The 57671-nt window shown below is 55.8% G+C and carries 53 protein-coding genes and 1 tRNA gene (1 of these 54 only partly in view); 34 read left to right on the plus strand and 20 right to left on the minus strand.

Annotated elements, in window-relative coordinates; translation table 11 throughout:
- On the plus strand, positions 1-1811 hold the 3' portion of the coding sequence (locus tag GQR90_RS06750; RefSeq protein ID WP_158773427.1) for an EAL domain-containing protein. The gene continues 1081 nt to the left of window position 1, outside the view; only the last 1811 of its 2892 coding nucleotides appear in the window; its start codon lies beyond the left edge, outside the window; it ends in the stop codon at positions 1809-1811.
- A gap of 144 nt (positions 1812-1955) precedes the next feature.
- Here the strand turns inward: GQR90_RS06750 and ygfZ are convergent, their stop codons facing one another.
- Positions 1956-3002, minus strand: a complete 1047-nt coding sequence (gene ygfZ / locus GQR90_RS06755) for a CAF17-like 4Fe-4S cluster assembly/insertion protein YgfZ (protein WP_158773428.1) — start codon at positions 3000-3002, stop codon at positions 1956-1958.
- A gap of 229 nt (positions 3003-3231) precedes the next feature.
- On the opposite strand from ygfZ, the gene GQR90_RS06760 reads away from it, so the two are divergent.
- The 8 genes from GQR90_RS06760 (at position 3232) to GQR90_RS06795 (ending at position 11685) form a co-directional block, all read left to right on the plus strand.
- The gene (locus GQR90_RS06760) at positions 3232-3423 is read left to right on the plus strand and encodes a hypothetical protein (RefSeq protein WP_024951980.1); all 192 of its coding nucleotides are present in this window, start codon (positions 3232-3234) and stop codon (positions 3421-3423) included.
- A 44-nt stretch (positions 3424-3467) separates the two neighbouring features.
- On the plus strand, positions 3468-3893 hold the full coding sequence (locus GQR90_RS06765) for an OsmC family protein (protein ID WP_158773429.1): 426 nt from the start codon (positions 3468-3470) through the stop codon (positions 3891-3893).
- A gap of 60 nt (positions 3894-3953) precedes the next feature.
- A complete protein-coding gene (gene uvrB / locus GQR90_RS06770) occupies positions 3954-5981 on the plus strand; it encodes an excinuclease ABC subunit UvrB (protein WP_158773430.1) in 2028 nt (675 codons plus the stop codon).
- 584 nt (positions 5982-6565) lie between these two features.
- Positions 6566-7666: a branched-chain amino acid ABC transporter substrate-binding protein gene (locus GQR90_RS06775; protein ID WP_325064300.1), complete on the plus strand. Its 1101-nt coding sequence runs from the start codon at positions 6566-6568 to the stop codon at positions 7664-7666.
- A 171-nt stretch (positions 7667-7837) separates the two neighbouring features.
- The gene (gene livH / locus GQR90_RS06780) at positions 7838-8758 is read left to right on the plus strand and encodes a high-affinity branched-chain amino acid ABC transporter permease LivH (protein ID WP_158773432.1); all 921 of its coding nucleotides are present in this window, start codon (positions 7838-7840) and stop codon (positions 8756-8758) included.
- Positions 8758-10083, plus strand: coding sequence for a high-affinity branched-chain amino acid ABC transporter permease LivM (locus GQR90_RS06785; RefSeq protein ID WP_233266465.1), 1326 nt, complete (start codon positions 8758-8760; stop codon positions 10081-10083). Before livH ends, GQR90_RS06785 begins: the two co-directional genes overlap by 1 nt.
- A gap of 70 nt (positions 10084-10153) precedes the next feature.
- A complete protein-coding gene (gene livG / locus GQR90_RS06790; RefSeq protein ID WP_158775359.1) occupies positions 10154-10909 on the plus strand; it encodes a high-affinity branched-chain amino acid ABC transporter ATP-binding protein LivG in 756 nt (251 codons plus the stop codon).
- A 74-nt stretch (positions 10910-10983) separates the two neighbouring features.
- Positions 10984-11685, plus strand: a complete 702-nt coding sequence (locus GQR90_RS06795; RefSeq protein ID WP_158775360.1) for an ABC transporter ATP-binding protein — start codon at positions 10984-10986, stop codon at positions 11683-11685.
- Between the two features lie 97 nt (positions 11686-11782).
- Here the strand turns inward: GQR90_RS06795 and GQR90_RS06800 are convergent, their stop codons facing one another.
- On the minus strand, positions 11783-12238 hold the full coding sequence (locus tag GQR90_RS06800) for a hypothetical protein (RefSeq protein WP_158773433.1): 456 nt from the start codon (positions 12236-12238) through the stop codon (positions 11783-11785).
- Between the two features lie 206 nt (positions 12239-12444).
- Entirely contained in the window at positions 12445-13410 is a 966-nt protein-coding gene (locus tag GQR90_RS06805) for an N-acetylmuramoyl-L-alanine amidase (RefSeq protein WP_158773434.1), read from the minus strand.
- A gap of 255 nt (positions 13411-13665) precedes the next feature.
- Here GQR90_RS06805 and GQR90_RS06810 point away from each other — a divergent pair, with 255 nt between their 5' ends.
- From GQR90_RS06810 to GQR90_RS06825, 4 genes are all read left to right on the plus strand, one after another.
- Positions 13666-15171, plus strand: a complete 1506-nt coding sequence (locus GQR90_RS06810) for a fumarate hydratase (protein WP_158773435.1) — start codon at positions 13666-13668, stop codon at positions 15169-15171.
- Positions 15172-15376: 205 nt separating this feature from the next.
- Complete coding sequence (gene cls / locus GQR90_RS06815) at positions 15377-16804, plus strand: cardiolipin synthase (RefSeq protein WP_158773436.1); 1428 nt, start codon at positions 15377-15379, stop codon at positions 16802-16804.
- A 211-nt stretch (positions 16805-17015) separates the two neighbouring features.
- Positions 17016-18275 (plus strand): S-methyl-5-thioribose kinase, encoded by a 1260-nt coding sequence (mtnK, locus tag GQR90_RS06820; protein ID WP_233266466.1) that lies wholly within the window; start codon positions 17016-17018, stop codon positions 18273-18275.
- Positions 18276-18411: 136 nt separating this feature from the next.
- On the plus strand, positions 18412-18951 hold the full coding sequence (locus tag GQR90_RS06825) for a YaeQ family protein (protein WP_158773437.1): 540 nt from the start codon (positions 18412-18414) through the stop codon (positions 18949-18951).
- A 95-nt stretch (positions 18952-19046) separates the two neighbouring features.
- On the opposite strand, the gene GQR90_RS06830 is transcribed toward GQR90_RS06825, so the two are convergent.
- Entirely contained in the window at positions 19047-20150 is a 1104-nt protein-coding gene (locus GQR90_RS06830; protein WP_158773438.1) for a GGDEF domain-containing protein, read from the minus strand.
- A gap of 246 nt (positions 20151-20396) precedes the next feature.
- A complete protein-coding gene (locus GQR90_RS06835) occupies positions 20397-20672 on the minus strand; it encodes a hypothetical protein (protein WP_158773439.1) in 276 nt (91 codons plus the stop codon).
- A 207-nt stretch (positions 20673-20879) separates the two neighbouring features.
- On the opposite strand from GQR90_RS06835, the gene GQR90_RS06840 reads away from it, so the two are divergent.
- Together GQR90_RS06840 and GQR90_RS06845 are read left to right on the plus strand one after the other, a co-directional pair.
- Positions 20880-20956, plus strand: a tRNA-Pro gene (locus tag GQR90_RS06840).
- 174 nt (positions 20957-21130) lie between these two features.
- Entirely contained in the window at positions 21131-21943 is an 813-nt protein-coding gene (locus tag GQR90_RS06845; protein WP_158773440.1) for a hypothetical protein, read from the plus strand.
- Positions 21944-22024: 81 nt separating this feature from the next.
- On the opposite strand, the gene GQR90_RS17805 is transcribed toward GQR90_RS06845, so the two are convergent.
- Entirely contained in the window at positions 22025-22432 is a 408-nt protein-coding gene (locus GQR90_RS17805) for a LysR substrate-binding domain-containing protein (RefSeq protein WP_442778542.1), read from the minus strand.
- 91 nt (positions 22433-22523) lie between these two features.
- Between GQR90_RS17805 and GQR90_RS06855 the strand changes: the two genes are divergently transcribed.
- The 7 genes from GQR90_RS06855 to GQR90_RS06885 all read left to right on the plus strand — a co-directional run bounded on the left by GQR90_RS06855 (position 22524) and on the right by GQR90_RS06885 (position 29222).
- Positions 22524-23189 carry a response regulator gene (locus tag GQR90_RS06855; RefSeq protein ID WP_158773442.1) on the plus strand — a complete coding sequence of 222 codons (666 nt, stop codon included), beginning with the start codon at positions 22524-22526 and terminating at the stop codon, positions 23187-23189.
- On the plus strand, positions 23176-24537 hold the full coding sequence (locus GQR90_RS06860; protein WP_158773443.1) for an ATP-binding protein: 1362 nt from the start codon (positions 23176-23178) through the stop codon (positions 24535-24537). The genes GQR90_RS06855 and GQR90_RS06860 overlap by 14 nt, the downstream gene beginning before the upstream one ends.
- Positions 24538-24587: 50 nt before the next feature.
- Positions 24588-26348, plus strand: a complete 1761-nt coding sequence (locus tag GQR90_RS06865) for a copper resistance system multicopper oxidase (RefSeq protein WP_158773444.1) — start codon at positions 24588-24590, stop codon at positions 26346-26348.
- Between the two features lie 9 nt (positions 26349-26357).
- Positions 26358-27143, plus strand: coding sequence for a copper resistance protein B (locus tag GQR90_RS06870; protein ID WP_233266467.1), 786 nt, complete (start codon positions 26358-26360; stop codon positions 27141-27143).
- Positions 27144-27269: 126 nt separating this feature from the next.
- On the plus strand, positions 27270-27665 hold the full coding sequence (locus GQR90_RS06875; RefSeq protein WP_158773445.1) for a hypothetical protein: 396 nt from the start codon (positions 27270-27272) through the stop codon (positions 27663-27665).
- 166 nt (positions 27666-27831) lie between these two features.
- Entirely contained in the window at positions 27832-28635 is an 804-nt protein-coding gene (locus GQR90_RS06880) for a c-type cytochrome (protein ID WP_158773446.1), read from the plus strand.
- Between the two features lie 260 nt (positions 28636-28895).
- Complete coding sequence (locus tag GQR90_RS06885; RefSeq protein WP_158773447.1) at positions 28896-29222, plus strand: hypothetical protein; 327 nt, start codon at positions 28896-28898, stop codon at positions 29220-29222.
- A gap of 711 nt (positions 29223-29933) precedes the next feature.
- Here the strand turns inward: GQR90_RS06885 and dkgB are convergent.
- From dkgB to GQR90_RS06905, 3 genes are all read right to left on the minus strand, one after another.
- Positions 29934-30740, minus strand: coding sequence for a 2,5-didehydrogluconate reductase DkgB (gene dkgB, locus GQR90_RS06890; protein ID WP_158773448.1), 807 nt, complete (start codon positions 30738-30740; stop codon positions 29934-29936).
- A 625-nt stretch (positions 30741-31365) separates the two neighbouring features.
- Positions 31366-31779 (minus strand): DUF6691 family protein, encoded by a 414-nt coding sequence (locus tag GQR90_RS06900; RefSeq protein ID WP_158773449.1) that lies wholly within the window; start codon positions 31777-31779, stop codon positions 31366-31368.
- On the minus strand, positions 31776-32234 hold the full coding sequence (locus tag GQR90_RS06905; RefSeq protein ID WP_158773450.1) for a YeeE/YedE family protein: 459 nt from the start codon (positions 32232-32234) through the stop codon (positions 31776-31778). The genes GQR90_RS06900 and GQR90_RS06905 overlap by 4 nt, the downstream gene beginning before the upstream one ends.
- 186 nt (positions 32235-32420) lie before the next feature.
- Here GQR90_RS06905 and GQR90_RS06910 point away from each other — a divergent pair, with 186 nt between their 5' ends.
- The gene (locus GQR90_RS06910; RefSeq protein ID WP_158773451.1) at positions 32421-33125 is read left to right on the plus strand and encodes an SDR family oxidoreductase; all 705 of its coding nucleotides are present in this window, start codon (positions 32421-32423) and stop codon (positions 33123-33125) included.
- 55 nt (positions 33126-33180) lie between these two features.
- Here the strand turns inward: GQR90_RS06910 and GQR90_RS06915 are convergent, their stop codons facing one another.
- Both GQR90_RS06915 and GQR90_RS06920 read right to left on the minus strand, forming a co-directional pair.
- Complete coding sequence (locus tag GQR90_RS06915) at positions 33181-34455, minus strand: Y-family DNA polymerase (protein ID WP_158775363.1); 1275 nt, start codon at positions 34453-34455, stop codon at positions 33181-33183.
- 8 nt (positions 34456-34463) lie between these two features.
- Positions 34464-34925, minus strand: coding sequence for a LexA family protein (locus GQR90_RS06920; protein WP_158773452.1), 462 nt, complete (start codon positions 34923-34925; stop codon positions 34464-34466).
- Positions 34926-35173: 248 nt separating this feature from the next.
- Here GQR90_RS06920 and GQR90_RS06925 point away from each other — a divergent pair, with 248 nt between their 5' ends.
- Positions 35174-36421, plus strand: coding sequence for a glutamate carboxypeptidase (locus GQR90_RS06925; protein WP_158773453.1), 1248 nt, complete (start codon positions 35174-35176; stop codon positions 36419-36421).
- Positions 36422-36595: 174 nt separating this feature from the next.
- Here the strand turns inward: GQR90_RS06925 and GQR90_RS06930 are convergent, their stop codons facing one another.
- The 7 genes from GQR90_RS06930 to GQR90_RS06960 all read right to left on the minus strand — a co-directional run bounded on the left by GQR90_RS06930 (position 36596) and on the right by GQR90_RS06960 (position 43174).
- Positions 36596-37345 carry a 2OG-Fe(II) oxygenase gene (locus tag GQR90_RS06930; RefSeq protein ID WP_158773454.1) on the minus strand — a complete coding sequence of 250 codons (750 nt, stop codon included), beginning with the start codon at positions 37343-37345 and terminating at the stop codon, positions 36596-36598.
- Between the two features lie 219 nt (positions 37346-37564).
- Positions 37565-37885: a DMT family transporter gene (locus GQR90_RS06935; protein WP_158773455.1), complete on the minus strand. Its 321-nt coding sequence runs from the start codon at positions 37883-37885 to the stop codon at positions 37565-37567.
- A gap of 14 nt (positions 37886-37899) precedes the next feature.
- Positions 37900-38283 (minus strand): DMT family transporter, encoded by a 384-nt coding sequence (locus tag GQR90_RS06940; protein WP_158773456.1) that lies wholly within the window; start codon positions 38281-38283, stop codon positions 37900-37902.
- Positions 38284-38543: 260 nt separating this feature from the next.
- On the minus strand, positions 38544-39953 hold the full coding sequence (locus GQR90_RS06945; RefSeq protein WP_158773457.1) for an NAD(P)-binding domain-containing protein: 1410 nt from the start codon (positions 39951-39953) through the stop codon (positions 38544-38546).
- 199 nt (positions 39954-40152) lie between these two features.
- Positions 40153-40998 (minus strand): PAS domain-containing protein, encoded by an 846-nt coding sequence (locus GQR90_RS06950; RefSeq protein WP_158773458.1) that lies wholly within the window; start codon positions 40996-40998, stop codon positions 40153-40155.
- Entirely contained in the window at positions 40995-41834 is an 840-nt protein-coding gene (locus tag GQR90_RS06955; protein WP_158773459.1) for a response regulator, read from the minus strand. Before GQR90_RS06955 ends, GQR90_RS06950 begins: the two co-directional genes overlap by 4 nt.
- Positions 41831-43174, minus strand: coding sequence for a sensor histidine kinase (locus GQR90_RS06960; protein WP_158773460.1), 1344 nt, complete (start codon positions 43172-43174; stop codon positions 41831-41833). Before GQR90_RS06960 ends, GQR90_RS06955 begins: the two co-directional genes overlap by 4 nt.
- Positions 43175-43489: 315 nt before the next feature.
- On the opposite strand from GQR90_RS06960, the gene GQR90_RS06965 reads away from it, so the two are divergent.
- The 3 genes from GQR90_RS06965 to GQR90_RS06975 all read left to right on the plus strand — a co-directional run bounded on the left by GQR90_RS06965 (position 43490) and on the right by GQR90_RS06975 (position 47697).
- Positions 43490-45769, plus strand: coding sequence for a DUF1989 domain-containing protein (locus GQR90_RS06965; RefSeq protein ID WP_158773461.1), 2280 nt, complete (start codon positions 43490-43492; stop codon positions 45767-45769).
- 296 nt (positions 45770-46065) lie between these two features.
- The gene (locus GQR90_RS06970; protein ID WP_158773462.1) at positions 46066-47424 is read left to right on the plus strand and encodes an ammonium transporter; all 1359 of its coding nucleotides are present in this window, start codon (positions 46066-46068) and stop codon (positions 47422-47424) included.
- Between the two features lie 105 nt (positions 47425-47529).
- Positions 47530-47697: a hypothetical protein gene (locus GQR90_RS06975; protein ID WP_158773463.1), complete on the plus strand. Its 168-nt coding sequence runs from the start codon at positions 47530-47532 to the stop codon at positions 47695-47697.
- Between the two features lie 86 nt (positions 47698-47783).
- Here GQR90_RS06975 and GQR90_RS06980 read toward each other — a convergent pair whose 3' ends face one another.
- A complete protein-coding gene (locus tag GQR90_RS06980) occupies positions 47784-48794 on the minus strand; it encodes a LacI family DNA-binding transcriptional regulator (protein ID WP_158773464.1) in 1011 nt (336 codons plus the stop codon).
- Between the two features lie 126 nt (positions 48795-48920).
- Between GQR90_RS06980 and GQR90_RS06985 the strand changes: the two genes are divergently transcribed.
- The 7 genes from GQR90_RS06985 to arfA all read left to right on the plus strand — a co-directional run bounded on the left by GQR90_RS06985 (position 48921) and on the right by arfA (position 55480).
- The gene (locus GQR90_RS06985; RefSeq protein ID WP_158773465.1) at positions 48921-50138 is read left to right on the plus strand and encodes an ABC transporter ATP-binding protein; all 1218 of its coding nucleotides are present in this window, start codon (positions 48921-48923) and stop codon (positions 50136-50138) included.
- Positions 50125-51045 (plus strand): carbohydrate ABC transporter permease, encoded by a 921-nt coding sequence (locus GQR90_RS06990; RefSeq protein ID WP_158773466.1) that lies wholly within the window; start codon positions 50125-50127, stop codon positions 51043-51045. The genes GQR90_RS06985 and GQR90_RS06990 overlap by 14 nt, the downstream gene beginning before the upstream one ends.
- A gap of 14 nt (positions 51046-51059) precedes the next feature.
- A complete protein-coding gene (locus GQR90_RS06995; protein ID WP_233266468.1) occupies positions 51060-51971 on the plus strand; it encodes a carbohydrate ABC transporter permease in 912 nt (303 codons plus the stop codon).
- A gap of 166 nt (positions 51972-52137) precedes the next feature.
- On the plus strand, positions 52138-53445 hold the full coding sequence (locus GQR90_RS07000; protein WP_158773467.1) for an extracellular solute-binding protein: 1308 nt from the start codon (positions 52138-52140) through the stop codon (positions 53443-53445).
- A gap of 100 nt (positions 53446-53545) precedes the next feature.
- Complete coding sequence (locus GQR90_RS07005; protein ID WP_158773468.1) at positions 53546-54472, plus strand: phosphodiesterase; 927 nt, start codon at positions 53546-53548, stop codon at positions 54470-54472.
- On the plus strand, positions 54472-55158 hold the full coding sequence (locus GQR90_RS07010; protein ID WP_158773469.1) for an HAD family hydrolase: 687 nt from the start codon (positions 54472-54474) through the stop codon (positions 55156-55158). Before GQR90_RS07005 ends, GQR90_RS07010 begins: the two co-directional genes overlap by 1 nt.
- Positions 55159-55282: 124 nt before the next feature.
- Positions 55283-55480 carry an alternative ribosome rescue factor ArfA gene (gene arfA / locus GQR90_RS07015; protein WP_158773470.1) on the plus strand — a complete coding sequence of 66 codons (198 nt, stop codon included), beginning with the start codon at positions 55283-55285 and terminating at the stop codon, positions 55478-55480.
- Positions 55481-55569: 89 nt separating this feature from the next.
- Here the strand turns inward: arfA and GQR90_RS07020 are convergent, their stop codons facing one another.
- Positions 55570-56973 (minus strand): NAD(P)-binding domain-containing protein, encoded by a 1404-nt coding sequence (locus GQR90_RS07020; RefSeq protein ID WP_158773471.1) that lies wholly within the window; start codon positions 56971-56973, stop codon positions 55570-55572.
- Positions 56974-57671 lie beyond the last annotated feature (698 nt).

Below are 57671 nucleotides of genomic sequence, written 5' to 3' on the forward strand. Positions count from 1 at the left end.
CCTACGAGACGCACAATCAGGAACATGCCAAGGCGACACTCTCGCAATATCTGCGTCGCGTGCGCGAGATGGTCGGTGCGGAAGTTATCATCTACCGACGGGAGGTGGGGAATCCGAGTGCGGGCTATCTGATTCTTCAAAGCCACGACGAGCGTGAATGGCTAAGTGAGGCATCGTTAAAGCGTGACCCTCTCTGGCGTTTGCCCGCCGGGGCAATTCGAATCAATAACCCTGAATTCCTGACGAAGGGCATTGAGGATCGTGCATCGCTGCTTTGTCAGCGTTTGGGGGCGAGTCAGTTGTTGGGCTTTTCAGTCTCACCGCATCCAGGCCGAAGCGAGCTATTGTTGATCGCGAGCCGCGGTAACGTCCTTGACGAAGCCGCACTGATGCCGGTATTGGACAGAACGCTGAATACACTGGTCATTCGTGGGTTAGAGCAGGAAAGAATATTGCTGCAGCATCAATTGTTACAGGAGCGGGAAATTGATGCCGATACGGGACTATTGAGCCGTGAAGGCATGTTGCGACTGATCAAGATGCGTATCGACCAGCTTGGTGATGTTTCGCCGATGGATGGCTTTGTACTGATGGCTATTCGTATTGGTGGTCTTCAGGAGCTTTACGAGCACGAAGGGGCAAGCCTTGGAAACTATCAGTTAGAACTGGCGCAGAAGCGCATTGTCTCGCTACTGGGCAATACTGGGCATATGGCGCGCTTGGAAACGGATCGTTTGCTGATCATGGTTCAGCGTCGTTTGCTGGAGGCAACTCGTGGCGGTATCAGCGGTTGGCTGGATAGTTTGTTGAGTGCTGTTCGCTATAAGGTCACGTTAGATAAAGAGGCGATCTATCTGCATGCGAGCCTTGGCATCAGTCGCTATCCCGAAGATGGCCAGCAGATGGATGCCTTAGTGTATCGAAGTGAACGTGCGCTTCATGACACCTTGCAGCTCAAAAGAGAATGGCATTTCTTTAATGAGGAAGCCGGACGCGAAGTACGCCGCCTCAAGCAGCTGGAAGCCGAGTTCATTGTGGGTCTTAGGGAAGGGCAATTGCGCCTCCATCTTCAGCCGATCGTGGATGGTTGTGATGGGACACTCATGCTTTCCGAGGTATTGGTTCGTTGGCAGCATCCCGATCGTGGTTTGATGGGATCAGCGGATTTCTTGCCAATCGTCGAATCGGCGAGGCTCGATGTAGCGCTGGGTCGCTGGGTGCTCAAGGAAAGTATTGCGACCTTGATTAGGGTACATGAAGCTGGTCATGCGCTGCATTTGAGTGTCAATGTTACCGTGCGGCATATGATGGACAAGCGTTTCTTGTCTGATCTGGACTGGCTATTCCGCCATCCTGAACTGTGCCAACAATTGACATTGGAACTGGTGGAAAGCCAGCTACCTGATGACATACAGACACTGGCGATACTGTTCCAGACAATACGCGGCCACGGTGTGGCATTGGCGCTGGATGATTTTGGCACTGGCTATTCATCGCTGTCCCAACTTCAGAGTTTACCGTTTGATAAACTCAAGATTGATCGGCAGTTTGTAATTGGTCTGGGCGAGGGTTCCAATCAGGGGCGTGCCATGATTGACGCCATGATGGGATTGGCGGAAGCCTTTCAGCTATCGGTAGTTGCAGAGGGGATAGAAACACCGGAACAGCGGGCAGCTTTGATCGCTCACGGATGTACACTGCATCAAGGGTATCTTTATTCTCGTCCAGTACCAGCACAAGAGCTTATTGAGCACCTAATGGCGGGTGACCATTGGTTGCCGGCATCACTGCCCACATTGGATTCTCTCTGACAAGACCCGGTGAGTCTTTACCGTTGTCTTTCAACGCCCCTCATCAATGTCTCCAATACCCCCGCTCACTATCTGTTGGACGGGGGTATTGTGGTATCTGAAAGAGGACTGAAAGAAGGCTCTTCTGGCTGGAGAGGGTGTGCCTTAGTCCTTGAGGCGCTCCGGGTCGCGTCGCTCGACTTCGTAGGGAAGGGTTACGCGAGTCAATGGCTGCTGTGTCTCAAGCTTCAAGGTGGCATTTTCATCGCGCAAGCTAACGACAGCTAGTACTTCCAAGGCGCCGTCGGGCGTATGGGCAGCGGTCAATACTTCACCCAATGCCTTGTCATTGCCATCCATTACCTTGGTGCCAGCGGTAGGCAGAGTCATTTCTTGACGATAGGTCAAGCGCATCAAACGCTTCTTTACCTGGCCACGAAAATGCGCGCGTGCTACCACCTCCTGTCCGGTATAGCAGCCCTTCTTGAAACTGATGGCAGCCAGTGCCTCGAGATTGAGCATTTGCGGCAACCAGCTATCCATCTGTATAGACGTAACCCATTGCAGTCCCGCGCAGATATCCCCCAACGTCCAGCTTCTGCTATCAGCAGGCGTAACTCCGGCTTCAAGTAGTCGTTGCGTTATCTCAGCCACCTGTGTCTCGTTACCTATCAGTACTGCGCGTGGCTCTGCTTGAGCAGGCTGCCGAGCCAGTACGATGCTGTCTTTGGTCAGCATGGCAAAGTCGTGTGATGCCAGCATCTGCTCGCCATCGACGAGGTTTGCAGCTGATAACAATGCGTCTACACCGCTGATCCCGATGACCTTCAGTGTGTCGGATACCTCGAGTGTTACCTTGTAGAAGGGAGCAAACTTCGCCAGGTGAGCACGAAGAGGCTCGGCGGTGCCGGTTGGCATCAACATCCAGAGTCTTTCTGGGGTCACACGTATCAGCTGGGCCATCCCCAGAATCCGCCCCTTGGGCGTACAAAAGGCGGTCAAGGGAGCAAGACTGCCATCCACCAGTGTCAGCTGCTGGGACGTCTGGCCTTGGAGAAAGCGTTCACCATCCTTTCCGCTGACCTCAAGTATCTCGAATGTCTCTAGCGGTGCAAGATAGTGGCTATCACATACGAGGGTCTCCAGTGTCAGACTGCCGTCGTCAGCAGAGTGATAGCCGTGTTGCTGCATCAAGGCTTTGAGCGTATTCATGAACAAGCATCCTGTTGCGAGGTAGGCGAGGTGTCAGCCTGTCGCCGACATTCCTGATGACAGCATTGTCACGCGCCAGCTGCCGACTGTCAGCCCCTGTCGTCCATGAGCCCTATATTCTCTATGCGAGGACTTATGCCGGCTCTGTCCCACGAACATAACCGTGCTACCCTTGGCGGCTGCAATGCGTCTCGGCGCGCTCATTTCTCCGCATGACAGGAACTACACGATGGCCAGTTTTTCCCTGACGTTGATCGGCGTCGAAAGTGTCAACGACGTTAACAAGGTCACCACGGCGCTAATGATGATGGATGGCGTCAAGGAAGCCGAAGTCGGGCGCGGATTTGCTGAGGTTGATGGTCAGGTGCGCTATGAGGCTGTGGTCAAGGTGGTAGAGAAGGCGGGCTACAAGGTCAAGTGATCCGGTCAGCCCCTTGCGTGTAATAACGACAGGGAAGATAACGCATGAGCATCGAGGTAATTACTCGTCAGTCAGGAAGTTTCGTTCAGCGCGTCAAGGTCGGAAGCTTCGATGAGTTGTTGGTAGATATTCCTGCGGTGGTCGGGGGCGACGACAGTGCCCCTGATCCTCATGACTACTTTGACCTGTCGCTAGGTGCCTGCAAGTCGATCACCGTGTTGATGTACGCACGGCGAAAGGCACTGCCGCTGGCGAAAATCATGACGACCGTGGATCGTGATGACAGCGACGAGCGGCGGGGCGAGTATCGCCTCACTGTTAGCATGCAGTTCATCGCCGAGCCCGGCAGCAAGCTCGATGAGGCGACGCGGGCACGCTTGCTCGAGATATCGGAGCGTTGTCCGATTCATCGTCTGATGACCAGTAGTCAGGTTTCGGTAGTGAGTCGAGAGGCTAGCATTGATGCCTGATAAGGCTCGCGTGGCGAGTCGCCAGTTGAATAGCGCCATGACCGCCACCATTGAGAACGCATGAGCAAACCATTTCGCATCGAGTCCAAGTTCAAGCCTGCCGGTGATCAGCCAGCAGCCATCGAGAAGCTGATTACTGGCCTTGAAGCTGGTTTGGCGCATCAGACGCTGCTGGGGGTGACCGGCTCGGGCAAGACATTCACGGTCGCCAATGTCGTGGAGCGCCTGCAGCGTCCCACTATCGTCATGGCACCCAACAAGACGTTGGCGGCTCAGCTGTACGGTGAGTTCAAGGCATTTTTCCCCGACAACGCCATCGAATACTTCGTCTCCTATTACGATTACTACCAGCCAGAAGCCTACGTCGCCTCCTCGGATACCTTCATCGAGAAGGATGCCTCGATCAATGATCATATCGAGCAGATGCGGCTGTCAGCGACCAAGGCACTTCTGGAGCGGCGCGATGCGCTGATCGTCGTGTCCGTCTCGGCCATCTACGGCTTGGGTGATCCTGAGCAGTATTTGAAGATGCGTCTGCACTTCAATCGTGGCGAGCAGATTGATCAGCGTGCCTTCCTGCGTCGATTGGCGGAGCTTCAATACACGCGTAACGACATGGATTTCCGGCGCGGCACCTATCGTGTGCGGGGCGATGTCATTGATGTCTTCCCTGCAGACTCTGAAGAGCAGGCGGTGCGGGTAGAGTTGTTTGATGATGAAATTGACTCTATCCGGCTGTTTGATCCGCTGACAGGAGAGGTCAGCGAGTCGGTGCCGCGGATGACTATCTATCCCAAGAGTCACTATGTCACGCCTCGCGAGACCATCGTGGCCGCGATAGACCACATCAAGGCCGAGCTAGTCGAGCGCCTCGCGTATTTGCGAAAGAACGACAAGCTGGTCGAAGCGCAGCGGCTCGAGCAACGCACCCTCTATGACATCGAAATGATGATGGAGCTGGGCTACTGCAATGGTATTGAAAACTACTCCCGCTATCTTTCAGGGCGTGATCCGGGTCAGGCGCCACCGACTTTCTTTGATTACCTGCCGAAAGACGCATTGGTTTTCATTGATGAGTCTCACGTCAGCGTGCCGCAGGTAGGGGGCATGTATCGCGGCGACCGTTCGCGCAAGGAAACCCTCGTTGAATATGGCTTCCGTCTGCCGTCGGCGCTTGATAACCGACCGATGAAATTCGAGGAATGGGAAAGTATTCTTCCGCAGGCTGTCTTCGTCTCTGCAACACCGGGGGCGTATGAAGCAGAGCATACGGGGCAGGTCGTTGAGCAGGTGGTGCGACCTACAGGACTGTTGGATCCGGTTATCGAGGTACGTTCGGCTTCTACTCAAGTCGACGATGTACTGTCCGAGATTCGTGCCCGGGTTGAGGTCGGCGAACGCGTATTGATCACGACACTTACCAAGCGTATGTCTGAAGACTTGACCGAATATCTGGGTGAGCATGATGTGCGTGTTCGCTATCTGCACTCTGATATCGATACTGTGGAACGTGTCGAGATCATTCGCGATTTGCGCTTGGGCAAGTTCGATGTGCTGGTTGGTATCAACCTGCTGCGTGAAGGGTTGGATATTCCCGAGGTCTCGCTTGTCGCCATTCTCGATGCCGATAAAGAAGGCTTCCTGCGTTCGGAACGTTCACTGATCCAGACCATCGGTCGCGCAGCACGTAATGCCAACGGTAAGGCGATTCTTTACGGTAATCGCATCACCGACTCCATGCAGCGCGCTATCGCCGAGACAGAACGCCGCCGTGAGAAGCAGACCGAATTCAATGCAGAACATGGTATTACGCCGCGCACCATTACCAAGTCGGTCGCCGATATCATGGAAGGTGCGCAAGCACCGGGACGTAAAAGCAGCCGTCGCAAGAATAATGAGCGCCAGGTTGCCGAAGAAACGCCTGACTATGCGGCGCTGGCAGCACAGGGACCGAAGGCGCTGGAAAAAGAAATCAGTCGCCTCGAGGATGGTATGTACGCTGCCGCCAAGAATCTCGAGTTCGAGACAGCAGGGAGGCTGCGTGATCAGATCAATGATGTACGCAATCGTCTGATCGCACTCGGCTAGCCAGCTACCCTGTCAGTACAGCTGCCACGTCAGTACTGTTATCGCCCGATACGGCATTGCCGTATCGGGCGATTGTCTTCCCCCCCGCCCGATGTATAGCGTCATGCACGTCCGCGAGGCTTGATGTCGTGTTATCACGTCATTCATGGTGAGGTGAATGATTGCAGTGCCTACCACCTTGGCCGCAAACACACGCCCTTGAGCGATGCGACATCATGGTGCAATTTCGGAGATAAACTCTTTTATTTAGCTAGTTCCATTATGCAAACACTGGATTATCTTTATATCGCCACAGATTACTTTGTCAAAAATGCCAAAGTAGGGATTTAGTCTGTTGGTGACTCGTTGAATGCACGCATAATCTGTCAAACGGCCGCTTTACATGCGTATTCCCTGCTGCCAATAATGATGTCAGGGCATTCCTGTGTGTGATGCTGTGCTTTACCTCGGCAGCGTCAGGTCCACTGACTCTGTGGTTGATGGCCAGTGCTTCACTCGGGACATCCAGGCGTCATCAGAACGCATCTGCCAGGTCTGCCAGACTCGCAGTACAACAATAATCGGGAACAGGAATATCTATCATGATGCGCAGGTCACTTCTCGTCCTGGGGATCGCCGCGGCGATCTCGACCCAGGCTCAGGCAGACATCACTATCGCGATGGCAGGTCCGGTTACCGGCCCGGTGGCACAGTATGGTGACATGCAGTTCACTGGTGCCGAGATGGCCATCGAGCGAATCAATGCCGCCGGTGGTGTTAATGGTGAGATGCTCAAAGGCGTCAAGTATGATGATGCCTGCGATCCGAAACAGGCTGTGGCAGTTGCCAACCAGATCGTCAACGACGGTATTCAGTATGTCGTGGGTCATCTGTGTTCCAGCGCTACACAGCCGGCATCTGACATCTATGCCGAGGAAGGCGTAATGATGATCACGGCAGCCTCTACCAGCCCGACCATCACCGAGCAGGGCTATGAGCTGGTCTTCCGCACCATTGGCCTGGATTCGCTGCAAGGGCCGGTCGCGGGTCGTTATATCGCCAATACCATCCAGCCAAAGCACATGGCCATCATTCACGACAAGCAGCAGTACGGTGAGGGTATTGCAACGGGTGTGCGCGAAACCGTCAAGGAAGCTGGCATCGATGTTGTGCTCTTTGAAGGCATCACTGCGGGTGACAAGGACTTCTCGGCACTGATCTCCAAGCTCAAGAAAGAGAATGTCGATTTCGTCTACTACGGTGGCTACCACCCGGAGTTGGGATTGTTGCTGCGTCAGTCACGTGAGCTGGGCTTTGATGCTCCGTTCATGGGGCCAGAAGGCGTAGGTAATCCGGACATTTCCAAGATCGCGGGTCAGGCGTCCGAAGGGTTATACGTGACCCTGCCGCCGGCCTTCGAGAATGACCCCAAGAACGCTGATCTGGTCGCGGCCTTCAAAGCCAAGAAGCAAGATCCATCGGGTCCATTCGTGATGCCGGCGTATACCGCCGTTGAACTGATCGCGGAAGGCATCAAGGGAGCGGATTCTACAGACCCTGAAGATGTGGCCGAGTACCTCAAGGCCAATAGTTTTGATACGCCTATCGGCAAGGTCGAATACGACGAGAAGGGTGACCTGAAGGACTTTAGCTTCGTGGTCTACAACTGGCATGCTGACGGCACGAAGAGCGAAGCTGCCCAGTAATCCACCTTCCTGCCCTCGTCCGGCCCACTGCGCTGTGACGAGGGTACTCTATTCGGTCGAGTCAGCGACGATGCAAGATCGTCGTGTCTTCCCGTTTTCGCCGTATACACGGCTTACCCCTGACAGCCAACGGCCACAAGCCCGCCACTGTCGCGGCCAAGGGTTGTTTCGATGGAAGAAATCCTCTACTTCCTGCAGCAGGTCATCAATGGTCTGACCATTGGTAGTACCTATGCGTTGATCGCCATCGGCTATACGATGGTGTACGGCATTATCGGCATGATCAATTTCGCGCATGGCGAGATCTACATGATCGGGACCTATGTGACGTTCATCGTCATTTCAGCGCTCGGCATGTTCGGCATTGCCAATCCCTTCTTTCTGATGGCAGCCGCCTTGCTTGTGGCAGTGCTGGTCTCATGCGCCTACGGTTTCGCTGTGGAGCGGGTAGCCTATCGTCCGGTACGTGGCTCCAAGCGTTTGATTGCACTGATTTCAGCCATCGGCATGTCCATTTTTCTGCAAAACTACATGCGTCTCGCGCAAGGGTCGCGGGATATGGCGATTTCCAGTCTGATCCCTGGTGGCTGGGAGTTCGGTATCGAGAGCTTCGCCGTTAATCTGTCCTATATGCAGGTCATCATCTTTGGCGTAACACTCGGCTGCATGTTGCTGCTTTCGACCTTTATCTCGCGCTCACGCCTTGGACGCGCATGTCGTGCCTGCTCGCAGGATGCCGGTATGGCGCGTCTATTGGGTATCAATACCGACATGATCATCTCGATGACCTTCGTGATCGGTGCCGCACTGGCCGCCGTCGCGGGACTGTTGCTTGGGATGTATTACGGCGTGGTCAATCCCTACATCGGTTTTCTTGCAGGACTTAAAGCCTTCACCGCAGCCGTACTAGGCGGTATCGGAAGCATCCCAGGTGCCATGCTGGGAGGCCTGTTGTTGGGTGTCGCTGAAGCGCTGACCGGCGGTTATCTATCGACCGAATACAAGGATGTCGTGGCCTTTGGTCTGTTGATTCTCATTCTGCTATTTCGTCCTTCCGGGATCCTCGGCAAGCCCGAAGTGGAGAAGATCTGATGCCTCCCTTGAACAAGCAAGTTCTCAAGATGGCAGGGACTTCACCTGCCGAAGCGATCTCTCCTCAACCGTCCTATCGGCGCCCCTGGTGGTCGGCGATAGCCGCCGCCGTACTGACGTTGGTACTGGGTGGCTCGGTGCTCGGGGTGCAGCTTGAATCCAGTGGTATCACCACTACTGTACGACTGATGGGCATGGAGACATGGGGCTGGTTGCTGGCGGCAGCATTCGCCGTCTTTGTGCATCAGCTGGTTCGCCCGCAGATCGAGGAGTGGCGAGCCAGAACGCGTCAACCTTCTCGTTTTACGATGCCCAAGGTACTCAGTGGTCAAAAGCGCCAGCTATGGATCATGCTGACGATCGGGGCATTGCTGATCTTCCCCTTCATGTCCAATCGCTCAGCTGTCGATCTGGCGACGCTGACACTGATCTACATCATGCTGGGGCTGGGCCTCAATGTGGTGGTGGGGCTGGCCGGTCTGTTGGATCTTGGCTATGTCGGCTTCTACGCTATCGGCGCCTATACCTATGCGCTGCTCAACAGCTACCTGGGCTTCAGTTTCTGGGAAGCGTTACCGCTCGCGGGCCTGATGACGGCACTGTTTGGTTATCTGCTCGGTTTTCCGGTGCTTAGATTGAGAGGCGACTATCTGGCCATTGTCACATTGGGCTTTGGGGAGATTATTCGTATCTTGCTCAATAATTGGACCGAATTGACCGGCGGCCCCAATGGTATTGCCCGTATTCCGAAGCCAACCTTCTTCAACCTGGAATTTACGCGTAAGGCGCAAGACGGCAATGTGCCGTTTCACGAGTATTTTGGAATAGCTTATGACCCGTCCTACAAGGTCATCTATCTCTATTTGCTAGCGCTGATTCTGGTGCTGATCACCTTGTTCGTGATTTACCGTCTACTGCGCATGCCGATTGGTCGTGCCTGGGAAGCACTGCGCGAGGATGATATCGCCTGCCGTTCGCTGGGCATGAATCCTACCGGCATCAAGCTATCAGCATTCACCATTGGTGCCAGTTTCGCAGGCTTTGCCGGTGCCTTCTTTGCCGCGCGGCAAGGATTTATCAGCCCGGAATCTTTCACCTTTATCGAATCTGCGATCATCCTCGCCATCGTGGTATTAGGGGGGATGGGCTCTCAGCTGGGTGTGATTCTGGCGGCCATTGCCATGACGCTACTGCCGGAGCTGGCGCGCGAGTTCAATGAATATCGCATGCTGCTGTTCGGGTTGATGATGGTGTTGATGATGGTATGGCGCCCGCAGGGTCTGGTGCCTCTCAAACGACCGCACATGGAGCTCGACCGTGGCTGAAGCTCTCCGTAATGCTGACAATGTAGATACGCCGTCTGCCACGCATGCGCGCCTGGCAGGAGAGCCACCTCTGCTGAAGGTACGTGATCTCACCATGCAGTTCGGTGGCCTCAAGGCAGTCGATGGTGTTGCACTGAAAGTGCACTCAGGCGAGGTGGTCTCGGTGATAGGGCCGAATGGCGCCGGGAAGACTACCGTCTTCAACTGTATCTCCGGTTTCTATCAGCCCACCGGGGGTGAGGTGTATTTCGAGGATAAGCCCATGCATCGTCTGCCGGGCTTCAAGATTGCCCGGGCGGGCATGGTGCGTACCTTTCAGAACGTGCGGTTGTTCAAGGAAATGACCGTCGTAGAGAATTTGCTGGTCGCTCAGCACATGCATGCTGAGCGTAATCTACTGCGAGGCCTGTTCAAGACGCCAGGCTATCGTCGCAGTGAAAAAGCGCTGATGCAGCAGGCGGGCGACTGGCTAGAGCGTGTCGGGCTACTTGAATTCGCTAACCGCGAAGCCGGGAATCTAGCCTACGGCCAGCAGCGTCGACTCGAGATTGCACGCTGCATGGTGGCAAGGCCGAAGCTTCTGATGCTGGATGAGCCTGCCGCAGGTTTGAATCCCAACGAGACACGCGACCTGAATGACTTGATCGTGAGTCTGACGCGTGATGAAGGGGTTTCTGTACTGCTGATCGAACACGATATGAGTCTGGTCATGGGGATCTCGGACCACATTTATGTGGTCAATCAGGGCCAACCGCTGGCAGAGGGCACGCCTGATGAGATTCGTAGCAATGACGCCGTGATCAAAGCCTATCTTGGGGAGGAGTAGCGATGACCGAGCTTGTGAAAGGCGTTGGGGCATCAATGGCCTATACCGGCGAGACCCTGGCGCCGCAAGATGCCATGTTGGCACTCGAGAATCTGACGACTCATTACGGACCGGTACAGGCACTCAATGATGTCTCTCTGGCGGTAGGCAAGGGCGAAATCGTGACATTGATCGGTGCCAATGGTGCTGGTAAGACCACACTTTTGATGTCGATCTGTGGCGATCCGCGACCGACCAGTGGGCATGTATGGTTTGAGGGTGAAGAGATTACCGGTACACCTACTGCACGCGTGATGCGTGGAGGGCTTTCGGTCGTGCCGGAAGGACGGCGTATTTTCACTGGCATGACAGTGGAAGAGAATCTGGCGATGGGCGGTTACTACCAGACACGTGAAGAGAACGAACGCAGCATCGAGCATGTGCTTGATCTCTTCCCACGCTTGCGAGAGCGCTTCAATCAGCGTGGAGGCACCATGTCTGGCGGCGAGCAGCAGATGCTGGCTATCGGGCGCGCATTGATGAGTCGCCCGCGGCTATTATTGCTGGACGAGCCCTCACTAGGCCTGGCTCCGATCGTGATCGGCCAGATTTTCGATATTGTCGAACAGCTGCGTGAGCAGGGCACGACTATCTTCCTGGTCGAGCAGAATGCTCATCGTGCACTGTCGATTGCTGATCGCGGCTATGTGCTGGAGCATGGTCATGTCGTGCTAGCCGACAGCGGTAAGGCGCTGCTGGCCAATGATGATGTGCGACGCGCCTATCTGGGCGGCTAGCTGTTCTCGAGGATTGGCGCAGCTCATCATCCAGACATGATGGCCACGACTGATTCCTTCAGTCGTGGCCATCGTCGTACGAACCGTCAGCGCTTTATCAGGCAGACAGTGGTCGCTTGATCTCTTCAGGCGAGTAGGCGACTCCATCCATGATGCAGTAGTGAATCGTCGGGCCGCTCTCCAGACACTGAGCGACGCAGGTCTCGCTTGCCGGAATTTGGCGGAGCGGATAGCGCACGCCGTCCTGGCAAAGCTCCAGCATCTTCTTCAAGGCGCTGCGTTCACAATACCCACACAGACACTCCAGGGCGTTATCCAGGCAGGTGTCCTCATCCATGCCTGCGCCATAGATACGCTGATCATCACAGACGACGAAACCATGTGACACCATGGCTCCGAGTACGGTGCCTTCCATTGATGCTGGCAAAGTCATTGCCTGGCGCAGCACCTCACGCTCTGTTGCAGATGCCACGTCGGATGGTGTTGCAGACATGGGTTCAGGTGCAGTTTCAGGTACTGTTTCAGGCACTACGCTGAGAATGTTATCGGACATGGTGGACCTCATTGGAATGGGGTGATCCGGCTTCTCTGAGCCAGTGATGGCCACTATCAGCAATGTCCTTCCTTGGCCACGACTGTCTATAGGGTAGACGTCGTTTTCCCACGCGCCATTCCCTTCGGACAACCTGCTGCAGGCAGTTCCGATGCTGCGTCACCTTTATGACAGCGGCATGACAGTTGGATTGCCAAGAGGTCTGCTCAGTCGAACGAGCAGGCCGTTGTGTGGCGATAGCGCGCTACCAGAGACAGCAGGATAGCGGCACTCTCGGCATCGAATGCACCCGTGATGGCACCGGGACGAAAGTGTGCCTGGAACGCAGCAATCGCCAACCAGGAACGCTCTGGTTCCACTGGATATCCATAGACAGTCAATGCTGTCAGCAAGGTGTCATTCTCTGGTAGGCCGTCATGAGCCAGCTGTCGTTGGAAACAGGTTACGTCTTCTGGCAATGGCCAGGCGCCGATACCTGCCTCGTGCAGACGTTTCCAGGGAAAGCGTGGGCCCGGGTCTGTCTTGCGATCAGGCGCGATGTCCGAGTGGCCAATGACATCGACTGGGGCGATGTCATGACGGGCCAGTATGGGGGTGATCAGCGCGACAAGTGCCGTGATCTGCTTGTCATCCCAGGCGGCAAACTCACGTGAGGGTGACCAGCGGCGGGCGACAGCGGCGCTGGCTGTCTCAAACTCTGACTCTGATGTGGATGCGGGGGCGAGTGGCAATGGTCCAGCATTGACGATCTCGATCCCGATGGAGGTGTCATTGAGGTTGTCGCGCCCCCCCCAATGGCTGACGCCAGCGTGCCAGGCGCGCCGTGATTCCGGCACCAGCTTATAAACACGCGGCAGGTCTGTCGGCGGTTGTGGACCAGACAGCAGATAATGTGCGCTGACATCAGGCCCCGTCAGGCTCTTCAGTGAACCGGTGAGATCATCATCGGTGTAGTGCAGTACCAGATGACGCACACGTGAATTGCTTTCTCCCACAAGGAGAGGAGTGTCAGTCAACTGATAGGCAGTGATGGCAGGCCCAGTGATGACAGGCCCAGTCGAGACAGAGGTAGAGGTACATCCCGCCAGGGATAGTGGGATGGCCCATAGCAGCGCGGCCGTCGCACGGAATGCTTTCAAGGACAGCAGCGGTGGCAAGTGAAGCAAGTGCATCAAAGCCTCGAATATCAGCGGATGAATGTGAGTGACGTAAGAGCTGGGCAGAGTTGCTGAGCCGATGGCAGGAGTTGTCGGTTGCAGGATTCACTCTGCCGCGAGGTGCTTGCATGAGGTATAATACCTGCCACCTGAACTGGCACCCGCCCCGTGGCTACGCGATTTCTGTGCCTGACAACAGTAATCGCGACAAGGCCCTGCGTGCCAGAGTATTTGCCTTCAATATTGCTTGCCTCCAAGGAGCCGATCCTGATGACCGTGATCCGCCAGGATGATCTGATCCAGAGCGTTGCCGACGCACTGCAGTACATTTCCTATTACCATCCGAAAGATTTCATTGACGCCATGAATGCGGCGTACGAGCGCGAAGAGAATCCGGCGGCGAAAGATGCCATCGCCCAGATTCTGATCAACTCGCGGATGTGTGCCCTGGGTCATCGCCCGATTTGCCAGGATACCGGCATCGTCACGGTCTTCGTGAATATCGGCATGGACGTGCGCTTCGAGGCTGACATGAGTCTTGACGACATGGTCAATGAAGGGGTTCGTCGCGCTTACCTGCTGCCGGATAATGTGCTGCGCGCTTCAGTGCTGGCCGACCCGGATGGCAAGCGTGCCAATACCAAGGACAACACGCCAGCGATCATCCATCACAAGCTGGTGCCGGGTGACACACTCGAGATTCATGTTGCAGCCAAGGGCGGCGGCAGCGAAGCCAAGTCCAAGTTCGCGATGCTCAATCCGTCCGATTCTGTCGTTGACTGGGTGCTCGAGCAGATTCCGAAGATGGGGGCAGGCTGGTGCCCGCCTGGCATGCTGGGTATCGGTATCGGCGGAACTGCCGAGAAGGCGATGCTACTGGCCAAGGAATCGCTGCTTGAGCCGATCGACATTCAAGAGCTGCAAGCGCGTGGGGCGTCCAACCGCGCCGAAGAGATCCGTCTGGAGCTGTTCGACAAGGTCAATGCCACGGGTGTCGGTGCTCAGGGGCTTGGCGGGTTGACCACCGTGCTCGACATCAAGGTCATGGATTACCCGACTCACGCGGCTAACAAGCCGGTGGCGATCATCCCGAACTGTGCAGCGACGCGTCACGTACACTTCACACTGGACGGCAGCGGTGCGGCAGAACTGCCGGCACCGAAGCTTGAAGACTGGCCGGAAATTACCCGTGAAGCGGGTGACAGTGTCAAGCGTGTCAATCTCGACACCATTACGCCTGAAGAGGTGCAGAGCTGGCAGCCGGGCGATACGCTACTGCTCAATGGCAAGCTGCTGACCGGCCGCGATGCCGCGCACAAGCGTATGACCGAGATGCTGGCACGTGGCGAGACGCTGCCGGTTGATTTGAAAGGTCGCTTCATCTACTACGTTGGCCCGGTGGATCCGATTCGTGATGAAGTTGTGGGGCCCGCGGGTCCGACCACTGCGACGCGTATGGACAAGTTCACTCGTACGCTGCTGGAAGAGACAGGCCTGTTGGGCATGGTCGGCAAGGCTGAGCGTGGGCCAACAGCGATCGACGCGATTCGTGACAACAAATCCAGTTACCTGATGGCCGTTGGTGGTGCTGCGTATCTCGTCGCTCAGGCGATCAAGAAATCTCGCGTGCTGGCATTTGAAGACTTGGGGATGGAAGCGATTTACGAGTTTGAGGTCGAAGACATGCCGGTGACCGTCGCCGTCGATAGCGCGGGTATCTCCGTGCATCAGACAGGTCCGGCCAAGTGGAAAGAAATCATCGCTAGCCGCGCGTGATAGTGAGTTTCGGCTGATACCTGTTGAATGGTAATGCTGAGCTGCACGATGATTGATTCAAGAACCCCGCCCTTTGTGGCGGGGTTCTTGCGTCTGACGATCGGGCCATTCGTCTTCAGTCGTACTGTCAGCAGAGAGGGCCACATCGTTGCGTGGCGTCCTGTGGCATACTTCGCATCATCTTGATGCTTGCAATGGAGTTGCAATGACCGCTTGGTTACTTGGCTTTTTACTGCTGACCAGTCACGTGCTCGGAGCCATGACGGCTGTCGTTGCGCTGATGTCCAGTCGCACCTCGCAGGGAGCGATCGCCTGGATCCTCTGTCTGTTGACCTTCCCCTATGTGGCACTGCCACTATATTGGGTGTTTGGTCGCCCACGCTTTTACGGCTATGTGAGTGCGCGTGAAGAGCGCGATTCCACCATGCGACGTGTCCTGATGCGTTTCCGGCCCAAGCTTTCACCGTGGCTATCGCGACCGTTGGGCGGTAATCCCACGCATCTGGATGCCATTGAACGGTTGGCGATGATGCCGGTCACCACTGGCAACCGTGCCCAGTTGTTGATAAACGGCGAGCAGACCTTTGAGTCTCTCTTCCAGGGTATCGATGAAGCGGAAGAGTATATTCTCATCCAGTTTTTCATCGTGCGTCACGATGAACTGGGGGTACAGCTCAAGCATAAGTTGATGCACAAGGCCGAGCGTGGCGTGCGGGTGTGTTTTCTCTATGACGAAATCGGCTCGCGCAAACTCTCGGATGGCTATCTAAAGGACCTTGAAGAGGCTGGCTGTGAAGTCAGCGCTTTCAATTCTTCACGTGGCTGGCGACACCGTTTTCAGATCAACTTCCGCAATCATCGCAAGATCACGGTGGTGGATGGCCGCATCGGGTTTGTCGGTGGACTGAATGTCGGCAATGAATACCTTGGCCATTCCGAGCGTTATGGTGCGTGGCGTGATACGCACCTCAAGCTCGAGGGCCCCAGCGTGATGGGGTTGCAGGAAGCCTTCTGGGAAGACTGGCACTGGGCAACAGGCGAAGTCTTGTCGCTGGAGTGGCAGCCACGCATCAGTTGCGATGAATGTCAGCATGTCGTCATCGTGCCGTCAGGCCCGGCAGATCGCCGCGAGACGGCGAGTCTGCTGGTTCAGCAGGCCATCCATTCCTCCGTTAGCCGTATCTGGATCACTAGCCCCTACTTCGTGCCTGATCAGGGTGTGCAGGATGCGCTCAAGATCGCCGCTCTGCGTGGAGTGGATGTGCGCGTGATGATCCCCGAGCGCCCCGACCATCTGCTGGTCTTCCTGTCAGCATTTTCCTTCCTCTCGGACATGATTCGCTCTGGTGTGCGCGTGTTCCGTTATCAGCCGGGCTTTCTGCATCAGAAGGTAATGCTGATGGACAGCCATACGGCGACTATTGGCACGGTCAATCTGGACAACCGTTCGTTCCGACTCAATTTCGAGGTGACCGCTTTTGTGCCGGACCATCGGTTTGCCTCCGAAGTGGAGGCCATGCTGGAAGAAGATTTCAGGCATTGTCGTGAAATCAGCTGTGAAGAGCTGGAAGCACGTCCCATGTGGCGCAAGCTTGTCTCACGTGCCGCGTATCTTCTTGCTCCCATTCAGTGATGGGTCTACTCCTGGCGTGATAATGACTCATGCCGGGATGAATAAAATTCCCACTGCAAGGGCTTGTCATTCATCGCTTTTGCGGGCATCTTTAGTGCTATAAGCGATTGCCCTGTTATTCTTTTATTGAATAAGGAAGTGCCATGTTAGCGTCGTTATTTGATGCTCTTCACGGCCAGAGGCTCCGACAGATTCCGCACTGAGATACGCCATGACTGCCCAAGACACGCTTGTCGATACGTCTGCCGCCGCAACAACGTTGGTTGCTTACCAGTTTCGTGATGATGCTGATGTCATCGACTTTGCGCGCCAGCATGTGGGGGATCAGCACCCGGCTTTTGCTCAAGCGACATTACTGCAGGTGGAAGAGATTGGTGATGGCAATATCAATTATGTCTATCGCGTCTGTACGCCAGATCACTCTGCCTCGGTGATCGTCAAGCAGGGGCTGCCATGGGTGCGGATCATCGGTGAGAGTTGGCCGCTTTCGTTGGTGCGTGTTCGCATAGAAGCTGAAACCCTGGCGTTCGAAGCCGAGTGTGCAGCGGATCTTGTGCCGGCGCTTTATCATTTCGATGATGCGCGGTCCGCTATCGTGATGGAGGATATCGGCGATCACCGCAATTTGCGTCACGCCTTCATTGATCGTGAGCCCTTGCCGATGCTGGGCCAGCACATGGGCCGTTTTCTGGCCGCGACACTCTATCGCAGCAGTGATCTGGCACTGGATGCACACGACAAGAAAGTGCGTATTGCGCGCTTCATCAATCCTGACCAATGCAAGATCACCGAAGATCTTTTCTTCTTCGATCCGTTCTGTGATCACGAGCGCAACAGCATCAATCCTGCACTGCGCCCTGATGCTGAAGCGCTGTGGAGCGACCAGCAACTGAAAGTGGAAGTGGCTGAGCTCAAGTTACGCTTCCTATCGGCTCCCGAGGCCTTGTTGCATGGCGACCTTCACGCGGGCTCCATCTTTGTGCGTGATGACAGTACCAAGATCATTGATCCTGAATTCGCCTTCTTTGGTCCTGCAGGATTTGATATTGGAAGTTGGATGGCAGGTCTATGGTTGGCGGCCTGCGCGCATACCGAGCTTGAGGCGGGTGCCAACAACGCATATATCGAGCAGCTTTGTGCGCATGCCACCACAAGCTGGGAAACCTTTTCTGCGCTGTATCACGCGCAGGCGCTCACCACTGACGATGCAAGCTTTGCCGCGGCGGGTGTTGCTGAACGTTGTCTGCAGCGCATGCTGAGTGACGCCATTGGCTACGCTGGCTGTGAACTGGTCAGGCGAACGCTGGGGCTGGCCCATGTGCTGGAGCTTGAGTCGATTGAAGATGGGGAAGTGCGCGCCAGGGCAGAGCGTCGTGCGCTGGCATTGGGTCGTGAGCTGATTCTTGATCGACACACACTGACCAACATGGCAGCGATTGATGTCGTGATCCGTCGTCACCTGGCGAGTTAGCAGGGCGGAAACCACTGTGCTCGGGCTTTTGATCGCCTACTCGGGTAGACTTCCCGCACGGTATTCCATGAGCCTGTTCCTGATAGGCCCATGTGTCTTGCGAATACGCTCACTGCATGCTCACCAAGAGATTTTCATGGCCCTGTCTTCCACGCCTTACAAGGTGGATCTGTCGCTGACCGACCTTGACCGCGGCGTCTATGAGACCCTGCGTTTCACCGTTGCACGCCATCCGTCTGAAACCGAGCTGCGCCTATGCGTTCGCCTGCTGGGCCATGCACTGTGGTACAGCGAGAATATCGCCTTCGGCCGTGGGCTTTCTGATGTTGATGAGCCTGCACTGTGGGAAAAGAGCCTCGACGGTCGTGTACTGCATTGGATTGAAGTCGGGCAGCCGGATGCTGATCGTCTGACCTGGTGCTCGCGACGTACCGAGCGCACTTCATTACTGGCCTATGGTAGCCTGCGTGTCTGGGAAGGCAAAATACTGCCTGCCGTGGCGGGGCTCTCCAATCTCAATATTGCCGCTGTCCCTGAGGGGGCGCTGGATGTCATCACTGCCTCATTGCCGCGCAATATCAAGTGGACGGTGATGATCACTGAAGGCACCATCTTCATTACGGACGATAACGGCCAGCACGAGATCAACCTTGAATGGCTCAAAGGCGAACGCTAAACGCGTGTCACGTGCTTCGTCTATCAAAATGCCCTCGCAAGCCAAGCTTGTGGGGGCATTTTGCCTTTATGGTACGGGGATACTTCGTAGAGATGTCACACGACATTCATGTCGCGGTCCACGATCAGTTGGTCCCGGCCATTGGCTTTGGCGTGATAAAGCGCTTCATCACTGCGCTTGACCCAGCTGGTCAGAGTGCTCTGCTTGCACAGCTCACTGGCTCCCGTGCAGAAGCGAACCGACCCATGCGGCAGCGGCGAAGCATCGCAGCGATCGCGTAGCTGTCGGTCGAACTGGCGAGCTACGGCCAAACCACCAGGTAACAGGATCATGAACTCTTCTCCTCCGTAGCGCCCAGCCTTGCCTTCAAACTTCTGACTCAGTGCTAGAATCCAGGATGAGAAGTGCGTCAGTACCTGGTCTCCATAAGGATGACCATGGACATCATTGATCAATTTGAAATGGTCGAGATCACAGATCAGAAGACAGGCTCTCTCGTACTGATTGATCCAGATCTCGGCATGTTCGTGGATGGTGCGGTGATTATAGAGTCCTGTAAGGCTATCGAGGCGACTCAGGTGCTCAAGCTTGTGAGCGTAGATGCGTGCCAGATCACGTTCTTCGCGAATACGCTTGGCATAGCCGGCGATCACCACACTGAGCAAACCAAATGCCAGGGTATAGCTGATACCCATGTCCAGACTGCGAATGGCGGGGCTTTCGTAGGCGACCACCAGGCCGGGGCGTGCATGTTCCAGTGTCAGCAATAGCCACGGCATGAACATCAGCCCGCTGATGATGATCCCTCGCCGTATGGGGCTGGGAGGCAATACTCCCAGTACATAGGCCGAAGCCATCAGAAAGAACAGGAGGGTCGGGCCATCCATACCGTTGTTGAATAGCCAGCTGGCCGGCAGCATGACGAAGGTAACCAGTGTACAGAATAGCCATGACATGCGGCGAAACTCGCCGTGAAAGCGGGAGCGATACCACATCACCATGATCATCAGGCTGATCACCAGCAAGGCCAGGCTGTAGGCTGGTACGGTGAGTTCCATCAGGTAGTTGAAGACAGCTGAGAACAAGCCGATCAGCACGGTAGAGACCAAAAAACCATGGTGCAAGATCTGACGTGCCGAGCCATTCTCGCCTACCAGCCAGCGCCATGAAGACCCAATCATTTTCAGAGGACTGGCCATGTCACCTCACTGTCAGAGGGCTGCCACCCAGAATGAAGGGCTCAAGTATTGAGTAAAAGAACGCTGAAGGAGAGGGCATTGCAGTCACTCCATGGCTGATCAGCATTATGTTGGAGGAATACACATGGCATTTAAGGTCATTTATAGGCAAAGCTTACCCGAAATGATGAAGTGGCTAGTCTACCTTTAGCTAACGCAGCGTCTTGGCGACGTCAGGTGATGCTGCACGCTCAACGTCTTGCTCCATCACTTCCAAGGTGTATAGCGATAGCTCTCCGGGTCCTTGGCATCAGGCACATCCGCTTCACACAGCAGCACGATAGTATGGCCATCATCATCCTGCTCCGTGCCTGTTACCTTGACTGGAAAGTTCGGTGACATGGCATCCAGCGCTGGCCAGTCGCCCTTGGCGATGCTACTGCCGGTAGCGGGAGCATCATGAGCGCCCACCTTGACTGGGTCACCGTGCACTCGTGCACCACTACTTATTGTTGTAGTGAGCTTGAAATAGAGTTCTGTCATTTCATGTCTCCTGTGACGGGGTAAAGAGTGATCACCACTAGAACATGCGTCGTTGTCGGACGGATTGCAATGACGGTGTGCCAATGGCTTGGATTTTTACGAGCCAGATGCCGTGGCTGAAAAAATCTTTAATTCCCGCTTTTCTTTTTGAGATCAATGCGGTACATTACGTCTCGTCTTGAGAGGTAAGCCTTTCGGGACTGTCGTCGGGACGTGGCGCAGCTTGGTAGCGCGCTGCAATGGGGTTGCAGAGGTCGCAGGTTCGAATCCTGTCGTCCCGACCAGAATCAAGTAAAAAGACCATCCAGTTTCTGGGTGGTCTTTTTTTATGTGTCTACTTTCCGCCGCGTACCCCACCTGTCCTGAAAACCCATTAATTGCTACGATAATCTTCCATACTCTGTCCAAATTCGTGCCTCAAGGTTAGTGCTCAGCAACGCTATCACTTAGAGGTTCGCATGTTTTTAACTGATGATATTATCTATATCCAGATGCAGAAGACAGGATGTAGTCATATTGCCATGTTGTTGTCCAGAATGTTCAAGGGACAACAAATAGGGAAACATAATCCTGCGACAGAAGCATTGCTCACTGGCAATTATCATTTTATTTCATCGATACGCAATCCATGGGATTGGTACCTGTCCCTTTGGTCCTATGGAGTGCAGGGTAAAGGAGGGCTGCATGATAGGCTTGTTAATAAGAAATATCGAAGAATCTTGAGACACTTTCATCAGCATCCACTGGTAAAAATTGAGTCTCTTATAAAAGAGATGAGAAAGGATACCGATGCTTGGCGTGAGGTCTATGCGGATGCCAGCGATGTTGAATTGTTCAGGCGCTGGCTGAAGATGATCCACGCCGCTGAGAATGCATCGTGGCTAGGCGAAAATTACGTAGAATCAGGCCTCTCGGAGCTCTGTGGTTTCATGTCTCACCGATACCTTTCGCTGTGTTGTTCTGCCCGACTGCATCCATCGAAATTGATTGCGGTAAAAGATATTCATATGTTGGCGGATTATGAGCGACACCACTGTCATGTTGATGATTTTATACGCCAAGAGTCCCTTGAGGATGACCTGTGCAAGGTGCTTGAACGTCTTTCATTATTAAGGCATGAAGATAAATCTCTCATCTATTCAATGAAGAAAACCAATGCATCACACCGGTATCGAAGTATCGGAGAGTATTATGACAAGGAATGTGCCGAACTAGTGGGGTTACGAGAAAAGATCGTGATCGACAAGTTTGATTATCAATCGCCAATGTAAGGCGTTTGCTATTCCCCTCGATGGTAAGATGCTGTGAGCTGACGACTTTCTAGACACAGTTGAACCTCCGAGATTCGATCATTATGGCAGCATGTCTCGTCTGCTGACATCTGTGCAATGCGCCCGATAATATGCCACCAAGGTGCGGGCCTTGGTCGATATCAGATGTCCGGGAGGATTGACTGCGTAAGTCCCGCCTGTCGCCAGCTGCCAGAGTGGCAAGAGATGGATCCGCTGGACTGATGCAAGCGCAGAGGCTGCACTCAGCGTATCCAGCACAGTGATACCGCCGCCGTCGCAAACCAGACGCTTCAGCAGTGTGATGGTGTCAGTGCTCAAACGGCTCCGCATCCTGACAGTGCGCTGGATGCCTTCTTGAGAGATGAATGTCCACTGGCGCGGCGAAGGAAGCAGGCCTAATGCCAGCCAATCATGCGTTGAGAGGGCTTCTGACGTCATTTTCGTCATCTCTCCATTTTCAGCCTGCATTCAGGCTTGAGAGGTAAAAGAAGGCATACTAAGCCCTGCAGTGATGACGTGATATAGCGCCGAAAACTACCGAAGTCCAAGGAGGGATGACATGAAGCTGCTCTTGCTTGAAGACGATGATTTGCTGGCGGATAGCCTGGCTGAAATGCTGGAAGATAATGGCTATCGACTGGATATCGCGTCCTCCATCCGAGAAGCGGAAGCCTTTGTCACCACGCAGGAATACGCGCTCGCGATTCTTGATCTCGGTCTGCCGGACGGCAGTGGACTGGACCTGCTGGCACGCTGGCGTCAGCAGCACCGTGATATCCCGGTGCTTATCCTGACTGCGCGCGATACCTGGGAAGATAAGGTGGTTGGACTACGCGGCGGAGCAGATGACTATCTCACCAAACCCTTTCATGAAGCTGAATTATTGGCACGACTCCATGCGCTACTCAGGCGCCACACGGGAGGGAGTACTCAGTACTTGCAAGTCAGTGGCATTCAGCTGGATGAGCAAATGCAGAGTGTGAGTCGTGATGGAGAGCAGTGGGAGCCGCTGACAGCCACTGAGTTTCGGTTGTTACGCTATTTGATGCATCACCCGGATAGGGTGCACTCCAAGGATCAACTGTTGGATCAGCTGTATGCCCTTGATCAGGATGCCGCTGCTTCCAATCTGGTGGAAGTCTATATCGCCAAATTACGTCGACGATTGGGTCGCGAGTTGATCGTGACGCGACGCGGACAAGGGTATCTCTTTGCTTCACATTGACCGCCGCAGCCTTCGTTTTCGCCTGCTCACTCGACTGGGTGGCGTGGCGCTGGCTGTCGTTCTACTGGCCTGGTATCTACATGGCTACTTTTTGCACCAGCTGGCACAGGACTTCCTGGGTGAGCGCCTCAAGGATGAAGCGATACATGTCGAGGCGTTGCTCAAGCAGGGCGATCGACCCGCAGTCGAGCTCCTGACAGCGTCGCGTGAGGAATATCAGGTTTTCCACCACTTCTATGTATTGGGCATTGCAGGTCAGACCAGCACCTCACATCCCGCCATGCTCAAGACACTGATGCCACTATTGGCTGGCAGAGATGCGCTGTTCACGCTTTCGGATCAACGGCACCCACTACTGGTATATCGCCATGCCTTCCAGGTGCGAGGTCAGCCGGCGCAACTGTTGATCGCCGAGAACTTCTCTCCCGTGCAGCAAGGTCTTGAGCGTGTGCACTGGTGGATAGGAGGCACGGCCATCCTGTTATGGGGCGTATTGGTTTCTCTCAACTTGCTGGCTGTCAGGCGTGGTCTTCGCCCTCTAGTGACGCTAGGGCATCAGTTGAAAGAATTGCAGACGGGTCGCCGCAAGCGAATTGCGCTGGAGGCACCTTCGGAGCTTGATTCGCTGGTCACGCAGCTCAATCATTTATTGGATGAATTCGATCGACGTCTGACGCGCTCGCGTGAGTCGGTCGCCAATCTCTCGCATGCGCTCAAGACACCCTTGGCAGCACTGGCTCAGGTATTACGAGGTAGACGGCCGATTGACGCTGTGCGGCGTACTAAAATGCTAGCGCGTGTCGAGTCGTTACATGCGCAGCTGGCTGCAGAATTACAACGTGCACGCATTGCAGGTCCGCGGGCTGGCCAGGCGACACGTCCCGTTGAAGAAGCTGAACGGTTGATAGAGATGTTCTGCGGACTGTATCCAGAACGAAGGTTCAGTCTTGAGGTGGCCAGTAGTGAAGTGAGCCAGTCGAGTAGTGGAGCGTCTAGTTGGGTCAGTATCGAAACTCAGGACTTCACTGAAATGCTGGGCATTGTGCTCGATAATGCTGGCAAGTGGTCACGTCAGCAGGTGCGTTGTCGGCTGGCGATCAACGCGACCACGCTAAGGCTGACGGTGGACGATGATGGACCCGGTGTGCCACATGAGGAGCATGATCGATTGGGGGAGCGTGGTCGTCGATTGGATGAGCGTTATCCTGGCTATGGGCTTGGGTTATCCATTCTCGCCCAGCTCGTGACGCACTATGCAGGCCAACTGCACTATTCCAGCGCCCCTGAAGGAGGATTGCGGGTCGAGATGACTCTCCCCGTAAACCAGCCAACACCTATTCAGGCTTGATTCAGGTTTGCGTGGTGTCATCGCATCATGACTTATTACTGGAGATGGCCATGAAGGGCACGACATCCACGTTTTCCACTTCCCGCCGGCAGCTGCTCAAAACGAGTTCAGCGCTGGGCCTGGGGGCGATGGCGCTGGGCATGACACCTGCCTGGGCATCGCCTTTGGGACGTGCGGCAGCGGCTTCCCGAACGGTGGAGTCCGGCCCGGAGATTGCGTTGGCCATCCGCCGGGAAGATCGTCTGGTTGCGGGTCAGCGTACCCGGCCAATCACCATCAATGGCAGTAGCCCTGGCCCGATGGTGCGCCTCAAGGAAGGTCAAGAGGCAGTGATCCGGGTGACCAACCTGATGGATGAACCTACCTCGATCCACTGGCACGGCATCATTCTGCCGCCTGAAATGGATGGTGTACCAGGCATCAGCTTTGCGGGTATCGCCCCCGGTGACACCTTTACCTATCGTTTCCCTGTCACGCAAAGCGGTACCTATTGGTATCACAGCCACTCGGGCCTTCAAGAGCAGGAAGGTCACGCGGGGCCGTTGATCATTGATGCCGCGACTCCCGACGCCTTTCAGTATGACCGTGAGCACGTATTATTACTGACCGATTGGACATTCGAGGATCCCAAGAACGTCTTCCGTAATCTCAAGACCATGGAAGGCTACTACAACTTCCAGGAGCGCACCGTGGCGGACTTCTTCGCCGATGTGCGCCGCAATGGTCTACAAGATACCGTCGAGGCGCGCAGTATGTGGGCTGAGATGCGCATGAGCTCACGTGACATCTCCGATGTGACCGGCAGCACCTATACCTATCTACTCAATGGCAATGCGCCTGACGAGAACTGGACAGGCCTGTTCCGCCGCGGTGAGACCGTGCGTCTTCGTGTCATCAATGGCTCTGCCATGAGCTACTTCGATCTGCGTATCCCTGGACTCAAGATGACAGTAGTTGCCGCTGACGGTCAGCCCGTTCAGCCGGTGCCGGTCGATGAGTTTCGCATCGGTGTTGCTGAGGCGTATGACGTGCTGGTGACGCCGGAAGATGACAAGGCATACACCATCTTTGCCGAAGCGATGGACCGTAGTGGCTATGCCCGCGCCACTCTGGCACCGCGCATGGGCATGCAAGCGAACATTCCTGCACGGCGTGACATTGCCGATCGTGGCATGGAGGCCATGGGTGCGCATGGCAGCATGAATCACTCCAAGATGGCAGGTATGGACCACTCCAAGATGGCCGACATGGATCATTCCGAGATGGCAGGCATGGATCACTCCAAGATGGCCGGTATGCAAGGCGAAGCACTGGCCGCAGGCATGCTGGCGGCAGGTGCCGTGCAGCCGGGGGCACGTTATGACCAAGCGGGTATCGGATTGGACCAGCAGCAACGCCGCGTACTGGTTTATCAGGACCTCAAGGCATTGGCACCTTGGCCTGATCGGCGCCCCCCGCAACGGGAGATAGAGCTACATCTTACTGGCAACATGGAGCGCTACATGTGGTCATTTGATGGCAAGAAATTCAGTGAGGTGAATGGCCCGATTCACTTCAACAAGGATGAGCGTCTGCGCCTGATCCTGATCAACGACACCATGATGGAGCATCCGATTCATCTGCATGGCATGTGGATGGAGCTGGAAAATGGTCACGGTGAGATGATTCCCCGCAAGCACACCCTGAACGTCAAGCCAGGAGAGCGCGTTTCTGCGCTGATCACCGCGGATGCCGAGGGCAGCTGGGCGTTTCACTGCCACCTGCTTTATCACATGGATGCGGGCATGTTCCGCGTGGTCAAGGTTTCCTGAGGAGTCGACATGTCCATTATCTGTATCTCAAGGCATGCCGTTATTGCATCGGCTGCTTCCGCAGCACTGAGCGTCATGCCGCTACTGGCTTACGCTGAAGATGGTTATGACGCGCCTGCTGACTGGCCCTCGCCGATGGCCGAACATCTACAATGGTCTGCTGCGTTTGATCGACTGGAATACGCCAGTCCCGATAAGGGTAATAATGCTCTGGTATGGGATTTTCAGGCTTGGTATGGCAGTGACGTCAATCGACTGTATGTGAAGTCGGAAGGCGAGAATATTCAGGGTGATGGTGAAGACGCCGAATTTGAGTCACTGGAGTTGTTGTACAGTCGTCTGGTGGCTGACTTCTGGGAATTTCAGGCCGGTATGGGCTACCAGGGTGGCGTGTTCAGTGACGATCATGAGGAGAGAGTCTACGGCGTCCTCGGATTCCAAGGCACGGCACCTTACCGGATAGAAACGGATGCAGCGCTTCAGTTCAATGAAGGTGGAATCGTCACGGCAAGCATTGAGCTTGAGCATGATGTCCGTCTGACTCAGCGTTGGTACCTGCAACCTCGCAGTGAAATAGTGGTCGCCGCCAATGAATCAGAAGCATTGGGTATCGGAAGAGGCGTCAATTCCCTACGCATCGGACTGCGCGCACGCTATGAGATCACGCGGCGATTTGCTCCTTATGTCGGCATGTATTGGGAGCGTCAATATGGCGCGACCGCTGATATGCAGCGCGCTGAGGGCGAAGAAGTAGAAAATACCGGTGTCGTCGTCGGAGTGAAATTGATGTTTTGATATTGCGTTGTGGTTTACATGCTGAGTAAAAAATAGAGTGGCAGCAATATATTCAGCGTCATTTCAGACTCAGTGGTTATAGTCTCTTTGCCTCCATAAAGAGGCTATCATGATGAAATCAAGATAATGATGCCGGCAGTCGGTATTGTATTTTCATCAATGGCAGTACAGGCCAATAATACTCAGAATAACCTGCCGTTACTGACGGAGGGTGTTTTCGATACTCAGGCACTGGTGGCGGGGCAGGTAAAGCGCTATCAGCTTGATATTGAACACCCCATCAGTCTGAAAATCGTAAGCCGACCCTTTGCAGGGTCTTCCAGTCAGCACAACATGATATCTGCGACATTGCGTGGACCTGATGGCAGTGCCGTTGCAGCAGCCATGGATGCCAATGGTCATTTTGTTCTGCAGCGCTCAGTCGTCGATGGCCGCTATCAGCTGGAGGTGACCGGGGCATCCAGCAATGGGGCTGCTGACGAAAGTAACAATCAATATTCATTGGGAGTGTCATTCAATTAATTGATAAAAGAGAGGTTTGCGTAAATATAATATTACATGACTATGAATGATGACTTACGTGCTATTCCTGAGTTCCTTGACAGATGCTCGTATTGACGGCTGGACATTGCTGGCCTTTTTTTAAATTTCCTCGTATTTATCTTGCCAATGAGTATGGAAAAGCCATATGAAAAAAGTGCTGATCACAGTAAGTATGACATTATCTCTTTTTGCTGCTATCGGGATTGGAGGAGTGTACTCCGGTGTGATAAATGTCGGTGCGGATAGTCCTCATGAAGGCTGGGTGTATGCGTTATTGGATACGGCGCGTACTCGCTCGGTAGAACGACATTCTTCGAATATTGAAGTACCAGATCTGCAGGGGGAGGCATTGATAATGGCAGGAGCAGGCAATTACGCTGCCATGTGTACCAGTTGTCATCTCGCACCTGACATGCTGGAAACAGAGCTGAGTCAGGGCCTATATCCCCAGCCGCCCAATTTTTGGCAAGCCGGTGTGAATGATAATCCCGCTGAAAACTTCTGGATCATCAAACATGGGATAAAAGCCAGTGGCATGCCTGCTTGGGGGAAAAGCATGCAGGATGTCTATATCTGGCAGATGGTGGCATTCATGGATGAACTACCGAGCATGAGCCCGCAGCGTTATCAGACACTGGTGGCGTCAAGTGCTGGCCATCAGCATGGTGGGGGAGAAACGCCAAGTGCCCATCACGCTAACAATGCGGGCGATTCACATCATGAGATGATGACTGAGACTGTTCAGCAACAAGCACAGGATGCCGATGAGGCTTCGGTGAGTCATTCTGCAGATGGGGGTAAAACAGTCAATAACGTCCATCATGGCGAGGCGGCAGTCGCTGCTTCTGCACAAGAGAATACAGCAGTAGACAGTGAAGCCCATCACAGTGAAGTGCCAACTCAGGATTCGCACTCTCAAGAACCCCATGAGCATTCAAGTGAGCATTGATATTCGCTTGTACAACATCTCGTGTCGAAATAGCGCTGCGGCCAGATGTCAGACTCTGGTGCTCAAGCCCGCTTTCCGTCGTGCCAGCTCTGTCATGACACGTTGATATGACTGAGCTGATACGACTGAAGGGCTTGTAAGGAATTGATCGAGATCAAGCTTTCAGGAATCTGGACGATTGGCTACGGAAGGGTGAGTTTTCTACAGAAGATAGCATTAGATTTCTCGTATATACTTGCTCGCCTTCACAGGAGGTGAGAATGCAAATAGTAGAGATTTATACTGAAACACGCTTCAATCCCGAGCGTTCCATCCTCAAGGAGCGGCTCGGGGAGGACTATGTGGTGCAAACCTGTGCTGCGGATGCGCCAAATTTCTGTTTTGAGGTGAGTCAAGGCCGAAATTTCATCTTGGGATTTGAAGTGGCAGGTGCTCGTAGTGCGGAGTTTCTTTCGATCATTACCGAAGACTACGTCTATCAACATCCGGGGATATTGCCCGAGGTGCTATCAGAGTATTTGAAGAGCCGTGCTCGGCACCCCCTACGTCGTCAGCGCAAAACGTCGCTCACGGCATCTGCTTGCTGAGACCTGGCAGTTGATCATGGGTAGCAGATACCACCAGTAGCGTATCGCTCACACACACCGTGAGTGTCAGGGTGAGATAGAACAGCAGAGAGGCAGGTAAACGCTCAGACACCGAGCGATGATATGTAGCAAGCTTACCATTGCGTTCTCATTGCCGCCTCTGCACATGTCATTCTTGGATTGACTCCTTGGCTTGAATCTTTCAGCTTCTGATAGCTGTTCGTATAGCGTGCGTGGTCTTGGCGCACGCCAAGCGAGCGATAAAGCACTCTGGCCGAAGCTTGTGAAAGTTGACCTGGAGGACTTGCTGCAAGGGCTGGCTTGCTGCGCGCACCGTACTATAGCGACTGCATGATCATGATCTCACTAATCCACAACTGGCACTGAAGAGGCCACCCGTGGACTGTGGTTGAGCGTGGAGAGTGCAGTCGTGTATTACGTGTTGGCCGTTGTCAGTCACGACTTGATGACTGATGAATCCTGTTGAAAGGTGCTTGTCGTCTGGTCTGAGCATCCCCCCCAGACATACGCTAGTCACAACAAAAGAAGGCCTCCCGCGGGAGGCCTTCTTTTGTTCTTTGTCTGACAGGTACTGACGTTCAGTGCATGAGCCGATGTCTGGTTCATGTGCACATATGGCATGTACCTGGCAGATCGTGCTGCCTCAGCAAGCCAGGCCCAGGGAGGCGGGCGTGACCTAAGCGACAGCGCTTAGTCCCAATCAGGTGCGAAGTCCGGATTGGCGATGCGCTCACCACGGTCCAGCTCAGCAATCTTCGCCATGTCTTCTCCGGTCAGTGTCATCGAGAAAGCATCGAAATTGCTCTGGATGTTCTTCGCCTTGGTGGAGGACGGGAAGGTCACGATGTCCTGCATCTTGAGCCAGGCCAAGGCAATCTGGGCTGGGCTTGCCCCATGGCGTTCGGCGATGGCCTTGAGGGTCTCGTCATCCATTACCTTGCCGACGGCCAATGGCATGAAGGCGGTGACCTCGATCCCCAGTTCATGACATTTGTCGATGACTTTACGGTTCTGCATGAAGGGATGCACTTCGATCTGGTTGGTCAGCAGCTCGTCACGACCCACGATACCCACGGCGCGCTCAAGTTGGTCGCAGGTAAAGTTTGAGACGCCGATATGACGCGCCTTGCCTGCGGCCTTCAGCTTGGCTAGAACAGGCAAGTAATCCTCCATCGGCACTTCGTCGTTGGGTGACGGCCAGTGGATCAGCAGCAGGTCCACATAGTCAGTCTTGAGGCGTTCAAGGCTCTCCTCGACACTCTTTTCCATATCCCCCGGCACTAGGCGGTCGTGCCAGATTTTGGTGGTGATGAAGAGCTCTTCGCGCGGGACGCTGCTGTCGGAGATGATCTGTCCGACCTCGGCTTCATTGCCGTAGAACTGGGCGGTATCGATATGGCGATAGCCTACTTCCAGTGCCGCATTGAGACTCTGACGCAGAGTGTCACCTTCAAGACGGAAGGTGCCAAAGCCGGGGTTCGGTAGTGTAGTCGACATGTGTGAACTCCTGTTGAATGTGCCCGAAGAGATGACTGATGGGCACGTATCCATGTGGTGTAGATCAAGAGCTGGGGCTATGAGATCGCCACAACAATGGCATACATGCGCATCAGTCCTGTGCCAGTATCGCAACAATGCCGATGACACCGCCTGTCACTCTCTTGCCGGCGCTTGAGGCAAGTGTGTGCCGAATCACCTCAAGGTACGCGAGTGGCATCTCTCAGTCTCATGCTCCATCAAGGTTTATTCGTTGGCAGTGATCACGAATCTGAGCGCACTTGGCTCTCCACGTTTCAGCTCGTCAAGACGGCTTGTCAGGGCAGTGAAACCATCCACCTGAGGCGCGGGCTGATACATCTTCCTACTCACGATAGCATCTAGCAGGGATTCACCTGCTGCGACCAGTTCTTCCCAGTCATCGTCGTTACCAGTCCGAGAAACACGAACTCGGTGGTACCGATGACAAAGGCGCTCAGCGTGAGCGCCAGTAAGGCAAGGGGCATTGAGTGACGCTCGCATGCGTGTAGTTTGTCGTGCGTTATCTTTGTGATAATCGTAATGAAAAGTGAAATACTTTTGCTGTTTTTGTCGCTAGTTGAGTGGGCACTGCCTGATGTAGCCGCTACGAAGAGGGCGTGAAGCGCTTGGCTAGCCACCAGCCCAGCACCATCGTGATCAGAAAGCCGGCCAGGGGCAGACTCATGGCGCTACTCGAGGCGATGGCGGGCCCAGGGCAATAACCACTCAGACCCCAGCCAGTGCCGAAGAATGCTGCACCGGTCAGCAGACGAGCATCGATATCGCGGCGAGTGGGGAGTTGGAAGCGCTCTCCAAGCATCGGGCCTTCTCGACGCCAGACGAGACGGTAGCCGATAAAGGTGGTAATGACAGCGGCTCCGAGTACGAAAATCAACGTCGGGTCCCAGTGACCGGTGACATCCAGAAAGCCAATCACCCGTGCGGGATCTGTCATGCCACTGAGGGTCAACCCCAGGCTGAATATCAGCCCGGTCACTAACCCGATGACGATCTTCATTGTCCACCTCCGGTCAGCGTCCGAGTGACAAGGACGGTCAGCATGGCGACTGTCACGAAGACGGCAGTTGCCACGATCGAGCGCGGTGATAGACGTGCCATGCCACAGACTCCATGGCCACTGGTACATCCGCCCCCAATGCCTGTGCCGACCCCAACCAGCACCCCGGCGATCATCATTGGCAGCACGCCATTGATGGGGTTACCAATCATGGCGTGGGACTGTGCTGCCACATTGCCCCAGTCGAGATTCAAGATCGTCAATAGCAGCGGTCCTGACACCAGGCCGATAACGAAGGCGATACGCCAACCACGATCCGTCCCTGCATCGAACAAGGCACCACGCGTGATACCACTGATACCAGCGATACGCCCCAGAAAGCCCATCAGCATCACAGCTGACACTCCGATCAGCCCCCCGCCCATCAATCCCTTCAGACTGCTAATCGTGTCCAATGGTGTACTCCTTGTGTCACGAGATGTCTTCGCATTTTATCAGTAGGGAGTGTGGCGCCTTTCTGTCGTTGGCGCTTCATTCGCGGACATCAATTCTTGCGGCCCTTTATCTCACGCCTCATGACCCCATATGAGAAAAGAGGTGGTTCGGTGACGGGCTATCAAACGTGACGGAAGGGAGCGCTCATGCGCGACAAGAACGAGCAGGGCGACAAGCGCGAGAAAATCATACTGATCACTGGCGCCTCCAGCGGTATTGGTGAAGCCACCGCACGGACTTTGGTCAACGCCGGGCACAAGGTGGTAGTAACGGCGCGGCGCAAGGAGCGCCTTGATGCGCTGGTGGAGGAGCTAGGCAGTGACAAGGTGCTGGCTATCGCTGCGGATGCCACCGACTACGATCAGCAGGCCAAGGTGGTCGAGCAGGCCATCGCACACTATGGTCGTCTGGATGTGGCGTTTGCCAATGCCGGCGCCGGCGTCAGTCAGGCGGGAACCGAGAACGGTGATCCGCAGGAGTGGAAGCGCGTTGTCGATATCAACATCAATGCCTTGTTGTGGACCGCTCACGCCACCTTGCCATATCTGCGTGAGACGCAGGGACATTTCATCCTGACCAGTTCGGTGGCAGGACGTACCAATCATGCTGGCTCCATCTACAGTTCCACCAAGTGGTTTGCCTATGGATTTGGCCAGAATCTGGCGAGGGAGATGGCCGAATGGAAGGGGCGTTGCACCACCATTACACCGGGCATGGTCAACACTGCCTTCTTTGACGAACCCAAGCCGGACAAGCTGGACCCGCAGGACGTGGCCGATGCCGTTCTCTATGCCATCAGCGCGTCGCCGCGAGCCAATATCCGCGAAGTGCATCTGATGCCGACGTACTGAGTTAGGTGGGGCCAGTATGACGGCCCGTCGCTGACTTATCTTCTCACACGACTGGCTATCGCAGTTGTTTCAACTCCTGCCATCTGGTCGTATAGCGCGCACTGCGGTGCGCGCAGCGAAGTTGCCAGGCAGCATCGGGGCGTGCGACGCCGAGACGCACGGTGCCACGGCCCATCTTCTGATTCATCGTGTCCAGTGTGGCCATCAGCTGTCGACTACGCTCGCGCCTGGCGATGTCTTCCTCGTTGTCCAGCAACGAGAGCTGCTCGCGAGGCTGATCGACGAGGTCCAGCAGCATCACTCCCGCCTTCATGAAGCGATAGCCGCGCAGAAAGATGCTTTCAAGCCCTTCGCGTGCGGCAGCAAGTATGTCGCGCGTGTCACTGGTTGGCGCAGTTAGCTCGACGATGGTGCTGGGCGAGTACTGGGGCAGGTCGGGCCGATGGCGATTGCTTTTGAGAAAGATCATCACCGCGCGTGTCAGGCTACCCTGTTGGCGCAGCTTCTCGGCGCCACGCTGGGCATGTTGGCGGATGGCATCCTGCAGTTCGCTCAATTCTCCGGTCATGCGACCGAAGGAACGTGAGGTCATGATGCGCTGACGGGCCTCATCGACATCATTCATCTCAAGGCATGGCGTGCCGCGAAGTTCGAGCACGGTACGTTCAAGCACCACAGAATAACGCTGACGAATGGCCTGCGGGTCAGCCTGGCGTAGATCCCAGGCGGTGCGCATGCCTTGCAGTGCCAGTCGCTCGACCAGCCGTCGCCCCACACCCCACACGTCACTCAGCGGCGTATCCTCCAGCAGGCGCTGGGTGCCGACGTCCTCTGGCTCCAGCACGCAGACTCCCTTGAATTCCGGACGCTTCTTGGCTGCGCGATTGGCCAGTTTGGCCAGCGTGCGGGTCGGCGCCACACCCACGCAGACGGGGATGCCGGTGAACTTGCGCACATTGCGGTGCAGGGTACGGCTCAGTGTCAGCATCGAGTTGCGATCAAAGCCGTCGAATCGCACGAACATCTCATCGATGGAATAGGGTTCGACGCCAGCGGAGAATTCTTCCAACACTTCGCGTACGCGCGTTGACATGTCGCCATACAGTTCATAATTGGAGGAGAGCAGATGAATCCGCCCCTCGCGCACCAGTTGCTGCAGCTGGAAGACAGGCGTGCCCATCTCGATACCCAGTGCCTTGAGCTCGTTGGAGCGCGCGATGACACAGCCATCATTGTTCGACATTACCCCTAGTGGGCGACCTTCCAGGCGCGGATCAAAGACCCGTTCGCAGCTGGCGTAGAAGTTGTTGCAGTCAACCAGGCCAATCATCGGCGGGGTCATACCGCGTATTCGTGGATGACGGAACGTACCACTCCCCACACCTGACATTCGAGATCAAAGATGGCAACCGGTGGATACATCGCATTGCCTGAGCACAGATAAGGGCGCTGCCCGATCAGCTCATAGCGCTTGACCACCACCTCACCCTCGACCAGCGCCACCACGATATGCCCGGGACGTGCATCGATGGAACGGTCCACCACCAGCGTATCGCCTGGATAGATGCCGTAGCCTTCCATGCTGTCACCCGCCACCGTCATGAAGAAGGTTGCCGCTGGGCGCTTGATCAGCCGTTCGTTGAGGTCCAGCGTGCGCCCTGCGTAATCCTCGGCGGGTGACGGGAAGCCGGAAATGCCTGCCCGGCTAGTGACAGTGGGGTGTGGCAACGCACAGCGCTCAGGTGCCGGGTGAGGGCAAGCCAGTGTCTCGTGGGAGGCTATAGCTGCAGAAGTGGTCATGGGTGGAGTCTCCTATCGATACTGTATATGAATACAGTATCGGTGCTGAGGCGCTCACAGGCAACTACTGATCCATGCGAGTGCTGCACATTCATGAGACGCAGATCAAGCGCACTGAACCTGTGTGCAATGGTAGAGATCGAGAAAAGCTGCTAGCGAGAAAATACCTTTGCAGATCGTGTGTTTGCGTTTCCAGGGTGTCCGCATTACCTTAATTATTCCTTATATAATAATATTAGAGGTGGACGATGCGGCTTTCGATGTTGGCGATGGGCTTGGCCTACGGGTTGTGTACTGTCAGTGCACAGGCTGCGGACTATCAAGACGTGCAGGATGCCGTTGAGCAACAGCGAGAACCCTTGCTGAAGACCTTGGAAACGCTGGTCAATGTGGATTCGGGGACGGGTTACAGTGAAGGGCTGAGCGATGTTGAAGCCATGCTCACCCAGCATCTCAAGGCCCTTGGCGCACAGATAGAGACGTATCCTGCCAAGACCTATGGCGGCAATACGATTGTCGGCCGGATACAGGGCGAGGGCAGCCGCAAGATCATGTTGATGATCCATTACGACACTGTCTTTGATGAAGGTGCCGCCACTGAGCGTGCCTTCCGTATCGAGGATGGACGTGCCTATGGCCCGGGTGTGGGAGATGCCAAGGGCGGCGTCGCCGTTATTCTGCACAGCCTTGAAGCACTGAAGACACTGGGATATGACGACTACGGCCAAGTCACCGTGGTCTTCAATCCGGATGAGGAAAAGGGCTCTCCGGGATCGCATGAGGTGATTCACAAGCTGTCCGCGGATCAGGATGCCGTTCTGGTCTTCGAGCCAACCTTTGCTGAGCCAGGGGTAGATGCCGTGACGGTTGTCACCAAGGGCATCAACTACGCCTTTCTCGAGGTGAAAGGGCGTGCATCGCATGCGGGTGGCGCACCTGAGAAAGGGCGTAATGCCATCATGGAACTATCACATCAGCTGCTGCAGCTGGATGATCTCGGTGATGCGGACAAGCAGACGACGCTCAACTGGACGATCGTGGAAGGCGGCGCCAAGCGCAATATCATCCCTGAGCATGCCAAGGCAGAAGGAGATATGCGCTATTTCGATAGTAGCGAGTATGAGCGCGTTCTGAATGAGGCTCAGAAAATCACTGAGAATCAGCTGGTTGAAGGTACCGAGGTAGCGTTCCATCTCGAAAAAGGGCGTCCGCCGCTGCCTGACAATCCTCAGAGTCAGAAGCTTGCCAAGCAGGCACAGAAGATCTATCAGGAGCTTGGTCAGTCGCTGCAGGCGGTCGAGATTGGCGGTGGTACCGATGCGGCCTACGCCTATCATGAAGGGTCTGATAAGCCTGCAGTACTCGAGTCTCTCGGTCTCGTCGGAGGTGGATATCATAGTGACAAGGAGTTTGTGCTTGTCGATAGTGTGGTGCCGCGTCTTTATCTGACGACCCGTATGATCATGGAGCTCTCCGACGAAGCGTCTGATGACTGAGCTGGATAGTGGAGTGTGACAACTGACGTTGACGGTGCAAAGAAGCGTTATCGTTTTTGATGCTAGACCGAAGACGCCCCAGCCTTTGAAAGGCTGGGGCGTCTTCAGTCGTGGCTAACGCCAACATGGGGCGGGAGTCTTCAGTCGTGGCTAACGCCAACATGGGGCGGGAGTCTAAAAGAGAATATCGCTACGAATAATGTACTTGGTGCCCGAGGTAATGGATTCACCGGCATGTACGCAGTGAAGAGGGTGAGCGCCGTGTGGGAAACACAGTACCGCGCCCTTGGGTGTTGATACCGACACGGTTTTTACGTCATCGCGTGACTGGGCTGGCTTGCCAGGTTCAGAGCGACTGACTAAAAACTCGGTGCGTCCGCCGTCATAACCATCACTGAGGAAGATGAGGAAAGTGTACTGACTCATCAGGCCAGGATAGGCATCCATCACGATCTGCCCATCGATGACGCGACTGCCTGGCCAGGCACCATCGGTATGTGGCTTGAAGAAGTCGCCTTTCTCGTAGCGATAGAGACGGAACCGCGCATTGATCCCCTTGGCAGATCTTCCCTCGATCATTTCGGATACCAGATGGCCAGCACGTGCCCAGATGACTTGATCGATGGCCTCACTGACAATCCAGTTGACGTTATGGTTATGACGTACCGAGCGAGGTAGCGAGACAGGGGCATCCTCGTCGAAGCCCATCTCCTCTGCCGCTTGTACGAAGTTATTGGCTTCAGTGGGTGTCAGCACATTGAGTAGCTGAAAGGCGCCTGGCACTTCGTCGATATCCTGACGCGTCGGCTGGAGGGTCGCGTCGGTCTCGTAGAAGGTGGCGACATCACCGTTGTCACTCCAGATGGGCAGCGGTGTGGGATGAAAGCCGCGCTCATGACTGACGGCGTGAAAGGCTAGGCTCATGACAATTAACTCCTTGGGTGTCGCGTGAATACGAAAACCTTGATCAGTAACGTGATCGTAAGGAGGGTGCTGTGCGACAGCCACGAGGCTAGAGCAATCGTGAAAGCGACGAAAGGTGAGTCTATGCAATTGGCTATTGCCGATTCGGCACTAATGGCTAATGGCACGATAATCCAAACCCCCGTCAGCCACTGGCAGGGAGTGGGATACACGGGCTGTCTAGTGTCCACTTGTCAGGTGCAAGCCGACGATGGAGAGAACGATGACGCCAATGCACGCCATGCGTCGCAGTGAGAAGTACTCCTTCCAGAACATTACGCCGATCACGGCGCTGACCACGGTTCCGATACCGGAGAAGACGGCATAGGCAATGCCCAGGCTGATGCTGTCCATCGCGAGATAGAGCAAGCTGAGCGAGGAACTGAAGCCGATCGCCACCAGCGCGACGCCCAGGCGGCGGCTGTTTTTGGCGTACTGGTTGAAGCCGGCGACACCGATGACTTCACAGAAGCCGGAGGCGATCAGAAATACCCAATCCATGGTGAAGCTCCTGTTCAATCAGTGGCGGGACGCTGCGTCGTTGCGTCGTGTGAACCCGGCCGCCCGTTTGAAGGCGTGATCGAGGCGGAAGTGGGGGCGGTCTTCAACAGAATGATCCCGATGAGCATCAGCGCCACGAAGCCGAGGGTCGACCAGTGGAATTCGAGATCGAAGAACAACAGATCAGCGACGACAGTCCCGACGGTGCCCAGGCCTACGAAGATGGCATAGGTGGTACTGGCGGGGAGCGTCTTGGCGACCTGTGTCACCAGACTCAAGCTGATGATGACCAGCAGGACGGTCAAGGCCCATTCAAGAGGACTGTCAGCCAACTTGAGGCCGATGGCCCAGCCAACTTCACATAGCATCGAGATCAGAAAGAAGAGCGTGATACGCATGAAGAGGAGAGTTCCTGTCGTTAGGCACGGGGCCGATAGTCGATGGCCAAGCCAAGAGTGTGGGCGGCAAACAGCGGCATGAAACAGTTGCGGCCATGCAGAGAGCACCAGCATGTGGTCTGCAAGTGATCATGAAGTGGTGAAGCATGAGTCTTTGCGATTAATTTAATTAGAATATTTGAATATATAGCACGGAAAAGCGGGGCATAAGCCCCGCAGTGAGAGAAAAGGATAAAGGGGGTGTCAGGAAAAGTCGCTGATCACGTCGCAAGAGGAGTCACCGCACTGACGGCAGGCGCAGTTACCGTCTCGGTCACCAGTGTGCGCTGGGGTTGTGCCAGATAGGCTTCCAGCGAATCATCCATCGCCTCAAGCCATGTCGTGTGGTGCTTGGGCGCCAGCGTGCCGGTCATCAGTGAGCGATAGGAGTAGTCACGGAAGGTCATGATGTTCTCGTGCTTGTGATGTTCCCACTCCAGGAAGGTGCGGTTGACGCCATCGATATCGAAACTCGGGTAATCGGTTTCGCCAATCAATGATTTCACGTAATCCCCCTGGAAGAGGATCATCGACCCATCGTCATCCAGCGTTTCCTCGCGGCCGCGCCATGCCAGGCTATCCGCCTTCATTACGTCCACTGAGGGCAGGGCGATAGCATCGAGAATCACGTCACGTACCCACCAGGCCTGGGCATCAAACATGTTGAAGGTGTACCACTGGTCCTGCATGCCGAGATAGAACAGACGTGGGTTCTCTTCCCACACCACACCCTTGTAGAGGCCCAGTGGCCACATGCGATTGCCGGTCTTGAGGCGAAGCGATTCTTCCAGATACGGGAAGTGATGCAAATAGCCGGTGCACAGGATGATGGCGTCGATGTGCTTGCTGCTGCCATCCTTGAAGTAGGCGATATCGTTCTCGACGCGCTCCAGCAGGGGCTTTTCTTCCCAGTTGTCTGGCCAGGCAAATCCCATTGGCGCGGTACGATAGCTAGTGGTGATGCTGCGTGCGCCGTACTTGTAGCACTGTGAGCCGATGTCCTCAGCTGAGTAGCTGCTGCCGATCAACAACAGGTCCTTGCCCTTGAATTCCAGTGCATCACGGAAATCATGGGCATGCAGAATACGGCCATTGAAGGTAGAGAAACCGGAGAATTCCGGCACATTGGGCGTCGAGAAGTGCCCGGACGCCACGATGACGTGATCAAAGACTTCACTGGTGACTTCATCGAGTGCCTGATCGTGAACACTCACCGTGAATAGCTGCGTCACATCATCGAAGGTGACCTGACGTACCGGGCAGCCAAAGCGGATGTATTGACGGACGCCGGCTTTCTCGACACGCCCCTTGATGTAATCAAAGATCACCGCACGTGGCGGATAGGAGGCGATGGGACGTCCGAAATGTTCTTCAAAGGAATAGTCCGCGAATTCGAGGCATTCCTTGGGTCCATTCGACCACAGATAACGATACATGCTGCCATGCGCTGGCTCGCCATGCGCATCCAGTCCAGTGCGCCAGCTGTAATTCCAGAGACCGCCCCAGTCATCCTGCTTTTCAAAACAGACGATCTCGGGAATGTCGATTCCCTTGTCAGCGGCGGATTGAAAGGCGCGAAGCTGTGCCAGGCCACTGGGCCCTGCACCGATGATCGCAATACGTTTGGTCATGGGTGTCGTCCTGTTCTTGTTGTGTCGTCTTGCTGTCGCGGGTCGAGGCGAGAGCATCGCGTCGATGATCGCTCACACTGAAACAGGCTAACGGGATGGTGCCGGGCTGAAAATTGCTCGGAAAGGGTAGCCAATTAGGGGTAGTCATCCGTCAGAAGCCCGGCAAGGTGCTCGATATGAATGGAAAAACCGATCGTGATCATGTCTCCTCTTCCACGGCAAAGATGATGCCTTCCACGGCCAGTGGTGTGCCGTCGGGCGAGTAGATGCCATGCCCTTTCTCCTGCACATGGACCAATGTGCCTGTCAGGTGACGTATGCGATATCGCAAGGTGAAGGGCGCATGCGCCTGCAGCGCCTGCTGGACCTTGTCCCAGACGCGATCGGCATCTTCTGGGTGGATGATGTCGCCGTAGCTGAGTGGCGGATGATTGAGCAGTGCCTCAGCACTGAGCCCCGTCAGTCCAAGGCAACCTTCACTGACGTATTCCATTGACCAATGGCGATTGTTGAGCGCGCGATACAGCATGCCAGGCAGGCCGCTGGTCAACTGCGTCAGGCTGCGCAGGCTGGCAGCATGAATCTGTTCACGCTGGACCTGTTCGGTGACGTCGCAGAGCAGCAAGGTGGCAGGCCACGGGCCCTTGGTCGCTGATCGCTGGCTGCGCACATCGCACCAGCGATAGTGATTGTCTTGTCCCAGGATACGAAGTCGCCATACACCAGGGTGAGCGCTGATCGAGAGGTGGTGGACCAGCGCCTGCCATTGCGCCAGGTCTGCCGGATGTAGCGCCGCCATGAGGGATGCGGGAGGCTCCATCGACATGCCGCCGTGGCCATCACGAGCGGTGCCATGAGTGTCACCACGAGTGACGTTGCCTCGCAGATGATGCCAACCGGCAGAGGTATAGAGCAGCTCGCCGCTGGCCTCTATCACCACCACGGTATCCCCCAGGCTTGCCAGTATGTCCTCGGCCACGAGAGTCGCGGGTAGCGTGACCGAAGAGCGAGAGGCTGCTGCGAGATGCTCTAGTGGCCCCCTCATGCTGAATCCTCCTGGTAGGGTGTCTTGCTGAGGCCACTGGCCATATCACGTGATCCCCCGATGCCGTGGGTCTTGTGAGCACTGTCTGGTGCGAGTGGATGTGCGTAGACCCAGGCCGCCAGTTCGAGGCGCGAGTGCAGGTTGAGTTTGCGTAGCAGATTCTTGACGTAGACCTTGACGGTGCTATCGCTGATGCCCAGTTCGCGGGCGATAAGCTTGTTGCTCAGCCCTCGGCCAATCCAGGTCAGGGTATCGCGCTCGCGTTCGGTCAGCCCCTCCCAGCCATCGGGTGGCGCAAGGCGGTAAGAGGGGGCTATCGCATCGCCATGGTCATCCGGCGTATCGGGGCGCGTGTCAGTCGTGCTGGTGCGTATTTCAGCCGTGCTGGAAGCCTCGATGCTGGCGCGATGATCGCGTTGCAGGCGTCGCGCCAGCATCAGGATCGATTCCTCATCCAGCCCCAGCTTGCCTTCGATGACCGCTTGCAGCCGCTCAAGAATGAGGTCTGGGTTCGTGTCCTTGAGCAGGTAGCCATCGGCGCCTTGCTGGATCGCATTGAGCAGGTTGTCACTGTCATCCGAGGCGGTGAGCAGCACCACCTTCAGGTTGTCATCGAGCGCCTTGAGGCGCCGCATCAAGGTGATGCCATCAATCTCAGGCATCTGCCAATCGACGATGATCAGTGCCGGGGCGAGTGTGGTGACAACCTCTAGCAACGCCAGACCGCTGTCGAATTCTGCCACTATCTCGAAGTGGCCGCCTTCACTGAGAAGCTCGCCCAGACCACGACGAAATAGAGGATGGTCATCGACGAGTACCACGCGTATGGCGGTCATGGGGCCATGCGCTCCCAGTGCAGTGTCACGCGAGTGCCACCGCCATCTCGTGGCATGACCGCAAGCTGCGCGCCGATGCTGCGAGCACGTTCCTGCATGATCCCCAACCCGAAATGCGCCGGCGCTACCTCGGCGGGATCAAAGCCGTGGCCGTTGTCCTCAATGACGACCAGTACGTGTGCTGAGTCCGGATAGTGACATTGAAGGCGTGCATGTGAGGCATGTGCGTGACGTACGGCATTGGTCAGCGCCTCGCGCACGATGAACAGCACATGCAGAGACTCGGTTTCAGGCAGGTGTAGTGAGGGAATGCGGTTATCGAGTTCAAACACCATCGCGGAGCGCGTCTCGAATTCTTCTATCAATGTCGCCAGCACACTGGCGAGTGAGGCATCTCCCCAGCTGGCATGTGCGCCATTGATGAGCTCGCGCGTCTGGCGATAGGCGCGGCGTGACTGGGTGTGAACATCACTTGCCAATGTCTGGAGGGCTTCATCCGCGTCACGGGTCGCTCTGGCGAAGCGTGCCGTCTGCATCTGCAGGTAGCTCAATTCCTGAGCGAGGGTGTCATGCAGCTCTGCGGCCAGTGTTCGACGCTCCTTGAGGATGGCGTCACGCACGGCGGTCTTGATGACCTCCGCCGTGTGGGTATGTCGCTGATGGTGTGCTATTAGGCCATGGGTGAGTATCTCGCGCATATCGGCCTGTCGTGGGGCATCCGCGCTCAGATGAAGCCAGACGCTGGTGCCATCTGCCAGAGACAGCAGCGGATGCCAATGAGGGGAAGGCGCACTGCTGGACATCAGCGCCTTGGACAGCTGACGTGCCAGTGATCGGGACAATGTCGGGGCGCCAGCGGTTGATAGGGTGTCAGGCTCTTGAGATTGCACACGCGTGGTAGGTGCTGGCGCAATGAGGCGCAGACCAGGTTCGCGTGAGGTCTGGACAGGTGTCTCGTGTCCGACGGCGCCGTGGGTACTGTGCGCCCCATTGGCGCCGCCAGGGGAGCAGTAGATGACGCTGCCCTGTGCGGGTGTCTCCGTTGCTGTCCTGTCCATTGGCGGGAGTTGTCGCGCCGCGAGGTACGGGTGTTCGAGCGTCGCCAAGGGCAGCAACTCGGCCAGCAGGGCAGGTAATTCACGTGGCAGGTCATCACAGGCCGCGATTCGCAATATCAGCGTTTCGGCCTGAAGCGCCAGAGGATGATCTCTCGAGAGCACCGCCTTCTGCGCTCCAGCAGCATGACGACCGGTTGATGGGTCCTCTGCGGCGGAGGCGTGGGTATCCACGCTGCCTTGCCATCGTGACCACATCTTCGTCATCCCCAGACCGATATTCATGCAAGCTCCCTGTTCTGCTCATGATCGTTGACGTCTGGTGATACCCGCGCATCCGGCCGTGATCACTGACACGTCAAGCGCTCGGCATTCCCCTCAAGTCCTCGATATTCAGCAAGCTTCATGCCAGCGGATGGATTACCCCTTCCGGATTACCCCTCTTGATGGATTGTCGTTATCTCTACTGGGGGTAAATTTAATTCACCGTGAAGAACATCGCGGAATGCGTTTCGTCGTGGCGCAGGTAGCAGCGTCTACTGCACCACGAGGGGTCATTGATGACGACAGCCGGCGGCTGTCACAAGAGGTATCACCACCATGGGACTTGCAGTCGAGCTACCCGCGGTTCAGCCATGTCGACCCTTTCGCTATCGTATTGCCGGGTTGGAGGCACTGACGCTGACACTGGCGCCTGGCGACAGCCTTGAGGTCGTGTCGGTGGATGGTGAACAGCCATGCGAGTGGTGGGTCATCTGCCCTGACACCGGTATCGATCTAACGCACTGGGCGCGGGCGAGTCGTGCGGTGAAGGGTGACGTTCACGCCGCATGTCTTGTTGAGCATGGCATCGGGCCTGAGCAGCTTGGCTTTCGCCAGCACATTGCTGCTGCGGACTTGCCTTGGGAATATCACTGGCCAATGGACGCGCCGCTGGCCAAATGCGTGATGCTTGCACCGGGTCATGAGATGACGATGGCAGGCGAGCATCTGGCGACTGAGCTTGAGGTCTCTCACTGGCGGCATTCTCTTGCTGCCCAGGAAGCGCTTCCCGATCCATTGGCGCAGGTGAAGCAGGAGGTAAGAATCGCAGCGGGTACGGTCGAGGTCTATGAGGTAAAGAAGGGCGACTGGATCCAGATCATTGATGTGGCAGGGCGGCAGTGCTCCGACTTCGTAGCCTTCGATGCCGGTGCCTTGGCTCGCGGCGAGGAACTGGGGCTGGACGGAGGGGCAACACGCAGTCTTTCCGGACATGCCATGCCGCAGCCGGGTCTTTTCTCCGTATTCTTCGATCAGAATCTGCAGCCAATGCTGGAAGTGGTGCAGGACACGGTCGGGCGCCACGATAGCTTCATGTTGGCCTGCTCACCTCAGTATTACGATCATCACGGCTACTTTGGCCACGATAGCTGCACGGTCAATTTCAACAATGCACTCTTTGCGTCGCATGGCATCCGCAAGCGTGCGAGCTGGCCGGCCATCAACTTTTTCTACAATGCCTATCTGGAACCCTGCGGCACGTTGTCGGTGGACGAGCCGTGGTCACGCCCTGGAGACCACGTGCTGTTGCGGGCAGACCGTGACCTCGTGTGTGCCTCGTCCGCCTGTCCGGATGACATCGACCCCGCCAATGGCTGGGTGCCGACCGATATTCATGTGCGCATCTATGACGCTGAGCACGATTTTCCCCGTGGAATCGCCTACCGCAACAGGCCCGAGGAACTGCCTCGCATGACACTCCCCACCGCTTTTCATTCCTGCACCTCCGCGCTGACCAAGCAGTTCGTCGATTACAACGGATATTGGCTGCCCACTGTCTATGAAGGATGGGGCGCGCGTGCCGAATACCTCGCCTGCCGTGAGCGCGTGGCCATGATGGATCTGTCGGCGCTGCGCAAGTTCGAGGTGGTCGGGCCAGATGCCGAGCGACTGCTGCAGTACGCGCTCACCCGCAACGTGCGCCGGCTCTCCGTAGGTGAGGTGGTGTACTCCGCCATGTGTCAGGAGACCGGCGGCATGCTGGATGACGGCACGCTATTCAGGCTTGGCGAGCAGGCCTTCCGCTGGATCTGTGGCGACCCCGCCAGTGGCCAATGGCTTCGTGATATTGCGCAGCGGGAGGGCTATCGCGTCTCGGTGCGTGATTCATCCTCTCAGTTGCACAACATCGCCCTCCAGGGCCCCAGGAGTCGCGAGATATTGGCGCCGTTGATCTGGAATGCACGCACTCAGCCGGAGGTTCAGACACTGGGCTGGTTCCGTTTCATGATCGGGCGACTCACCGGGCCGGACGGCATTCCGCTGATGGTCTCGCGTACCGGCTATACCGGTGAGCTGGGTTATGAAATCTGGTGCCATCCCGAGCATGCCGAAGCGGTGTGGAGTGCCATCTGGGAGGCCGGCAAGCCACATGGCCTCGCACCGTTGGGCCTGGATGCGCTCGATATGCTGCGCATCGAGGCGGGATTGATCTTTGCCGGGCATGAATTCTGCCCGCTGACCTCTCCCTATGAGGCGGGGATTGGCTTCACCGTGCCGATGAAGAGCAAGGAAGATGACTTCGTCGGGCGTGCGGCGCTGCAACGAGAGGCTCCGGAATCACGCCAGCGGATCATGGGACTCAAGGTGAGTGGCTACGAGCAGGTACACCATGGCGACATGATCTATCACGGTCGCTATCCAGTGGGCGTTGTCACCAGCGCGACCCAATCGCCGCTGCTCAACCAGTCCATTGCGATGTGTCGTCTGGCGCCTGACTACGCCAGTCCCGGTACGACATTGGAAATCGGCCAGCTGGATGGCCATCAGAAACGCCTGGCAGCTGAGGTCGTCTCATTGCCGTTCCATGACCCTGAGCGTCTGAAGGTGCGTAGCTGACGGACAACCTGGCGGCAATATGCGCAAGGATGCACGTCACATCACGGTGCAATATCTCCGCTGATTGCCTCACCGAATGGCACTCGGCGGGAATGCACACCCCAATGTGCTTCATATGTGAAGGTGCGCATTGACTTACAGGGAATTTTATTTGAAATCAGGGAGTTGAAGAAAGGGTGAATCAGGTGGCATCTGGCATGTCACTTGCTTCATTACAGAGGGTCCCCTTAACAACAACAACAACCTCCGCAGGGCAATGCCTCTGATTGCCTGTACCGCGAGAAGGAGAATCGACAATGGATGAAGCGAGTCTGAAAAGCATATTGGATATGCATCAAGCCATGAACATCGAGGTGTTCTATTGGTGGTGTACCGCGATCATGTTCTTGATCCATGCCGGATTCCTGGCCTATGAAATTGGCGCTTCCCGCTCGAAGAATGCGCTGGCATCCGGCATGAAGAACGTGCTGACGCTAGCCTCCATCATTCCTGCGTTCTACTTCGTGGGCTGGTGGATCTACAACGCCTTCCCCAATGGACTGATTCCCATCGATGCATCGGCGGCCTTGCCGTGGAGCGCCAGCATGCGTCCAGACGTCGATGACATGGGCACTGGCATCTTCTTTGCGGCGTTCGCCCTGTTTGGCGCGACGACAGGCTCCATCCTGTCGGGTGCGGTGATCGAGCGCATTCGTCTGGGAGCCTTCCTCACTCTGGCCGTGATTCTCGGTGCTGGCGTCTGGATTCTGGCAGGTGCCTGGGGCTGGCATCCGGATGGCTGGATGCTGCACAAGCTGGGCTATCACGATGTGGGCGCGGCAGGTGTGGTACATGCGGTGGCTGGCTTCTTCGCATTGGGCGTCGTGCTGAATCTGGGCGCGCGTATCGGCAAGTACCGCGAGGATGGCACGCCACAGGTCATCGCCCCACACAACATGCCGATGACGTTGATCGGCCTGATGCTGATCATCGTCGGATTCTTCGGCTTCCTCGGTGGCTGCATCATCTTCAATACCGGCGATATCGGCTGGACCACCATCTACGGCAATCGCACCAATCTGTCGGCCTTTGCCTTCAATACGTTGATGGGCTTCGGTGGCGGTGTGATCGGTGCCTACCTCTCCTCGCGTGACCCGTTCTGGACCATGTCCGGTGCACTGGGTGGCATCATTACCGTGGCGGCAGGGCTTGATCTCTACAACCCAGGCCTGGCCTTCGTGCTGGCGGTCACCGGGGGCGCATTGATGCCGAAGATCGGCGCGATGCTTGAGAAACGTGGTGTGGATGACTCAGTTGGTGCCTTTGCGGTCCATGGCTTCTGTGGCTTCTACGGCGTGGTGCTGGTGGGTATCTTTGCCGCTGGCTTTTCCAATGCGGGTGAAGGCGTGCCGGACATCTCCTTCACGGGTCAGCTGATAGGTGCAATCGTGATGGCAGTGACAGGCTTCGTGCCAGGCTGGGGTATTTCCTACGCACTCAAGAAGTTCAACCTGCTGCGCGTGCCACCGCATGTTGAGGTGCTGGGGCTGGATCTATTCGAAGTCCCCGCCAAGGCCTACCCGGAGAGTCTGGCCTCCGAATCCTATTCCAGCGTGCCGGCACGTTCCGGTGGCGTGGTCGCAGCACCGATGGACAAGCGTCCGGACATCAGCTGAGGCTTGGGGATCTCTCAACCTTTCTGACCCTTGGCCCGCTTGTTGCTGCATGCCCTACAGAATGAGTGGGCCAACCCGTTTTCTGCTTTCGCAAGGAGTCTTGTCATGGAAACTGTCGATACTGCGGTACACGCCGCCAATTACGCGTTCTTCTTCAGTAACTCGGGGATGGTGGCCGTCAGTCTGTTGATTGCAGCGGGTATCTGCATCGCACTGAGTGTCAACATCCTGCGCCACGAGAAATCCGCATTCCGCAGCAAAAAGACGCCCTGACTGACAGGTAAGATGTTGGCTAGTGAATAGTGTGAAAAACGCCGCAGAGCCTAGCTCTGCGGCGTTTTGCGTCATGCAGGGCCGTTTCAGCTGCCGTTTCCCAGGCTCTGACCGTCTTGCATCTTGCAGGAGAAGCGTTGCTGAATATCGCGGCTTTCGCCCTCGATCAAGCCGATTACGATATCCACGGCAGCCTTGCCCATGGCATCGAATGGCTGCTCGATGGAGCACAGCGTAGGGGAGAGTAGCTGTGCGATATCGTGGCCATTGAAGGTGGCAAGCGACATCTCGGCGGGTACCTTGATTCCGTGGCAGTGAAGAAGTCCAAGAACACGAAAGGCGAGAGAGTTGTGAGTCGTCAGCAGTACGCTGGGACGCTGCTGTGCCTTCAGCAGCTCCGTGATCAATGCCTCGCTGCCGTCGAGGGATAGCGGTAGCTCCTTGACATCGATATGTTGCGCTAACCCCGCAGCCGTCATGGCTTCACGGTAGCCTTGTGCGCGCAAGGCGTAGCGCTGGGCGCTCTTGAAGTCGCCTGCCAGAAGCGTGATGCGCTGATGCCCAAGAGAGATCACATGCTCGACGAGTTGTTGCATCGCAAGACGGTTCTCTGCAGCTACGAAAGGATACTGGCTGTGTTCCTCTTCATTGAATAACAACACGAAGGGCACTTCCAGTTTCTCGAGCAGTGCAAGGTGCTCATCCAGGTGTGAAGAGCCCAGGTTGACGACCAGCCCGTCCACGCCACGTGCGATGAGTGTCTCGAGGGCGAGCCGTTCATCGGCAGGCTCATAGGCCGTCGTCATCACTAGCGCGGCATAGCCACGCCCACGACAGGCACGCTGCAGGCTCTCGACCGCCCAGGAGTAACTCTGCGGAATGATGCTGGGGATGACCACGCCGATGGTGCGTGAGCGATTTTCCTTGAGCGACTTGCCGACGAAGCTCGGGATATAGCTCAGCTTCTCGATGGCAGCACGGATCCGCTCAGCGGTATCGTCGTTGACCAGTGCGGTCTGATTAAGATGTCGGGAGACTGTCGCAGTGGAGACACCGGCCTCTTTCGCGACTTGAGCAATGGTCGCACGTCGTTTCATATCATGTTTTTCCTGAGTGTTTTCTCACCGTCATATGGTTGTCACTTTACGCGTCAATAATGACAATCATGTTATGTAATCGATTACATGTACGCAATTCCTCTTTGTATTGCGGAGATGATGGCAATGGCCTCCATTGAATTGAAAGCGCTCGAGAAGCACTACGGGGAGCAGCGAATCCTCAAAGGCATCGATCTGAGCGTGCGTGACGGTGAATTCATCAGTTTGGTAGGCGCGTCCGGCTGCGGTAAGTCCACCTTGCTGCGTACCATTGCGGGCCTAGAGCGACATAGTGCTGGCGAGATGACCATCGATGGCGAGCCAGCATTGCACCTGAAGCCTGCCGAACGCGATCTGGCAATGGTATTTCAGTCCTATGCGCTCTACCCGCACCTGAGTGTCTTCGACAATATCGCCATGCCGCTTCGCATGCGATGTAATCGATTACATCGATTACCGTTACTAGGTCGTTATCTGCCGGGTGCTTCAAGGCGTGAAGGCGAGATTCGTGCTCAGGTTGTGCAGGTTGCGGAGAATCTTCAGATCACATCGTTGCTATCGCGCAAGCCCGGCCAGCTTTCGGGTGGCCAGCGCCAGCGCGTCGCATTGGGTCGCGCGATGGTGCGCAAGCCACGCGCCTTCCTGATGGATGAGCCGCTATCGAACCTGGATGCCAGCCTGCGGGTGCGCATGCGTCAGGAGCTGGTGCAGATGCATCGTGCGCTGGGCAGCACCTTCATCTATGTCACCCATGACCAGGTTGAGGCCATGACGATGTCAGACCGGGTTGCGGTGCTGATGGAGGGAGCGTTGGTGCAGGTCGCGAGTCCGGATGAGCTGTACCGGCGTCCGGCAGATATCCGCGTCGCACGCTTCATCGGCACGCCAGCGATCAATGAACTGCAAGCCACCGTAGCGCCTGATGGACGGCTGTGTCTGAGTGAAATCACGGAAAGTGCGCCGCTGGGCTGCTGGTTGCCGGTAGCCAAAGGCACTCGCGTGACACTGGCCGTGCGGCCGGAAGGACTGAGCTGTGTGCCTGCTGGCAAGGGGCATGTGCAGGGGCAGGTGAGTTACATGGAAAACCTGGGAGCTGAGGTTCTGGTGCAGCTGAGCTGCGAGAACGGCCAGGTGCTTAGCATTCGGGCGACACCACAGGAGGGCCGCGAGCTGTCAATCGGGCAGCCACTAGGCGTCAGGATCGCGGTGGATGCACTGCATATGTTCGACCACGAGGGGCTGCGTATCGATCAACAGCAAGCGGATGACAGTTCCGCGCAAGCCTCCAGTGCCATGCGTCTCAGTACCTTGATGGGCGGGGAGGTGAATCATGGCTTTGCCTGACGCACTGCAGCGCTATCTGAGTCGTCACAGGGGGCATAGAGCAGAAGCGCTCTGGGGACTGGCGCTGAGTGGACCGGCCATGCTGCTGATGCTGGTGTTATTGATCGGGCCGCTGCTGGCAATCACGCTGCTTTCGTTCAGCGACTGGCAGCTGGGCATGCCGGCGATGGGCTGGGTCGGTGTCGACAATTATCGCCAGCTGGCAGCCGATGACGTCTTCTGGCAAGCGGTGCGCAATACCGCCGTCTATGTGCTGGTGGTGATGGTCGGGGCGGTGGGTCTGGGACTTCTGTTGGCGCTGTTGATTGAAGGCTGTACACGGGGCAAGGCGATCTATCGCACCCTGTTCTTCCTGCCAGTGATGGCCTCGTTGGTGGCGATGACCATCGTGTGGGAATTCCTGCTGCATCCCGAATTCGGGTTGATCAATCAGCTGTTGATGATGGTGGGTGGCGAACCACGTAGCTGGTTGCGCGATGAAGACTGGGCGCTGGCGGCGCTGTGCGTGATCGGCATCTGGCATCAGGCGGGTTTCAACATGGTGCTGTTCATGGCCGGCCTGACGGCGGTGCCGCGCACGCTCTATGAGGCTGCCGATATCGATGGAATACCCCGAGGCTTCACGCGCTTCAGACTGATCACCTGGCCATTGCTGGGGCCGGTCACGCTGTTCGTGGTGGTGATGACGGCAATCAATGCATTTCAGGTTTTCGATACGGTGCAGATTCTGACTCAGGGCGGACCGAGTCATACCACTGAGGTGTTGCTGCTGACACTCTATCGCGAAGGATTCGAGTTCTTCCGCACCGGCTATGCCGCGGCCATGACGGTGGTATTCCTCGGTGCAGTAATGCTGATCACATTGCTCAAGACACGCTTTTTGGAAAAGCGAGTGCACTACTCGTGAAGATGGTGACCCCTATGCAAATGACTTCCCTGAGTTCTCGTTCCACGGCACATCAGCACGTTGACCGTGTGGTGACCCAGTCTGCTCGTATGGCTGTCGATTGGCCGCTGATGCTGGGCACACTACTGCGCCATGCGTTGCTGATCAGTCTGGCGCTGGTGATGCTGTTGCCTTTCGTATGGATGCTGCTGACCTCCTTCAAGCCTGCCGATGAGATATTCACCAACCAGTTGCGTTGGCTACCGGAAAATTGGGCATTGGTCGACAACTACACCAAGGCGCTGACGGAATCTTCCTTGCTCGGTTACATGGGCAACGGCGCACTGGTGGTGATCGCGATCTTCGTCATTCAGGTGGTGGTCTCGGTGCCGGCAGCCTATGCGCTGGCCAAGCTGGACTTCCCCGGTCGCAAGGGCTTTTTTGCCGCCGTGTTGCTGTGCCTGATGGTACCGACCCAGGCTGTGGCGATCCCCTGGTATCTGGAATTGCACTATCTGGGCCTGCTCGACGGTTTCTGGTCGCTGGTGTTGCCGTTCTCGCTGTCAGTGTTCGGCATCTTCCTGATGCGTCAGTTCTTCCTCGGTATCCCGGATGAGCTGATCGATGCCGCTCGCATGGATGGCATGAGCGAATGGCGCATCGTCTGGTGCGTGGTGTTTCCCAATGCAATTCCTGCTGTGGTGTCCTTTGGCATCTTCTCGGTGGTCGCTCACTGGAATGATTATTTCTGGCCGCTGATCGTGCTCAACAGTCAGGAGTTCTATACCCCGACCCTCGGCGTGGTCGATTTCCGTAATGCGGAATCAGGCACTGATTACGGCGCTCTGATGGCAGCGGCAACGCTGGTGGTAGTGCCACTGATGGCAGCTTTTCTACTTGCCCAACGGCGCTTCATTGAAGGTATCTCGATGAGCGGCATGAAATAGCGCACACATCGCGACGTTGGATGAACCTGCTTTGCACACGTAATTCCTGCACCTGTCTCTGAATCTGCACCTGTCTCTGAATCTGAATCTGAACCGCATCACACTCTCTGCTTCTGAACCGCATCACACTTCGGAGTTTTAGATGAAAAGTCCCACGTTAAGCCTCATGAAGCGTTCCCTGAAGACGGCTTCTGCATTGTCCCTGCGTACTGGTCTGGCGTTGAGTAGCGTGGCATTGATCAGTCCGGTATTCATTGCCCCGGCACATGCTGCAGATGAATCAGTCGAGCTGGTGGTGCAGTATGCCTATGGCTCGACGTTCAACCCGGCCATGGCGCGCCTCAAAAGCGAGTTTGAGCAGGCCAATCCCGACATCAGCATTCGCTATCGTGCGCCGTATGAAAGCTACGAAGAGGGCAGTCAGAAGGTGATGCGCGAGTCGATCATCAAGCGTATGCCTGATATTTCGTTACAGGGGCTGAATCAGGTGCGTCCGCTGGCCAATCGAGAGATTGCCGTTGATCTTACGGCCTTCATCGAAAGTGAGACTGATTTCGCAGCGGCAGGTTATCGCGGGCCGATGTTGGATCTGGGCCGTTTCGATGGTGGTGTCTACAGTTTGCCGTATGCCGTGTCGTTACCGATTGCCTACTACAACATGGAGCTGCTGGAGAAGGCCGGTTGGCAGAGCGATGCATTGCCCAGTGATTGGGATGAGATACTGAAGGTCGCCAGCGACATTCGCGCGCTGCCTGAGGCCAATAACGGCATGTACTACGAGTGGGATATCACGGGTAACTGGCTGTTCCAGGCGCCGGTCTTTGCGCGTGGCGGTCAGATGACCCGCAATGACGAGCACGACGTTGCCTTCAATGATGACTCCGGTCGCTTCGCGCTCAAGACGCTGTCGCGGATGGTCACCGAAGCCGGCATGAGCAACATGGGCTGGCAGTCTGCGTATGCCTCCTTCGCGGCTGGCAATACGGGCATCCTGATTACCTCTGTCGGTAGTCTGCAGAGCCTGAGTGACCAGATCGGTGACAAGTTCACCCTCAAGACGGGGGCTTTCCCGGGTGTTCAGCCACAGGGTGGCCTACCGGCCGGTGGAACGGCGATGGTGATGTTGACGCGCGATGCTGACAAGCAGCAGGCCGCCTGGCGCTTCATGAAATTCGCGACTCAGGGGGAAGGTGCGATCATCGTCGCTGAAGAGACCGGCTACGCGCCGCCGAACCAGAAGGTCAATGAAGAGCAGTTGAGCGACTTCTATGCGCGTCACCCCAATCGTGCGGTGATGGTCCAGCAGCTGCCTCTGATGCAGCCCTGGTATGCCTTCCCTGGGGCCAATGGTCTCAAGATCACGGACATCATCAAGAATCACATGGAAAGCATCGTGACCGGCAAGCGCGCTGGGGAAAGTGATGCTGTGCTGGCAGAGATGGCAGAAGACGTGCAGGTACTATTGCCACATTGAGTGGCTCACTGCATGTCTTGCATGTTGAGTGAAATGTCAGGGTATCGATCATCGTGATGCCCTGGCCCCTTGCTGATCCTCGTCTCTGGAGTCATGTGACATGAAGCTGATCCATCTGACCGATACTCATCTGGTCGCCCCTGACAAGCGACTTTACGGGCTGGACCCACGCGCACGGCTGGCGGCGGCAGTGGCTGACATCAATGCTCATCACGCGGATGCGCTGGGCGTGATCATCAGTGGTGACCTGTCCGATCGCGGCGAACCTGCCGCTTTTGAAGCCCTGCGCGATGTGCTCGATGTGCTGGTGATGCCGTATTACCTCGGCATGGGCAATCATGATGACCGCGATAACCTGTTGGCGGCATTTCCTGAACTGCCATGCGATGACAATGGCTTTGTGCAGTATGCGCAGATCTTTGGTAAGCACACGGCAGATGAATGCGTGTTGGTCATGCTTGATTCAGCGATTGCTCACGATCCTGCCGGCTTCTTGTGTGAAGCGCGTCTGGCCTGGTTGGATACGTGCCTGGCCGAGCACCACGATCGGCGTGTATTGCTCGCGCTTCATCACCCGCCCATGGCGCTTGGCATTCGTTATATGGACGATATTCGGCTGACAAATCCTGATGCACTGGACGGCGTGATCAAGCGGCATGGCAACGTCGAGCACCTGTTGTTCGGTCATGTACATCGCCCAGCCTCAGGTGTATGGCGCGGGCTGTCCTTCTCTACATTGCCGGGCGTCAATCACCAGGTCGGGTTGGATCTGGTATCCGATGCGTACTGTCTTGCCGGCAGTCATGAGCCACCGGCGTATGGCGTGCTGATGATAGAGGCAGAGCAGGTGGTCAATCATCTGCACCTCTACATGGATGACAGTCGTCGTTACTTCTTCCATGACACTCTTGAAGCTGCGCAATCTCTCGAAGCACTGGATGAGCTGATTCAACAGCAACGTGACCAGGTGATCCCCACGCGTGAGCGTGACGCCTGTATAGCTGTCGATAGGACTGAGGGTCAATGATGAGCAAGCCGTTGTTTGTATTTGATTTTGATGGCGTGATCGCTGATAGCCTGACGTTGTGCCTGCAAGCCTGTGAGCATGCTGCATATCAGGAAGGGCGCAATATCACGCTGGCGCGGGATAGCTGGGAAGCACTGGACAACGTCACCTTTGAAGAGATGGCACGACATCACGGTTTCACCGGTGAATCCGCAGCGCGCTTCGCGGCGCATGTGTTCGCCTATACGCGCAAAATGACACCGCCTGCGGTATTTGCTGGCATGCGTGAGTCGCTGTCAGTACTGGCCGAGCAGGGTGAAGTAGTTGTGCTGTCTGCCAATCACAGCGAGATGATTCGTGCCACGCTCGCCTCCGCCGAGCTGATGAACTGTGTGAGCCAGGTACTGGGGGGGGAAGTGGCAGGGAGCAAGGGAGCCAAGTTGGGTCGTCTGTTGGCGGAGCCGTCGGTGGAGCTTGAGGCCAGCTGGATGATCGGTGATGCTGTCAGCGATATTCGCGCAGCACACGATGCAGGGTGCCGCGCGGCTGCCGTCAGTTGGGGATGGCAAAGTCCATCGCGACTTGCCAGCATGCTGCCTGAGCGGATGATCGCTCATCCACGTGATCTGGCAATGCTAAAAGCGTTCGCGCCTGATCAGTGCCTGACAGGCGTTCAAGCTGTGGCGCTGAAAGAAGACGTCGCGTAATGCGTGACAGCTAAAAAATTTGTGCTTGATAGACCTCGTCATTGATTGAAATTCAACTGGCGAGGTCTATAGTCAAGGCGCTCGTCATTCATTGACGAGGCAAGACACACAGGAGAGCCAACGGATGACACATAAACGCAAGGTGCAGGACAACGCCCTGAAAGCTGTATTGCGTACCCCGATGTTCAAGCAGCGCATCGTCAAGGCACGCAAGGGCAAGGGTAGCTATCAGCGAAACGGCAAGCAGCAAGGCAAGGTTGTCAACAGAGAGGCTCCTTCAGTCAGCACGATGCGTCTCATCAATGTGATGCGCGCTGCTTGAAGAAGCCTCTCTGACCGATGATCGGATGGTTCCATGAAAACGCCGCCGAGGGTGACCTCGGCGGCGTCTGCGTGTCTTGCTTTCAAGAATCAGGCGTCAGCGAGACTGTCTTCCTCGGCCTTGGGCGCAGCCGCCTTTTCAGGCGTACGCTGTGGCTGTGCCAGAAAAGCCTCCAGCGAATCATCCATCGCTTCAAGCCATGGCGTGTGGTGCTTGGGTGCCAGCGTGCCAGTCATCAGCGAGCGATAAGAGTAGTCACGGAAGGTCATGATGTTCTCGTGCTTATGATGCTCCCACTCGAGGAAGGTGCGGTTGACGCCATCGATATCGAAACTCGGATAATCGGTCTCACCAATCAATGATTTCACGTAATCCCCCTGGAAGAGGATCATCGACTCATCGTCATCAAGCGCTTCCTCGCGGGCACGCCATGCCAGGCTATCCGCCTGCATTTCATCTACTGAGGGCAGGGCGATGCCATCGAGAATCACGTCACGTACCCACCAGGCCTGGGCATCAAACATGTTGAAGGTGTACCACTGGTCCTGCATGCCGAGATAGAACAGACGTGGGTTCTCTTCCCACACCACACCCTTGTAGAGGCCCAGTGGCCACATGCGATTGCCGGTCTTGAGGCGCAGTGATTCTTCCAGGTATGGGAAGTGATGCAGATAGCCGGTGCACAGGATGATGGCATCGACATGCTTGCTGCTGCCATCCTTGAAATAGGCAATATCGCTCTCGACCTTCAACAGCAGAGGCTTTTCTTCCCAGTTGTCCGGCCAGGTGAAGCCCATCGGCGCGGTGCGATAGCTGGTGGTGATGCTGCGTGCACCGTACTTGTAGCACTGTGAGCCGATGTCCTCAGCTGAGTAGCTGCTGCCGATCAACAACAGGTCCTTGCCCTTGAATTCCAGCGCATCACGAAAGTCATGGGCATGCAGAATACGGCCGTTGAACTCCGAGAAGCCCGGGAATTCCGGCACGTTGGGCGTCGAGAAGTGCCCGGATGCCACAATGACGTGATCAAAGACTTCACTGGTGACTTTATCGAGTGCCTGGTCATGAATATTGACCGTGAATCGCTGTGTCGTGTCATCGAAGGTGACTTGACGTACCGGGCAGCCGAAGCGAATGAATTGTCGGACACCCGCTTTCTCGACACGCCCCTTGATGTAATCAAAGATCACCGCGCGTGGCGGGTATGAGGCAATGGGGCGTCCGAAATGTTCTTCGAAGGAGTAGTCAGCGAATTCGAGGCATTCCTTGGGTCCATTCGACCACAGATAGCGGTACATGCTGCCGTGAACGGGCTCGCCATGAGCATCCAGACCGGTACGCCAACTGTAATTCCAGAGACCCCCCCAATCGTTCTGTTTTTCAAAACAGACGATTTCGGGAATATCGATACCCTTGTCAGCGGCAGATTGAAAGGCGCGAAGCTGTGCCAGGCCACTGGGCCCTGCGCCGATGATCGCAATGCGTTTTGTCATGGGTATGTTGTCCTATTGATAAAGATGTAATCAAGAATATTGATAGAGTTCGATAAGCAGTATGTCTGCTAGTGATTCCTTGCGTTGGAGGGTGGTAATTGGATTTAGAACGGTAATGTAGACTATCAATAAACGTCTTTTCCAGGTGCTACCAAAGAACTGAAATGTTCGCGAAGTTAATCTCGCAAAAAGTTAATTTGTCAACCAGGTATTGGATAAATGGATAGCCACGGTGGCGTATCGTCGCAGAAAAGAGGTGTCATCTCAAATTCTGCCAAAGATAATTTCAGTATCATCAATAAATTCAGAGTGTTTATTTGAATTTTTCCATTGAGAAACAACTATTGTTGTAGATTGTTCTATTGATGATTAGAAATGATCATATCGTTACGTATGAAGTTTTTATTTAAGTAGTTGATTTTTCAGAGATTGATTGGTGTTCAGTATCATTCGGGAATGATGGGAGATTCATGTGATAATATAAAAGTCTCACGTTATTAATGATTATTATTAGTGCGTGATGTCGTTTCTGTTGATGCGCCAGTAAGACGAAAATACAGAAGGAGAGGAATGGAAATATTAAGTGCATGATTGTAATTAATGGATATTGAAGGCTCGTGCTATTCCGCCACTAGTGAATTAATGGTCTCAATGAAAAACCTGAAAATCAAGCGTTCGCGAGAACGTATTTTCAATAC

Origin of the sequence: Cobetia sp. L2A1, from assembly GCF_009796845.1 — a bacterium.
Taxonomy (GTDB): domain Bacteria; phylum Pseudomonadota; class Gammaproteobacteria; order Pseudomonadales; family Halomonadaceae; genus Cobetia.

What these genes read in the sequence shown, in the direction of transcription:
- ygfZ (WP_158773428.1), bottom strand. Translation starts at nt 3,002, where the DNA reads ATGAATACGCTCAAAGCCTTGATGCAGCAACACGGCTATCACTCTGCT.
- GQR90_RS06760 (WP_024951980.1), top strand. Translation starts at nt 3,232, where the DNA reads ATGGCCAGTTTTTCCCTGACGTTGATCGGCGTCGAAAGTGTCAACGAC.
- GQR90_RS06765 (WP_158773429.1), top strand. Translation starts at nt 3,468, where the DNA reads ATGAGCATCGAGGTAATTACTCGTCAGTCAGGAAGTTTCGTTCAGCGC.
- uvrB (WP_158773430.1), top strand. Translation starts at nt 3,954, where the DNA reads ATGAGCAAACCATTTCGCATCGAGTCCAAGTTCAAGCCTGCCGGTGAT.
- GQR90_RS06775 (WP_325064300.1), top strand. Translation starts at nt 6,566, where the DNA reads ATGCGCAGGTCACTTCTCGTCCTGGGGATCGCCGCGGCGATCTCGACC.
- livH (WP_158773432.1), top strand. Translation starts at nt 7,838, where the DNA reads ATGGAAGAAATCCTCTACTTCCTGCAGCAGGTCATCAATGGTCTGACC.
- GQR90_RS06785 (WP_233266465.1), top strand. Translation starts at nt 8,758, where the DNA reads ATGCCTCCCTTGAACAAGCAAGTTCTCAAGATGGCAGGGACTTCACCT.
- GQR90_RS06795 (WP_158775360.1), top strand. Translation starts at nt 10,984, where the DNA reads ATGTTGGCACTCGAGAATCTGACGACTCATTACGGACCGGTACAGGCA.
- GQR90_RS06800 (WP_158773433.1), bottom strand. Translation starts at nt 12,238, where the DNA reads ATGTCCGATAACATTCTCAGCGTAGTGCCTGAAACAGTACCTGAAACT.
- GQR90_RS06805 (WP_158773434.1), bottom strand. Translation starts at nt 13,410, where the DNA reads ATGCACTTGCTTCACTTGCCACCGCTGCTGTCCTTGAAAGCATTCCGT.
- GQR90_RS06810 (WP_158773435.1), top strand. Translation starts at nt 13,666, where the DNA reads ATGACCGTGATCCGCCAGGATGATCTGATCCAGAGCGTTGCCGACGCA.
- cls (WP_158773436.1), top strand. Translation starts at nt 15,377, where the DNA reads ATGACCGCTTGGTTACTTGGCTTTTTACTGCTGACCAGTCACGTGCTC.
- mtnK (WP_233266466.1), top strand. Translation starts at nt 17,016, where the DNA reads ATGACTGCCCAAGACACGCTTGTCGATACGTCTGCCGCCGCAACAACG.
- GQR90_RS06825 (WP_158773437.1), top strand. Translation starts at nt 18,412, where the DNA reads ATGGCCCTGTCTTCCACGCCTTACAAGGTGGATCTGTCGCTGACCGAC.
- GQR90_RS06830 (WP_158773438.1), bottom strand. Translation starts at nt 20,150, where the DNA reads ATGGCCAGTCCTCTGAAAATGATTGGGTCTTCATGGCGCTGGCTGGTA.
- GQR90_RS06835 (WP_158773439.1), bottom strand. Translation starts at nt 20,672, where the DNA reads ATGACAGAACTCTATTTCAAGCTCACTACAACAATAAGTAGTGGTGCA.
- GQR90_RS06845 (WP_158773440.1), top strand. Translation starts at nt 21,131, where the DNA reads ATGTTTTTAACTGATGATATTATCTATATCCAGATGCAGAAGACAGGA.
- GQR90_RS17805 (WP_442778542.1), bottom strand. Translation starts at nt 22,432, where the DNA reads ATGCAGGCTGAAAATGGAGAGATGACGAAAATGACGTCAGAAGCCCTC.
- GQR90_RS06855 (WP_158773442.1), top strand. Translation starts at nt 22,524, where the DNA reads ATGAAGCTGCTCTTGCTTGAAGACGATGATTTGCTGGCGGATAGCCTG.
- GQR90_RS06865 (WP_158773444.1), top strand. Translation starts at nt 24,588, where the DNA reads ATGAAGGGCACGACATCCACGTTTTCCACTTCCCGCCGGCAGCTGCTC.
- GQR90_RS06870 (WP_233266467.1), top strand. Translation starts at nt 26,358, where the DNA reads ATGTCCATTATCTGTATCTCAAGGCATGCCGTTATTGCATCGGCTGCT.
- GQR90_RS06875 (WP_158773445.1), top strand. Translation starts at nt 27,270, where the DNA reads ATGATGCCGGCAGTCGGTATTGTATTTTCATCAATGGCAGTACAGGCC.
- GQR90_RS06880 (WP_158773446.1), top strand. Translation starts at nt 27,832, where the DNA reads ATGAAAAAAGTGCTGATCACAGTAAGTATGACATTATCTCTTTTTGCT.
- GQR90_RS06885 (WP_158773447.1), top strand. Translation starts at nt 28,896, where the DNA reads ATGCAAATAGTAGAGATTTATACTGAAACACGCTTCAATCCCGAGCGT.
- dkgB (WP_158773448.1), bottom strand. Translation starts at nt 30,740, where the DNA reads ATGTCGACTACACTACCGAACCCCGGCTTTGGCACCTTCCGTCTTGAA.
- GQR90_RS06900 (WP_158773449.1), bottom strand. Translation starts at nt 31,779, where the DNA reads ATGAAGATCGTCATCGGGTTAGTGACCGGGCTGATATTCAGCCTGGGG.
- GQR90_RS06910 (WP_158773451.1), top strand. Translation starts at nt 32,421, where the DNA reads ATGCGCGACAAGAACGAGCAGGGCGACAAGCGCGAGAAAATCATACTG.
- GQR90_RS06915 (WP_158775363.1), bottom strand. Translation starts at nt 34,455, where the DNA reads ATGATTGGCCTGGTTGACTGCAACAACTTCTACGCCAGCTGCGAACGG.
- GQR90_RS06920 (WP_158773452.1), bottom strand. Translation starts at nt 34,925, where the DNA reads ATGACCACTTCTGCAGCTATAGCCTCCCACGAGACACTGGCTTGCCCT.
- GQR90_RS06925 (WP_158773453.1), top strand. Translation starts at nt 35,174, where the DNA reads ATGCGGCTTTCGATGTTGGCGATGGGCTTGGCCTACGGGTTGTGTACT.
- GQR90_RS06930 (WP_158773454.1), bottom strand. Translation starts at nt 37,345, where the DNA reads ATGAGCCTAGCCTTTCACGCCGTCAGTCATGAGCGCGGCTTTCATCCC.
- GQR90_RS06935 (WP_158773455.1), bottom strand. Translation starts at nt 37,885, where the DNA reads ATGGATTGGGTATTTCTGATCGCCTCCGGCTTCTGTGAAGTCATCGGT.
- GQR90_RS06940 (WP_158773456.1), bottom strand. Translation starts at nt 38,283, where the DNA reads ATGCGTATCACGCTCTTCTTTCTGATCTCGATGCTATGTGAAGTTGGC.
- GQR90_RS06945 (WP_158773457.1), bottom strand. Translation starts at nt 39,953, where the DNA reads ATGACCAAACGTATTGCGATCATCGGTGCAGGGCCCAGTGGCCTGGCA.
- GQR90_RS06950 (WP_158773458.1), bottom strand. Translation starts at nt 40,998, where the DNA reads ATGAGGGGGCCACTAGAGCATCTCGCAGCAGCCTCTCGCTCTTCGGTC.
- GQR90_RS06955 (WP_158773459.1), bottom strand. Translation starts at nt 41,834, where the DNA reads ATGACCGCCATACGCGTGGTACTCGTCGATGACCATCCTCTATTTCGT.
- GQR90_RS06960 (WP_158773460.1), bottom strand. Translation starts at nt 43,174, where the DNA reads ATGAATATCGGTCTGGGGATGACGAAGATGTGGTCACGATGGCAAGGC.
- GQR90_RS06965 (WP_158773461.1), top strand. Translation starts at nt 43,490, where the DNA reads ATGGGACTTGCAGTCGAGCTACCCGCGGTTCAGCCATGTCGACCCTTT.
- GQR90_RS06970 (WP_158773462.1), top strand. Translation starts at nt 46,066, where the DNA reads ATGGATGAAGCGAGTCTGAAAAGCATATTGGATATGCATCAAGCCATG.
- GQR90_RS06975 (WP_158773463.1), top strand. Translation starts at nt 47,530, where the DNA reads ATGGAAACTGTCGATACTGCGGTACACGCCGCCAATTACGCGTTCTTC.
- GQR90_RS06980 (WP_158773464.1), bottom strand. Translation starts at nt 48,794, where the DNA reads ATGAAACGACGTGCGACCATTGCTCAAGTCGCGAAAGAGGCCGGTGTC.
- GQR90_RS06985 (WP_158773465.1), top strand. Translation starts at nt 48,921, where the DNA reads ATGGCCTCCATTGAATTGAAAGCGCTCGAGAAGCACTACGGGGAGCAG.
- GQR90_RS06990 (WP_158773466.1), top strand. Translation starts at nt 50,125, where the DNA reads ATGGCTTTGCCTGACGCACTGCAGCGCTATCTGAGTCGTCACAGGGGG.
- GQR90_RS06995 (WP_233266468.1), top strand. Translation starts at nt 51,060, where the DNA reads ATGCAAATGACTTCCCTGAGTTCTCGTTCCACGGCACATCAGCACGTT.
- GQR90_RS07000 (WP_158773467.1), top strand. Translation starts at nt 52,138, where the DNA reads ATGAAGCGTTCCCTGAAGACGGCTTCTGCATTGTCCCTGCGTACTGGT.
- GQR90_RS07005 (WP_158773468.1), top strand. Translation starts at nt 53,546, where the DNA reads ATGAAGCTGATCCATCTGACCGATACTCATCTGGTCGCCCCTGACAAG.
- GQR90_RS07010 (WP_158773469.1), top strand. Translation starts at nt 54,472, where the DNA reads ATGAGCAAGCCGTTGTTTGTATTTGATTTTGATGGCGTGATCGCTGAT.
- arfA (WP_158773470.1), top strand. Translation starts at nt 55,283, where the DNA reads ATGACACATAAACGCAAGGTGCAGGACAACGCCCTGAAAGCTGTATTG.
- GQR90_RS07020 (WP_158773471.1), bottom strand. Translation starts at nt 56,973, where the DNA reads ATGACAAAACGCATTGCGATCATCGGCGCAGGGCCCAGTGGCCTGGCA.